This is a genomic window from Micromonospora sp. WMMB482, assembly GCF_019038635.1.
GTDB lineage: Bacteria > Actinomycetota > Actinomycetes > Mycobacteriales > Micromonosporaceae > Micromonospora > Micromonospora marina.
Genome location: NZ_JAHOPD010000020.1, coordinates 4,750,001 through 4,807,671, shown reverse-complemented (window position 1 = coordinate 4,807,671; position 57,671 = coordinate 4,750,001). Strand labels below are relative to the sequence as shown.

The 57,671-nt window shown below is 72.2% G+C and carries 48 protein-coding genes, 1 tRNA gene and 2 rRNA genes (2 of these 51 running past the window's edge); 13 read left to right on the top strand and 38 right to left on the bottom strand.

Going from position 1 to position 57,671, the window contains the following annotated elements; translation table 11 throughout:
- The 5 genes from KSK32_RS23800 to KSK32_RS23780 all read right to left on the bottom strand — a co-directional run.
- Positions 1–400 carry the 5' portion of a thioredoxin domain-containing protein gene (locus KSK32_RS23800; protein ID WP_289256372.1) on the bottom strand. 266 nt of this gene lie to the left of the window's left edge, so 400 of the gene's 666 nt are visible here — the first part of the coding sequence; it begins with the start codon at positions 398–400; the stop codon falls past the left edge of the window.
- Between the two features lie 206 nt (positions 401–606).
- Positions 607–1,512 carry a sulfite exporter TauE/SafE family protein gene (locus KSK32_RS23795; RefSeq protein WP_216933191.1) on the bottom strand — a complete coding sequence of 302 codons (906 nt, stop codon included), beginning with the start codon at positions 1,510–1,512 and terminating at the stop codon, positions 607–609.
- On the bottom strand, positions 1,509–2,108 hold the full coding sequence (locus KSK32_RS23790; protein ID WP_216933190.1) for a rhodanese-like domain-containing protein: 600 nt from the start codon (positions 2,106–2,108) through the stop codon (positions 1,509–1,511). The genes KSK32_RS23795 and KSK32_RS23790 overlap by 4 nt, the downstream gene beginning before the upstream one ends.
- 90 nt (positions 2,109–2,198) lie before the next feature.
- Entirely contained in the window at positions 2,199–3,599 is a 1,401-nt protein-coding gene (locus tag KSK32_RS23785) for an MBL fold metallo-hydrolase (protein ID WP_216933189.1), read from the bottom strand.
- A gap of 120 nt (positions 3,600–3,719) precedes the next feature.
- A complete protein-coding gene (locus tag KSK32_RS23780; RefSeq protein WP_216933188.1) occupies positions 3,720–3,989 on the bottom strand; it encodes a metal-sensitive transcriptional regulator in 270 nt (89 codons plus the stop codon).
- Positions 3,990–4,138: 149 nt separating this feature from the next.
- Here KSK32_RS23780 and KSK32_RS23775 point away from each other — a divergent pair, with 149 nt between their 5' ends.
- Positions 4,139–5,341, top strand: coding sequence for an FAD/NAD(P)-binding oxidoreductase (locus tag KSK32_RS23775; protein ID WP_216933187.1), 1,203 nt, complete (start codon positions 4,139–4,141; stop codon positions 5,339–5,341).
- 80 nt (positions 5,342–5,421) lie between these two features.
- Positions 5,422–5,814 carry a DUF302 domain-containing protein gene (locus tag KSK32_RS23770; RefSeq protein ID WP_216933186.1) on the top strand — a complete coding sequence of 131 codons (393 nt, stop codon included), beginning with the start codon at positions 5,422–5,424 and terminating at the stop codon, positions 5,812–5,814.
- A gap of 52 nt (positions 5,815–5,866) precedes the next feature.
- On the opposite strand, the gene trxA is transcribed toward KSK32_RS23770, so the two are convergent.
- Positions 5,867–6,235, bottom strand: coding sequence for a thioredoxin (gene trxA / locus KSK32_RS23765; RefSeq protein ID WP_216933185.1), 369 nt, complete (start codon positions 6,233–6,235; stop codon positions 5,867–5,869).
- 150 nt (positions 6,236–6,385) lie between these two features.
- On the opposite strand from trxA, the gene KSK32_RS23760 reads away from it, so the two are divergent.
- From KSK32_RS23760 to KSK32_RS23730, 7 genes are all read left to right on the top strand, one after another.
- Positions 6,386–6,700 (top strand): rhodanese-like domain-containing protein, encoded by a 315-nt coding sequence (locus tag KSK32_RS23760; RefSeq protein WP_216933184.1) that lies wholly within the window; start codon positions 6,386–6,388, stop codon positions 6,698–6,700.
- Between the two features lie 11 nt (positions 6,701–6,711).
- Positions 6,712–7,068 (top strand): rhodanese-like domain-containing protein, encoded by a 357-nt coding sequence (locus KSK32_RS23755; RefSeq protein ID WP_216936321.1) that lies wholly within the window; start codon positions 6,712–6,714, stop codon positions 7,066–7,068.
- 115 nt (positions 7,069–7,183) lie between these two features.
- The gene (locus tag KSK32_RS23750) at positions 7,184–8,563 is read left to right on the top strand and encodes a rhodanese-like domain-containing protein (RefSeq protein ID WP_216933183.1); all 1,380 of its coding nucleotides are present in this window, start codon (positions 7,184–7,186) and stop codon (positions 8,561–8,563) included.
- 341 nt (positions 8,564–8,904) lie between these two features.
- A complete protein-coding gene (locus KSK32_RS23745; protein WP_216933182.1) occupies positions 8,905–10,077 on the top strand; it encodes an MFS transporter in 1,173 nt (390 codons plus the stop codon).
- A 565-nt stretch (positions 10,078–10,642) separates the two neighbouring features.
- Positions 10,643–10,999, top strand: coding sequence for a hypothetical protein (locus KSK32_RS23740; RefSeq protein WP_216933181.1), 357 nt, complete (start codon positions 10,643–10,645; stop codon positions 10,997–10,999).
- Positions 10,999–11,661 (top strand): nucleotidyl transferase AbiEii/AbiGii toxin family protein, encoded by a 663-nt coding sequence (locus KSK32_RS23735; protein ID WP_216936524.1) that lies wholly within the window; start codon positions 10,999–11,001, stop codon positions 11,659–11,661. The genes KSK32_RS23740 and KSK32_RS23735 overlap by 1 nt, the downstream gene beginning before the upstream one ends.
- Positions 11,662–12,148: 487 nt before the next feature.
- Positions 12,149–12,298 (top strand): hypothetical protein, encoded by a 150-nt coding sequence (locus KSK32_RS23730; protein ID WP_216933180.1) that lies wholly within the window; start codon positions 12,149–12,151, stop codon positions 12,296–12,298.
- A 102-nt stretch (positions 12,299–12,400) separates the two neighbouring features.
- Here the strand turns inward: KSK32_RS23730 and KSK32_RS23725 are convergent, their stop codons facing one another.
- The 15 genes from KSK32_RS23725 to ald all read right to left on the bottom strand — a co-directional run bounded on the left by KSK32_RS23725 (position 12,401) and on the right by ald (position 33,760).
- Positions 12,401–14,158, bottom strand: coding sequence for a hypothetical protein (locus KSK32_RS23725; RefSeq protein ID WP_216933179.1), 1,758 nt, complete (start codon positions 14,156–14,158; stop codon positions 12,401–12,403).
- A complete protein-coding gene (locus KSK32_RS23720) occupies positions 14,155–17,604 on the bottom strand; it encodes a DUF5682 family protein (RefSeq protein WP_216933178.1) in 3,450 nt (1,149 codons plus the stop codon). Before KSK32_RS23720 ends, KSK32_RS23725 begins: the two co-directional genes overlap by 4 nt.
- Complete coding sequence (locus KSK32_RS23715) at positions 17,588–18,703, bottom strand: AAA family ATPase (RefSeq protein ID WP_216933177.1); 1,116 nt, start codon at positions 18,701–18,703, stop codon at positions 17,588–17,590. Before KSK32_RS23715 ends, KSK32_RS23720 begins: the two co-directional genes overlap by 17 nt.
- Positions 18,700–23,430: a hypothetical protein gene (locus KSK32_RS23710; protein WP_216933176.1), complete on the bottom strand. Its 4,731-nt coding sequence runs from the start codon at positions 23,428–23,430 to the stop codon at positions 18,700–18,702. Before KSK32_RS23710 ends, KSK32_RS23715 begins: the two co-directional genes overlap by 4 nt.
- On the bottom strand, positions 23,427–24,335 hold the full coding sequence (locus tag KSK32_RS23705; RefSeq protein ID WP_254187162.1) for a DUF4132 domain-containing protein: 909 nt from the start codon (positions 24,333–24,335) through the stop codon (positions 23,427–23,429). The genes KSK32_RS23710 and KSK32_RS23705 overlap by 4 nt, the downstream gene beginning before the upstream one ends.
- 156 nt (positions 24,336–24,491) lie before the next feature.
- Entirely contained in the window at positions 24,492–24,638 is a 147-nt protein-coding gene (locus tag KSK32_RS23700; RefSeq protein ID WP_216933175.1) for a hypothetical protein, read from the bottom strand.
- Between the two features lie 480 nt (positions 24,639–25,118).
- Positions 25,119–25,192: transfer RNA gene (locus KSK32_RS23695), tRNA-Pro, on the bottom strand.
- Positions 25,193–25,340: 148 nt separating this feature from the next.
- Positions 25,341–26,750 (bottom strand): ribosome biogenesis GTPase Der, encoded by a 1,410-nt coding sequence (gene der / locus KSK32_RS23690; RefSeq protein ID WP_254187161.1) that lies wholly within the window; start codon positions 26,748–26,750, stop codon positions 25,341–25,343.
- A gap of 58 nt (positions 26,751–26,808) precedes the next feature.
- Entirely contained in the window at positions 26,809–27,489 is a 681-nt protein-coding gene (cmk, locus tag KSK32_RS23685; protein WP_216933174.1) for a (d)CMP kinase, read from the bottom strand.
- Positions 27,490–27,659: 170 nt separating this feature from the next.
- Complete coding sequence (locus KSK32_RS23680) at positions 27,660–28,430, bottom strand: pseudouridine synthase (RefSeq protein ID WP_216933173.1); 771 nt, start codon at positions 28,428–28,430, stop codon at positions 27,660–27,662.
- Positions 28,417–29,499 carry an SMC-Scp complex subunit ScpB gene (scpB, locus tag KSK32_RS23675; RefSeq protein WP_216933172.1) on the bottom strand — a complete coding sequence of 361 codons (1,083 nt, stop codon included), beginning with the start codon at positions 29,497–29,499 and terminating at the stop codon, positions 28,417–28,419. Before scpB ends, KSK32_RS23680 begins: the two co-directional genes overlap by 14 nt.
- 4 nt (positions 29,500–29,503) lie before the next feature.
- Positions 29,504–30,502: a ScpA family protein gene (locus KSK32_RS23670; protein ID WP_216933171.1), complete on the bottom strand. Its 999-nt coding sequence runs from the start codon at positions 30,500–30,502 to the stop codon at positions 29,504–29,506.
- 41 nt (positions 30,503–30,543) lie between these two features.
- Positions 30,544–31,467, bottom strand: coding sequence for a ParA family protein (locus tag KSK32_RS23665; protein ID WP_013285595.1), 924 nt, complete (start codon positions 31,465–31,467; stop codon positions 30,544–30,546).
- A gap of 194 nt (positions 31,468–31,661) precedes the next feature.
- Positions 31,662–32,633, bottom strand: a complete 972-nt coding sequence (locus tag KSK32_RS23660; protein WP_216933170.1) for a site-specific tyrosine recombinase XerD — start codon at positions 32,631–32,633, stop codon at positions 31,662–31,664.
- 11 nt (positions 32,634–32,644) lie between these two features.
- Positions 32,645–33,760: an alanine dehydrogenase gene (gene ald, locus KSK32_RS23655; RefSeq protein WP_216933169.1), complete on the bottom strand. Its 1,116-nt coding sequence runs from the start codon at positions 33,758–33,760 to the stop codon at positions 32,645–32,647.
- Between the two features lie 186 nt (positions 33,761–33,946).
- Here ald and KSK32_RS23650 point away from each other — a divergent pair, with 186 nt between their 5' ends.
- The gene (locus KSK32_RS23650) at positions 33,947–34,300 is read left to right on the top strand and encodes a TM2 domain-containing protein (protein WP_374226724.1); all 354 of its coding nucleotides are present in this window, start codon (positions 33,947–33,949) and stop codon (positions 34,298–34,300) included.
- Positions 34,301–34,363: 63 nt separating this feature from the next.
- On the opposite strand, the gene KSK32_RS23645 is transcribed toward KSK32_RS23650, so the two are convergent.
- The 9 genes from KSK32_RS23645 to recN all read right to left on the bottom strand — a co-directional run bounded on the left by KSK32_RS23645 (position 34,364) and on the right by recN (position 47,214).
- Positions 34,364–34,969, bottom strand: a complete 606-nt coding sequence (locus KSK32_RS23645; protein WP_216933167.1) for an NUDIX hydrolase — start codon at positions 34,967–34,969, stop codon at positions 34,364–34,366.
- 34 nt (positions 34,970–35,003) lie between these two features.
- The gene (locus tag KSK32_RS23640; protein ID WP_216933166.1) at positions 35,004–36,734 is read right to left on the bottom strand and encodes a CTP synthase; all 1,731 of its coding nucleotides are present in this window, start codon (positions 36,732–36,734) and stop codon (positions 35,004–35,006) included.
- A 301-nt stretch (positions 36,735–37,035) separates the two neighbouring features.
- Positions 37,036–39,438: a hypothetical protein gene (locus KSK32_RS23635; protein ID WP_216933165.1), complete on the bottom strand. Its 2,403-nt coding sequence runs from the start codon at positions 39,436–39,438 to the stop codon at positions 37,036–37,038.
- Entirely contained in the window at positions 39,438–40,571 is a 1,134-nt protein-coding gene (locus KSK32_RS23630; protein ID WP_216933164.1) for a glycosyltransferase family 4 protein, read from the bottom strand. Before KSK32_RS23630 ends, KSK32_RS23635 begins: the two co-directional genes overlap by 1 nt.
- On the bottom strand, positions 40,568–42,265 hold the full coding sequence (gene murJ / locus KSK32_RS23625; RefSeq protein WP_216933163.1) for a murein biosynthesis integral membrane protein MurJ: 1,698 nt from the start codon (positions 42,263–42,265) through the stop codon (positions 40,568–40,570). Before murJ ends, KSK32_RS23630 begins: the two co-directional genes overlap by 4 nt.
- Position 42,266: 1 nt before the next feature.
- Entirely contained in the window at positions 42,267–43,130 is an 864-nt protein-coding gene (locus KSK32_RS23620; RefSeq protein WP_216933162.1) for a hypothetical protein, read from the bottom strand.
- A 60-nt stretch (positions 43,131–43,190) separates the two neighbouring features.
- A complete protein-coding gene (locus tag KSK32_RS23615; protein WP_216933161.1) occupies positions 43,191–44,132 on the bottom strand; it encodes a copper transporter in 942 nt (313 codons plus the stop codon).
- Positions 44,133–44,159: 27 nt separating this feature from the next.
- The gene (steA, locus tag KSK32_RS23610; RefSeq protein WP_216933160.1) at positions 44,160–45,338 is read right to left on the bottom strand and encodes a putative cytokinetic ring protein SteA; all 1,179 of its coding nucleotides are present in this window, start codon (positions 45,336–45,338) and stop codon (positions 44,160–44,162) included.
- 118 nt (positions 45,339–45,456) lie between these two features.
- Complete coding sequence (gene recN, locus KSK32_RS23605; protein WP_216933159.1) at positions 45,457–47,214, bottom strand: DNA repair protein RecN; 1,758 nt, start codon at positions 47,212–47,214, stop codon at positions 45,457–45,459.
- 79 nt (positions 47,215–47,293) lie between these two features.
- Between recN and KSK32_RS33585 the strand changes: the two genes are divergently transcribed.
- Positions 47,294–47,830 (top strand): helix-turn-helix domain-containing protein, encoded by a 537-nt coding sequence (locus KSK32_RS33585; RefSeq protein WP_289256370.1) that lies wholly within the window; start codon positions 47,294–47,296, stop codon positions 47,828–47,830.
- Between the two features lie 55 nt (positions 47,831–47,885).
- On the opposite strand, the gene KSK32_RS23595 is transcribed toward KSK32_RS33585, so the two are convergent.
- From KSK32_RS23595 to KSK32_RS23580, 4 genes are read right to left on the bottom strand one after another with little or no spacing between them, the layout of a single operon-like run.
- Entirely contained in the window at positions 47,886–48,770 is an 885-nt protein-coding gene (locus KSK32_RS23595) for an NAD kinase (RefSeq protein WP_013285580.1), read from the bottom strand.
- The gene (locus tag KSK32_RS23590; protein ID WP_216927952.1) at positions 48,767–49,615 is read right to left on the bottom strand and encodes a TlyA family RNA methyltransferase; all 849 of its coding nucleotides are present in this window, start codon (positions 49,613–49,615) and stop codon (positions 48,767–48,769) included. Before KSK32_RS23590 ends, KSK32_RS23595 begins: the two co-directional genes overlap by 4 nt.
- A 21-nt stretch (positions 49,616–49,636) precedes the next feature.
- Positions 49,637–49,864: a hypothetical protein gene (locus tag KSK32_RS23585; RefSeq protein WP_216933158.1), complete on the bottom strand. Its 228-nt coding sequence runs from the start codon at positions 49,862–49,864 to the stop codon at positions 49,637–49,639.
- Positions 49,861–50,529 carry a phasin family protein gene (locus KSK32_RS23580; protein ID WP_216927951.1) on the bottom strand — a complete coding sequence of 223 codons (669 nt, stop codon included), beginning with the start codon at positions 50,527–50,529 and terminating at the stop codon, positions 49,861–49,863. The genes KSK32_RS23585 and KSK32_RS23580 overlap by 4 nt, the downstream gene beginning before the upstream one ends.
- Positions 50,530–50,640: 111 nt before the next feature.
- Between KSK32_RS23580 and KSK32_RS23575 the strand changes: the two genes are divergently transcribed.
- On the top strand, positions 50,641–50,976 hold the full coding sequence (locus tag KSK32_RS23575; protein ID WP_216927950.1) for an SCP2 sterol-binding domain-containing protein: 336 nt from the start codon (positions 50,641–50,643) through the stop codon (positions 50,974–50,976).
- Positions 50,977–50,990: 14 nt separating this feature from the next.
- Here KSK32_RS23575 and KSK32_RS23570 read toward each other — a convergent pair whose 3' ends face one another.
- A complete protein-coding gene (locus tag KSK32_RS23570; protein WP_254187160.1) occupies positions 50,991–52,061 on the bottom strand; it encodes an HAD-IIA family hydrolase in 1,071 nt (356 codons plus the stop codon).
- On the bottom strand, positions 52,058–53,035 hold the full coding sequence (locus KSK32_RS33580; protein WP_289256369.1) for a Replicase polyprotein 1ab: 978 nt from the start codon (positions 53,033–53,035) through the stop codon (positions 52,058–52,060). Before KSK32_RS33580 ends, KSK32_RS23570 begins: the two co-directional genes overlap by 4 nt.
- Here KSK32_RS33580 and KSK32_RS23560 point away from each other — a divergent pair.
- Complete coding sequence (locus KSK32_RS23560; protein ID WP_216933157.1) at positions 53,012–54,625, top strand: hypothetical protein; 1,614 nt, start codon at positions 53,012–53,014, stop codon at positions 54,623–54,625. The two genes, KSK32_RS33580 and KSK32_RS23560, sit on opposite strands and share 24 nt — an antisense overlap.
- A gap of 94 nt (positions 54,626–54,719) precedes the next feature.
- Here the strand turns inward: KSK32_RS23560 and rrf are convergent.
- Together rrf and KSK32_RS23550 are read right to left on the bottom strand one after the other, a co-directional pair.
- Positions 54,720–54,836: ribosomal RNA gene (gene rrf, locus KSK32_RS23555) — 5S ribosomal RNA — on the bottom strand.
- A 77-nt stretch (positions 54,837–54,913) separates the two neighbouring features.
- A 23S ribosomal RNA gene (locus KSK32_RS23550) occupies positions 54,914–57,671 on the bottom strand (it continues 350 nt past the right edge of the window).

Sequence of the window (57,671 nt, the reverse complement as noted above, 5' to 3'; positions counted from 1 at the left end):
CGTACACGGCGTTGTGGAACTCCCAGAACTTTCCTTGGGCGGCGGCGGCCCGCCCCGCGGCAGCCGCGTCGTTCGACTCGGCACCGAGGTAGGGCAGGTCGCGCCATTCGATCCGGACCAGGCCCCTGTCGACGTAGTCCCTGATCAGCTTCGGCTCGGTCTCGCGGGCGTGCCGCCCGCAGAAGGGGCACTGGAAGTCGGCGTACTCCAGGATCACCACGGGCGCGTCGGGCTTCCCGAGCGCGAGAGGGTCGTTGGGCGTCCGCCGGGCGAGGCCGGCAAAGGGGTTCTCGGTCTGGCCACCGGCCGATCCTCCAGCGGCGGGCCCGCCGGCTGGTTCGGCCGGCTTGTCGGCGGGCCGGGCGAGGATTGCCAGCACGGCGACGATCGCGATGACCACGACCGGGCCCAGCCAACCAGCCGCCCGACTGATGCGGGGGGTACGCCTGGCGCTCCTGCGCGTCGGCTTCGTCGGGCGCATGTCTCCTCCAGCTGTCGTCAATTTCTACTATCTGCACTAGTACTAAGCATGCTAGTACTAGTGCAGATAGTTGAAGCAGGCGAGGGGAGCCAGGATCCACCGGGCGTCCCTCGGGTATCAGGAGCTCAGGTGCGGGACGAGGACCCGACCGCCTCCCGGACGACCGGCTCGCTCCCCGGCGCGGGCTTCCGCCGGCCGAGCAGAACGGCCACCGTCACCGCTACCGCGCCGGCCACGCCGACGCCCGCCCAGAGCAGCGGGTTCGTCCGCAGCTGTTCAGGCAACTGCTGGCCGAGGACGAAGACGCCCATCACCACGACGAACCAACCGAACGACTTACGCAGCAGGTCGGCGGGGATCTTCCCGGCGAGCCGGCCACCGACGAAGCTGCCGACGATGGCGGCCGCGGTGACCGCGGCGGCGAGGCCCCAGTTGATGTGCACGCTGGACAGGTAGCCGGCCAGGCCGGCGAAGGATTTCATGGCGATGACCACCAGCGAGGTGCCGACCGCGACCGGCATCGGCAGGCCGCCGAGCAGCGCCAGGGCGGGCACCACGAGGAAGCCGCCACCGGCGCCGACCAGGCCGGTGACCAGGCCGACGACGATCCCGTCGATGATCACCCGGAAGACCGGCAGTTCGTGCGGCACGGGCTTGCCCTCGGCATTGCGGCGGCCGCGGATCATCGCGACCGCGGTGGCCAGCATCATCACCGCAAACCCGGTGAGCAGGAACCCGGCGGGGATGAACTCGGCCAACCGGCCGCCCGCGTAGGCGCCGGTCATCCCGGCGAAGCCGAAGATCAATCCGGTACGCCAGCGGACCCGGTGGGCCCGGGCGTGCGGGATGACGCCGACGGCGCTGGTGGCGCCGACGACGAGCAGCGAGGTCGCGATGGCCTCCTTGGCCGGCAGGTCGGCGACGTAGACCAGCAGGGGTACGGCGAGGATGGAGCCGCCGCCGCCGAGCAGGCCGAGGCTGACGCCGATCAGCACGGCCAGTCCGACGGTCAGTACCAGGCTGGCGGTCATGCCCGCCCCCCGGTGCTCTCGCGCAGCTGGCCGACGATGCTGTCCAGGTCGCAGCTGGCGCCCCGGTTGTAGGGCAGCTTGCCGAGCATCATGCCCATGGCGCAGGTGTTGGTGACGGCGGCGAAGGTGAGGCCGGCGCCGATGAAGCCCGCCACCCACTTCAGCTGCGGCACGAACACCGAACCGACGACGCTGGCCAGGACGATGGACCCGGCGACCAGACGGACCTGTCGCTCCAGGTCCCACCGGGGGGCGCCCTGCTTGATCGGGGCGTTGGCGGCCTGCCAGGCCATGATGCCGCCGTTGAGGACCTTCAGGTTGGGCAGGCCGACCCCGGCCAGGGTCTGCCCGGCCTGGGTGGCGCGGGCGCCGGAGCGGCAGATCAGCACGACGTCCTCGTCGAGGTGGTTGCGCAGCTCCTCGCGGTGCTCCTTGAGCAGGTCCAGCGGCACGTTGTAGGAGCCGGGGATGTGCGAGGTCTCGAACTCCGCCGGGGTACGCACGTCCAGCAGGCGCGGCGCGCGGCCGGCGTCGATCAGCTCCCGCAGGCTGGCGGCGTCGAGGGTGGCGGGGCGGGTGATGTCGGAAGTACTCATATCTCCTCTTTCACGGGCAAAGCGCTACACGTCATGGCAGGGGGATGTCGGCCGGCGCCGGACGGCGCCGGCCGGATTGCGGTGCTGAGGTCAGGCTTCGGTGACCATCTCCAGGCCGGCGTCTGCGGCCTGGTCGAACTTGTCGTCGACGACGACCACCTCGCGGCCGGCGTTCGCCAGCAGCGAGGCTGCGGCGGTGGCCCGGTAGCCGGAGCCGCAGTGCACCCAGACGGCGCCGGCCGGTACGTCGGCCAGCCGCTTGGGGAGGTCGGGCAGCGGGATGTGCACGGCGCCGTCGATGTGGGCGGCCCGCCACTCGTTGGTCATCCGCACGTCGAGGACCACGTCCGCAGCGGGCAGGCCGGCGGGGGCGTGCCCGGCGCGGGCCGCCGCGAGGGACGGGAAGTCGGACATCCGCAGCTCCCGCAGCTGTCCGGGCTCGGCCGCCCACTGCTCGGCCTCGCCGGTGGCCTGCGCGGCCGGGCGGTCGATGCCGATGCGGACCAGCTCGCGCTGCGCGTCGGCCACCTGCTCCGGTGTCTCGGCGAGCAGGGTGATCGGCACGCCCCAGTCGATCAGCCAGCCGAGCCAGGTGGACATCGGGCCGTCCAGCCCGAGGCTGACCGTCCCGGCCAGGTGCGAGGCGGCGTACGCCTTGCGGTGCCGTAGGTCCACCACCCACTGCCCGGCGGCCATCCGCTCGCGCAGTTCGGCGGCGTCGGCCCGGGTCACCGGGGTGAGGTCGACCGGGGCCGGACCGGCGAAGTTCGCCACACCCATGTGGGCGTAGTACGCCGGGTAGGCGTCGAGACCCGCGAGGGTCTCGGTCACGAACGTGTCCGCACCCAGCGCGAGCGCCGGGTTGGCCTGCTTCTCCCGACCGATCGTCGACTCGGGCGCATCGGACTGGCTGGCCGAGCAGAAGCTGCCGAAACCGTGCGTCGGCCACACCTCCGCCCCGTCGGGCAGCAGATCCGCCAGCCGCTTCGCCGAGGCGTGCTGGTGGTGGGCCAGCTCGTGTGCGTACTCCTTGCCGAGCAGGTCGGTGCGCCCGGTCGTGCCGAACAGCAGCGACCCGCCGGTGAAGACACCCGCCGGCTGCCAGCCCCCGTCGGTGGCCTCGTCGAGGATGTACGACAGGTGGTGGAAGGTGTGGCCCGGCGTCGCGACGATCCGGAGCTGCATGGAGTCGGACACCGCAACCGCGTCACCGTCGGAGACCGGCATCCGGTCGAAGCCGACCTCGTCGGCTGCGGCCACCAGGTAGCGGGCTCCGGTCACCCGGGCCAGTTCCAGGCCGCCGGAGACGTAGTCGTTGTGGATGTGCGTCTCCACCACATGGGTGATGCGGACGCCCTTCTCCCCCGCCAGATACATGACCCGGTCGATGTCGCGCTGCGGGTCGACCACGATCGCCACCTGCCCGTCCGAAGCCAGGTAGCTCCGGTCACCCAGGGACGATGTCGCGATAACAGACACCTCAACTGTCACTGCCGTTCTCCTGTCAAAACCTACATACCCCGGGGGGTATACGGGGAGCACAGTCCGGCCACTCATGTCCAACGGTTACCCGCCCGCGCCGCCGTCAAGCAGCACGGGCGGGTCGACCGCTCAGGCGAGTGCCAGGAAGAGCTTCTCCAGCTCCCCCTCGGTCGTTTCCGGCGCCTCGCCGCGCTCGCGGGCGGCCTCGCAGTACCGCATGCCCGAGGCGATGATCTTGTAGCCGGCGCGGTCGATGGCCTTCGACACCGCGGCCAGCTGGGTCAGCGCCTCGCGGCAGTCCTGACCGCTCTCCATCATCGCGATGACGGCATTCAGCTGCCCCCGTGCCCGCTTGAGCCGGGTCAGCGCGTCGCTGGTCATTTCAGGTCGAAGATTCATCGCCCCACCTTTCGGCTCCACCATACCCCGGGGGGTACGGAACCGCGACGGGATACCCCCACGGGTATGCTGAACCTCGAAGGTCGCCGACACATTCCGCCCCTGGGCGGCGTGCACGGCGGTCGCCCTTCTCATACCTGGGAGGTTCCATGACTGCGGTCCGGCATCATCAGGTGGTCATCGTCGGCGGCGGCACCGCCGGCATCAGCGTGGCCGCGCGGCTACGGCGCCAGGGCGTCACCGACATCGCCCTGGTCGAGCCCTCCGAGTACCACTACTACCAGCCGCTCTGGACTCTGGTGGGAGGTGGCCTCGCCAAGGCCGGCGAAACCGCACGGCCGCAAGGCAAGCTCATCCCCAAGGGCGTCACGTGGACCCGGGACCGGGCGGCCGGCGTCGACCCGGACAACCGGATCGTCACGCTCGCCAGCGGCGACACGCTCGCCTACGACCAGCTCGTCATGGCCCCCGGGCTGCAGCTCGACTTCGAGGGCGTGCCCGGTCTGGCCGAATCGGTCGGGCGGAACGGGGTGTCGAGCAACTACCGGTACGACCTCGCCCCCCGCACTTGGGAGTTCATCCGGAAGGTCCGCGGCGGCACGGCGATCTTCACCATGCCGGCCGGCCCGATCAAGTGCGGCGGCGCGCCGCAGAAGATCGCCTACCTGGCCGCGGACTGGTGGCGTCGGCAGGGCGTATTGGACGGCGTACGCGTCATCCTGGTGCTGCCCACCGCGACCATCTTCAGCCAGCCGGACTGGGCACGGGTCCTGGAGGGCGTGGCCGCCGGCTACGGCATCGAGGTGCGCTACGAGTCCCAACTGGTCGAGGTCGACGGCGACAGCCGTCGGGCGGTCATCCTCGACAGCAAGTCCGGCACCAAGGAGAGCATCGACTACGACCTGCTGCACGCCGTGCCGCCACAGAGCGCGCCGGCCTGGCTGAAGGACAGTGCCCTCGCCGATCCTGCCAGCCCGTTCGGCTACCTGGCAGTCGACCAGTACAGCCTGCAGAGCACCCGCTGGCCGGACGTCTTCGCACTCGGTGACGTGGCGAACCTGCCCACCTCCAAGACCGGGGCGGCGATCCGCAAGCAGGCGCCGATGGTGGTGGCCAACATGCTCGCCGCGCGCCGGAGCGAGCCGCTGCCGGCCCGCTACGACGGCTACACCTCCTGCCCACTGGTCACCGCCCACAACCGGATGCTGCTGGCCGAGTTCGACTACCAGCTCAAGCCGACGCCCAGCTTCCCGTTGATCGACACGATGAAGCCGCGCTACGACATGTGGCTGCTCAAGCGCCACGGGCTTCCGGCGATGTACTGGCACGGCATGCTGCGCGGCCTCCTCTGACCGGCCCGGCACGGCTTTGCCGAATCACCCACGCCGGTCGTGTCGCGGCCGGCACCATCTCCGCTGAGGGAGAGCAGAGCATGAGCTACGCGATGACGATCCGGCTGTCCGCCGGGTTCGCCCCGACCGTCGAGCGGGTCCGGGCGGCACTGAAGGACCAGGGCTTCGGGGTGCTCACCGAGATCGACATGCGGGCCACACTGCACGAGAAGCTCGGCGTCGAACTCGAGGAGTACGTCATCCTCGGCGCCTGCAACCCCCCGCTGGCCCACCGTGCCGTGCAGGCCGACCGGAACATCGGCCTGCTCCTACCGTGCAACGTCGTGGTCCGCGCCGACGGGCCGGACGCCACCCTGGTGCAGGCGCTCGACCCGCAGGTGATGGTGCAGCTGAGCGACGCCGCCGACCTGCGGACGGTCGCCGACGAGGCAACCAGGCGACTGCGGGCCGCCCTGGACGCCCTCTCCGGATGAGAAACGGCGGGGTGCGGGCATCGCCCGCACCCCGCCGTGGTCGTTCAGGCTGTCACCGGCTGGCCGGCTCCCCGGAGATCTTGGCCCGCACCTCGTCCATGTCGAGGTCGCGGACCGCCTGGATCACCTGCTCCAGAGCCGCGGCCGGCAGCGCACCCGGCTGGGAGAAGACCAGCACGCCGTCCCGGAAGGCCATCAGCGTCGGGATCGACCGGATCTGGGCCGCCGCGGCCAGACCCTGCTCCACCTCGGTGTCCACCTTGCCGAACACGATGTCCTGGTGCTTCTCGCTGGCCTGCTCGAAAACGGGCGCGAAGCCGCGGCAGGGACCGCACCAGCTCGCCCAAAAGTCGACCAGCACGATCCCGTCGCGGGTGACGGTCTCCTCGAAGTTCGCGCCGGTCAACGCCACGCTCGCCATGTCCAACCTCCACGTTTCGGCAGTGCTCTCGCACCGGCCAACATACCCCCGGGGGTTTACATTCCCACTCGACGGGCGGAATACCGAGCCGGGCCCGGCGCGCTATGGTCGACGTAAATACCCCTGGGGGTATACGGATCGGAGGATGAGATGCAAGAGGTGAACCTGGCGGACTTCGCCGCCGCGCACGCCGAGGGGGCCACGGTGGTGGACGTCCGTGAGCCGTTCGAGTACGTCGAGGGCCACGTGCCCGGCGCCCGGTCGGTGCCGCTGGGACAACTGGCCGCAGCGGTCGGAGAACTTCCCCGCAGCCGCCCGGTCTACGTCATCTGCGCCAGTGGTGGCCGCAGCCTGTCCGCGGCGCAGTTCCTGGCCCGCGCGGGCATCGACGCCCGGTCGGTCGCCGACGGCACCGGCGGGTGGGCCCGCAGTGGTCGCGACATCGTGACGGGAGCGGACGCGTGAACCTCGGTGGAATGCTGAAGAAGGTCTTCGGAAAGCCCTACACCTCCATCGGGCCCGAGGAGGCTGCGGCGCTGGTCGCCGATGGAGGGCTGTTGCTCGACGTTCGGGAGCCGGCCGAATGGCGTGCCGGCCACGCACCCCGGGCCCGGCACATCCCGCTCGGCCAACTCGCCGGCCGGGCCGGGGAAGTGCCGGCGGACCGGCCGGTGATCACCGCGTGTCGGTCCGGGGCGCGCTCGCGGCAGGCAGCCGCGCTGCTCGCCCGCGACCACCACCAGATCTACAACCTGGCCGGCGGGATGCGGGCCTGGGTCCAGGCCGGAATGGCGCTCCAGGCCAAGGGTGGGCGGCCCGGGCACCTGGCCTGAGGGTCGTCCGGCGGGAAGGTCCCGAGGATGAGGACCTTCGGCCCGTCCTATACCCCCAGGGGTATGCGCTATCGTAATCGCATCGCTGCTCATCACCGTGAAGGAGTTCGGCACCATGTTGTTCACCCAGTACTACCTGGACTGTCTGTCCCAGGCGTCGTACCTGATCGCCGACGAGAGCACCGGCCGGGCCGTGCTGGTCGACCCCCGCCGCGACATCGACGAGTACCTGACCGACGCACGAGCCCGCGGCCTCACCATCGAGGGAGTCATCAACACCCACTTCCACGCCGACTTCCTCGCCGGGCACCTCGAGGTCGCTGCCGCGACCGGCGCGTGGATCGGCTACGGGCACCGAGCCGAGACCGAGTACCCGATCCGCAAGCTCACCGACGGGGAGCGGATCAGCCTCGGCGACGTCACCCTGGAGGTCATGGAGACCCCGGGCCACACGCCCGAGTCGATCAGCGTGCTGGTCTACGAGCACACCGACGACGCCACGCCGTACGGGGTGATGACCGGCGACGCGCTGTTCATCGGCGACGTGGGCCGACCCGACCTGCTCGCCTCCTTCGGCGTGACCGCGGACGAACTGGGCGCGATGCTCTACGACAGCGTCCAGCGCAAGCTGATGGGCCTGCCCGACGAGGTCCGGGTCTTCCCCGCCCACGGCGCCGGCTCGGCCTGCGGGAAGAACCTCTCCACCGAGCGGCAGTCCACCATCGGCGAGCAGCGCCGCACCAACTACGCCTGCGCCCCGATGAGCCAGGAGCAGTTCCTCGCCCTGGTCACCGGCGGCCAGCCGTCCGCGCCCGGCTACTTCGCCTTCGACGCCGTGCTCAACCGCAAGGCCCGCGAGCTGTTCGACCACACCAAGGCCCCGCGCCCGCTCGACGCCGCCGAGTTCGCCCAGGCCCGCGCCGACGGCGCGGTCGTGGTCGACGCCCGCGACCCGCAGGAGTTCGCCACGGGCCACCTCGCGGGGGCCGTCAACATCCCCGCCGACGGGCGGTTCGCCGAGACCGCAGGCAGCGTGATCGCCCCGGACCGCAAGGTACTCGTGGTCGCCCCACAGGACCGGGAGGAGGAGATCGTCGTACGGCTCGCCCGGATCGGCTTCGACCACGTCGTCGGCTACCTCCGCGAGCCCGAAGGCGCGTTCCTCGAGATGGCCGGGGACATGGCCCGCGCGAGCCGGTTGACCGCCACCGAGCTGCGCGACGCGCTGGACCGCCCCGAGGCGCCGGTGGTGCTCGACGTCCGCAACGCCGGTGAGCGCGAGCAGGGTGCCATCCAGGGCTCCCTGCACATCCCCCTCGCTGAGCTGACGCGGCGCCTCGACGAGGTGCCGGCGGACCGGGCGGTCGTCGTGCACTGCGCGGGCGGCTACCGCTCCTCGGTGGCGGCCAGCCTGCTCCGCAACGTCGGCCGGGCGGACGTCTCCGACCTGCTCGGCGGCTACGGCGCATGGCAGGCGCTGCACGCCGCGGTCTGATCCGACCACGACGAGCCGGGCAGGTGACCGGGGACAGCCCGGCCACCTGCCCGTTCCCGCAGGAAGGTGAGACATGACAGGGGTGAACACGGCCGCGGGCACCGCCGGGCCGAGGCTCGGCCTGCGCGCGAACGCCGCCCAGTTCCTCCTCCTCGTCGTGGTCAACGCGTTGGTGGGTGGCGTGCTCGGCACCGAGCGCACCGTCCTGCCACTGCTGGGGCAGCGGGAGTTTCACCTGACCGCCTACACCGCCGCCCTCACCTACATCCTCGCCTTCGGCGCCACCAAGGCGGTCACCAACTTCTTCGCCGGCGCCCTGTCCGACAGGTACGGCCGAACCCGTGCTGCTGGCCGGCTGGCTGGCGGCGATCCCCGTACCCCTGCTGCTCATCTGGGCGCCGAGCTGGGGTTGGGTGGTGGCAGCCAACGTCCTGCTCGGCGTCAACCAGGGGCTGGCCTGGTCCACCACCGTAATCATGAAGATCGACCTGGCCGGGCCACGGCGGCGCGGCCTCGCGATGGGGCTGAACGAGGCAGCCGGATATGTCGCCGTGGCCGCGACGGCGCTGGCGAGCGGAGCCCTGGCCGCGCGCTACGGCCTGCGGCCCGCGCCGTTCCTGCTGGGCGCCGCCTACGTCGCGATGGGCCTCGGCCTGTCGTCGCTCCTCGCGCGGGAAACCCGTGCGCTCGCCCATCACGAGGCCGCCAGCCACCAGAGCGCCGAGGGCGCTCACCCGGGCGACCTCACCACCCGGCAGGTCTTCAGCCTGGTCAGCTGGCGGGAACCGGCGCTGGGCTCGGCCAGCCAGGCCGGCCTCGTGAACAACCTCAACGACGGCCTCGCCTGGGGCCTGTTTCCGGTGCTCTTCGCCGCCGCCGGCCTCTCTCTACCAAGAATCGGGGTGCTGGCAGCCCTCTATCCCGCGTTCTGGGGCCTCGGCCAGATCATCACCGGGCCCCTCTCGGACCGGCTCGGACGCAAACCCTTCATCGTGGTCGGGATGCTGACCCAGGCCGGCGCGCTCGGGCTGACCGCCGGCGCCCACAGCTTCCGATCGTGGGCGACGGCCGCGATCCTGCTCGGCGCCGGCACCGCCATGGTCTACCCCACCCTGCTCGCGACGATTGGCGACGTCGCGCACCCCGCATGGCGGGCCCGCGCAGTCGGCGCCTACCGGCTCTGGCGCGACGGCGGCTTCGCCGTCGGCGCGCTACTGGCCGGTTTCCTCGCGGACCTCGTCGGTATCCGGGGCGCCACCTGGGCGGTGGCGGCCCTCACCGCCGTGTCCGGCCTGATCGTCGCCGGGCGGATGTACGAGACACATCGGAACAGCGCGCCCCACGCGGTTGACCGGCCGGCTCCACCCCGCCGAGCTCCCCCTTCCGCGCGTGCCAGGTGCCGGATGCCACGGAGTGCCCTCAAGGATGACCCGAAAATGGGGTGGCCCACGGAGGACTGCTTCCGTCAACGCAGCACTCATGCGCCCGGCAGGCGCTCATGCCTCCCCGCTTGACGCGGAATCAAGAGACCACAATGCCGCTCCGTCCAGAACACAGACGAAGCGGCAGGTCAGAGCGTTCCGGGTTCAGCGGGCCGGCGGCCAGCGATCATCGCCGTTACGGCCAACAAAGATCATCCGTTACCGGATGTTACCGCCGTTACCGGAGAAGATCTTCATCTCCCCAGGTCAACCTGTCGGGACGGCCGGATTCGAACCGACGACCCCTTGACCCCCAGTTTCACAACGATTCTGTCACGCCATGCCAGAATAGGCTGATACGTCCTCGGAATTGGATAAGAGCGACACCTCGCAATGCTGTCCCGTGTCGTGCGCTGCCGCCTGATCCGTCCGTTGCGGTCCAATGCGTTACCGGGCTCGTTACTGCCGATCGTCAAGGACGTCCTCTACCGCGCAGTCCGCCGGCCCCCGGCGTACGTGCGATCGCCAGTGGGCCGATCATCGACGTCAGGCTGGATAGTGTCCGACACAGTGCCGCGAACCCTTCACCCGCTGCACGGTCGACTACCGTGGGCCTGAACGTTGTCGTCAGGAAGCAGCCGGAGGAGGCTGGTCGATCATGGGTGGTGCAGACACCGGCGGAGCACCGGCGGGTTCCCGCTACGCCGACCAGCGGCCCTACGTCGTCGCCGACCGGCTCGAGGCTCTGCGGGGGCCAATCAACGGCGTGGTGAGCCTGGATCGCCGGCTCGACTGGTCCGGGCGGGCGCGCTACGACCTGGACAACCCGCGGCGCCTGGCCAGCATGTACGAAACCGTGCTGCGCGAAGCCACTGCCCCCGACGATCTCACCCGATGGCTGGACGGCCCGACCCTGCAACGCCTGTGGCCGGCCCTCGTGCTGCCACCGCAGGTTCGCCATCTGTGGGAAGCACGATTCCCCGAGCTGGCCAACGCGCGCCGACACGCCGCATAGTGGGCGGCCAGACTCCGCCGATCCATCGCCGGCTGGCGCAGATCGCCCTACAGGTCGGCGGCCAGTACGGGTTCGCCTTGGCCGGCGGGCACGCCATCGCCGCCCATGGCATCCTCGACCGCCCCAGCGAAGACGTCGACCTGTTCGCCGACTGGCAGCGCCGCGCCGATTTCCCCACCGCCGTCGATGAGGTGATCGCCGCATACCGCGCCGAAGGTCTCCGCGTCGAGGTCGACCTTCGACTCGACACCTTCGCGCGGCTGCACGTCACCGACCCAGCTCACCCAGGACAGCAGCACCGGGTGGAACTTGTGGCGAACTGGCGAGCGCAGCCGCCCGTCCAGATGGACATCGGTCCGGTCCTGCACCCTGATGATGTGATGGCCGGCAAGATGGACGCCCTCTACAACCGGGCAGCCGCCCGCGACTTCCTCGACATCGACGCCGCCATCAGCAGCGGCCGGTACACCCTCGACCAGCTGTGCGATCTCGCACACGCCGCCGACGACGGATTCGATCGGAGCATGTTCGCCGCGATGCTTGGCCATGTCGACCGGTTCGACGTCGAAGATTTCACCGATTACGGCCTTCCCCCGGAGGCAGTCGCCGACCTACGAAACCGCGTCTTCACCTGGCGAACCGCGCTACGGCGAAAAGTCTAGAGAAAATGAAGCGGCGGCAGGCCCTACTTCACCCCCCGCCTGCACGTGTCGGCTACCGCGACTGGAGAGCAAAAACCCTTGAACTATGCCAACCGTCCCACCCAGCAGCTGCTACGGGAAGTGAAGCTTGGACTACCAATTCGTTGAGCCGGCGTGGGCGCCCTTCGAACAGGTGGAACCCCCCAACATATCTTGGAAGCGCGCGAGGCGCGCAATAGCAACCGCTACGAATTTGAAAGATTTCGTGACGATCCACGGCTGGGACGCAAAGGCAAAATAGATCTACGGGTCGCATCACAATGAAAAGAGGATCCACCGCCTGTGCTCCACCGCACCTCATGGAATCGATCCGGACGGGGACCCGTGGTACGCGGCAGCACTTTACCCAGCGCCCCCGGATCCCGTCTATAAGCTCGACGACTTAGTCGGGCTAGTTACCTGGGTGGGACATGTTGGCTGTCTCTGGCCGAGCAACTACGGCCCGCTGATGTTGCCGCTGGTGCGCGCGCTCGAACGCCAGTCGCAGCTCTTCGTAGCTCCGGTCTTCTTCGGCTCCAACGCTGACCGGCTTGACCAGCCGATTGTCATGCTTCCGTCTTACGAGGATGTGCATCGCCTACTTGGCCGGCTTGGCTGAAAGTCAAGACCCGTCTCTTGTCCACGTCGAGCACATACATTTCCCGCTCCTGAAGCACCACAACAGCAGGGCTTCCCGAAGCGGAGGTGCCCAGAGGCAGCATCAGGCTGACGGCTGCCACCTGGATTGCCATGATCCTACGGCTGCGGCTGTAGTCGCAGCCTGCTGATAGGCCGCAGCGGTCAGCCACGCCACCGCCAGGGCGGCGGAGTCCTGCTGATTCAAGCGGCCGAAAGCGTCGCGGCTACGCCGGTGGCCCGCGCGCCGCAGCTCTTGCAGCACAAACGCGGCTGTCGGCAGCTGGGCGTCCAGCAGCGCCCGCGCGTCCCGATCGACGTCCGACATCAGGGCACTGCGGCCGGCGGAAACAACTCGTTGTAGGTGGTGGGCGAGCAGATGCAGCGGCGGTTGAGGTTGGTCAGCGCCCGGAGGCTCCGTGGTCGCGGCGCCGGGTAGGTCGGCGCGCTGCAGCTGGTCGACGCCAAGGTCGACGTGTCCGCCGAAGCGGTCCGGCAGCCAGGACGCGGCAACGGCGAGACCGTGGACCTGCCGGGGTCCGTGGAAGCGTCCGATCATCCGTACCGGCATGCCGGTGGCGTGGGCGGCGAGCAGGCGCAGGTTCGCGACGTACGGAAGCACCGGATCGTCGTGTGGTGCCAGGACGGTGACCGGCCCCGGCAGTTGCGCCGTCTGTAGGAGTAGACCTCGCTGGTCGGCGGCGAGAACGCCGTCGAGGAAGGCGAGGTCGTGGCCGGCGGGCCGCTCGTGGCGGGCGAGTTCCAGGGCGTTCAACCACCGGGCGGCCTGTTCGGGGATCGGTTGCCGCCAGAGGGCGTCGGCTGGTTCCTCGCGCCAGCTGCGGCCTGTGGTTCGTACGGCCTGCGTTGTCCTGCCGTGGCTGAGTCGCCGGTCGACGGATGCGTGAGCATTGACGGCGATCATCCCGGCACGGCACAACTCACGGTGGCTCAGCGTGACGTCGCCGAGGTTGACGCTTGAGTGTGCGGCGTTGCGGGCTGTGTCGCCGTCGCCGGGGCGTGCCTGCGCCAGGCTCCAGATCGTCGCATCGCCGTCGGTCAGGTAGCTGATCGCGCCGACGTGGCCGGTGGTGGTGCGCAGCGGCTCGGTGCACAGCCCGTACAGGTGCAGGTCGCCGACCGGGCTGTAGCCGCGCCGGCTGGTGCCCCGGGCGGCTCGCTGGTCACCGATACCTTCGATTAGGAGGTGACAGACGGTCAGCGCCTCGCGCAGATCCTCGGTGAGGTCGGCCAGCCGGAATCCGGGGATTCCCCGGCGGGCTGCGCGCAGTTGTTCAACCACTCTGGTCGCGGCTGTCGCCAGTCGGGGCAGTCCGACGGCGCGGGCCTGGTGGATGGCGCGGAGCAGGTCCGCCTGGGTCACCGCGTCGGCGCCTGCCACCCCGTGTTCGAGGATCTGGGCAGCGACGTCGCGTACCTGGGCGGCGGCGGCCTTCTCCTCGGCGGTGGTGGACGGGGCGGCGGCATCCGGCGGGTCGGCTTCGGTGGTCACGACGGCCCCGGCGGTGGCCACGTCCGGTCCGGCTGCGACCGGATGGTGTGGCTGCGTGGTCAGGACGGGTGCGGCGCTGAGCACCGCGGCCCGATGCAGGCAGCGTGGTGCGAGCAGGCAGTTGCAGGCGGCTCGGTCCGCCGCGTCGACCGGCGTGGTGAGGGTGACCGTGACATGGTCGTCCAAGGCGATCGTCGCGCCGGAGTCGGACGAGGTGATGGTCCAGGTCGGCTGCTTCTCGAGAGCTTGGTCGAGCTTGGACCGCAGCCGGGTGGGCAGGGCGGCGACGGCGTCGGCGGTGACGTGTGGTGCGACGTCCGGCAGGCTCATCTGACCTGGTCTCCGATCCAGCGGGCGAGTTCGGTGGGGCTCAGCGCGGCGATGGGCATCCCAGCAGCCACGAGTTGCCCGGCGACGGCGGTGCTGTAGCGGGGTTGGCCACGGTCGTCGAGGCTGGCGCAGCCGAGCAGGGTGACGCCGTCGTCGGCGAGCGCCCGGACGGCGGCCAGTAGTCCGCCGATGGGATGCCCCTCTTCGAAGTCGCTGACGAGCACGACGAGGCTGCGGCTGGGGGTGGTGACGATCTGCCGGGCGTAGCGTAGGGCGGCGGCGATGTGAGTGCCGCCGCCGACACTGATCTCCATCAGCAGGCTGAGCGGGTCGACGACCCGGTCGGTCAGGTCGACGACCTCGGTGGAGAAGGTGACGAAGTGGGTTCGCAGGGTCGTCACGCCGGCGAGGACGGACGCGGTCAGCGCGGACCAGATAGTGGACGGTTCCATCGACCCGGATACGTCGACGAGGAGGATGACCTGCCAGTCGACGCTGCGTCGACCGCGGCTGCGGAAGACGAACCGTTCGGGGCTGATCTGGGCCGCGCCGTGGGAGTCGATGTGCGCGGTGTGCAGGTTGGCATGGACGGTGGCTCCGAGGTCTAGGCGCCCGGTGGGTCGGCGGCTGCGCCGTGGTGTGGCGAGTCCGCTGAGTGCCGGTCTGATCTGTCGGGCCAACTGCTCGGTCAGCTCGGCGACGAGCCAGGCGACGAGTGGGCGCAGTCGGTGCAGCCGCGCCTCGGGCAGACCGCCGGCCAGAGCCAGGACGGTGTGCAGCAGTTCCACCGAGGGTCGGACGTTCTCGGGCGCGATGGTGAGGAGGGCGTCAGCGCGTCCGCGTTCGGCGGCGCGGGCGAGCACCTCGTCGCGTACTGCCGCGCCGAACAGCGCTTCGAGGTCGCCAGCCCAGTCGCGCACCTGGGGGTAAGCGGGTTGTCGTCCGCCGCCAGGTCCGGCGGTGGTGTGAGAGCCCTCTCCCCTGCCGTTCCCGTACAGCTCATCGAGCGCGGTAGCGAGTCGGCGGGCGCCCGGTGGCAGGTCGTCGCGGCGGCGGCCGAGCAGTAGTCGCCAGCGCTGCGCGGCGGGGAGCGTCTGGGGGCGGGATGCCTGGCGGGATTCTGCCGGGGGCGGTGGTGGACCCGACCACTCGGCGGCGCTGTCGCTTGTGCCCGCAGGCAGTCCGAGGGCGGTCAGGGCCTGGCGTCCCTTCTGGTCGACGGCGAGCCAGTCGGCGAGCAGGCTCGGTGCGACGGTCATCGTCGCGTCGAGGTCACCAATGCGGTGACGGACGGTGTCCAGAAGGCGGTCCCGATCGGCGGGGCTCAGCGCGTCGAAACCGCCGCGCAGCGCGGGCAGCCGGCGGATGAAGTGCTCGTCGTCCCAGCCGTCTACGGTGTCCAGCAGCGGGGCCAGCGTTTCCCCGCCGGCCTCCAGCAGGGCGCCGGCAACGCTGAGTGCTCCACGGAGTCGGTCGGTGCACTCGGCGGCGGGCATCTCGGCCCAGGACGCCAGGGCAGCACCGAACGAATGGGGCTCGGCGAGGCCGAGCAGCACCTGGACGGCGTGGCCCGCTCCTCGCATCAGCGGTGATCCCTCACGGGCGAGGCGGCTGACGGCGTCACCGAGCCGCAGCAGGTGGCCGCTGTCGTCGGCGTGCCGAACGAGGTCGAGCAGGGCGCGGGCGTCCCCCGCATCGGTCGATCCGGCGAGCCCGTTGACGGCGCGGACAGCGGCGGCGTGCAGGTGGGCCAGGTGCTCGCCGAGGCCCGTCGGTGGTGACGGCGTGGCGGGGATGTGCCCGCGTTGCAGCCGCTGCAGCAGTTGGCTGGCGTTGGCGAGTTCGGCGAGCGTGGCGGTGCCGGTCGCCGCAGCGTGCAGGTCGGCGAGGCGGACGTCGACGGCGTCGGGCAGGCCGCAGGCGGCGGCGCGCGCGAGCCCGGAGATGGCCTGTGCGGCGGTGGGGCCGCCGTTGGCAACCTCACGGCGGCGCCGGATGTTCAGCATGCCGGCGGCGGCTTGGGCGAGGGTGACGCCGTGTGGGCTGGCGGCGGCGAGGGCGGCTTCGGTGCCGGGCTGCCAGTGCAACCGCCAGCGGGTCGTGAGGGTGTCGGCCGTGGTGGTCTCGACCGGCTCGGCGTAGGGCACCTGGCAGGCCCGCAGTCGCTGCAGGGTGGCCTCTCGTCGCTGGTCGAGCGGGTTACGCAGCGGGTCGAGGCGAACGGTGCGAGGTACCTCACCGGGGCCGGGCAGGCGCAACTGCCGCAAGAGAGCTGTGGTTGCGGGGGTCAGCCCGCAGACGGGTGTGTCCGGGCAGAGGTGACCACGGCGCTGTCCGATCAGGGTGTGCTGCATGGCGGCGGCGACCGCTCGGCCGCGGCCGACCGGCTCGCCCTGGGCGAGGACCGTCTGCAGCGCTTCGACGAGTTCACCGCGTCCGGCGGTGGGCAGGTTTCGCAGTCGGGCCAGATCGTGGGCGAGCCGTGTGATTTCGGCGGCCTCCGCCGGTCCCGTGGGGTGTCCCTGGTCCCGCAGGTGGCGCGTGATCTCGACGGCGAAGCCGCGCAGGCGGGCGGCCAGCGCGGTGGGGTCGGCATGAGCCTCGTGGACAGCCTGCTGCCAGCGAGGATCGCGGATTCCGGCGGGATAGCCCGACCGCGCGTCGAGCAGGTCGAACGAGTAGGGCACCAGCGAGATGACCGGTGCGCGCCGTGGCGGCTCGGCGTCGGGTGGTGTGTTGGGCGATGGCTGAGCGAGTGTGGTCAAGGCGGGGGCGTGGAAAGCGCCGACGACGACGGCGAGGCGGCCCGGGGTTTCGGCGATGCGTTGTCGCATCCATGCCTCGCGCCGCTGGTCGAGGGCGCCGATTCCGCCGGCGGTGGCATCGGCACGCAGCGCCCAGCCGACCGCCAGCGCCGATCGGCGTACCGCCTCGGGCGGTGAACCGGGGGCTGCGGCTTCGACCCAGCGGTCCCACAGGTCGTCGCCGGTCCGCCCGGTCAGGGCGGACCGCACGGTGTCGGCGTAGCCGCTCGCCCGGGGGCCGACGGCCGGACGTTCCTGCCAGGCCGGGTCGGTCAGCGGCAGGTCGCAGCAGTGGGCCGGCACGCCTCGACGTTGCGCCCACCGCAGCGCGGCCAGCTCGGGGGAGAAGTCGGCGAACGGGTAGAACGCCAGCGGTCCGCCCTCGTCGCCGTCGGCGGCGGCGAGCGCGACCGGGGCGTGGGTGTCGGGGTGCGCCAGCCAGGGCAGCCACGGCTGCATGTCGGCGGGCAACTCGACCAGCACCGCGTCCGGGGCGGCCGCGTCCAACAGGGTGGGGATCGCCGCGGCGAGCACCGGCGAGTGGTGCCGCACTCCGATCAGGGTGACGCGGCCGGTGTCGGTGAGACGTGCGACGGCGGCGCGGGGGTCGCCGGCGGTGATGTGGTCAGTCGCGGAGGACATCGCGCTGTTCCCAGAGCTGCCGCCACATCCGGCCGCCGGCCTCTGCGCGTCGGCGCAGGGCGCCGTCCCAGTACGCCAGCAGCCGCGCGTGGTCGGCCGGGTCGTCCTTGCGCACCACGCCCAGCAGGTGCCCGGGGAGCAGGGACAACGGATCCGGGCCGGGCAGATACGAGGTGGACAGGCCGATCGACGTGGCGACGGCGACCGCCTCGGCGGTACTCATGACCGAGGACGGGCGTTCCACCTCCCAGCCCTCGACGGTGCTGCCGGTGCGCAGGTCACGGAAGGCGGTCACCAGTGTCTCCAGCACCGCCTCGTCCACCGTGTACGCGGCGCCGACCCGTTCGACGGTGGCGCGGGCCTGCCGGGTGACGAGGGCGACCTCGGCGTCGAAGTCGGCGATCGGCGGGACCACCTCGAAGTTGAACCGCCGTTTCAACGCCGCAGACATCTCGGACACGCCGCGGTCGCGCAGGTTCGCCGTGGCGATGACGCAGAAGCCGGGGGCCCCGTAGGCGACGGGGTCGTCGGCAAGCTCGGGCAGGACCAACCGACGGTCGGACAGGATCGACACCAGCGCGTCCTGCACCTCGGGCAGGCAGCGGGTAATTTCCTCGACCCGGGCGACGGCGCCGGTGGTCATGGCGGTGAGCACCGGTGAGGGCACCAGCGCCTCCCGGGACGGCCCCTTGGCCAGCAGGAGCGCGTAGTTCCAGCCGTAGCGCAGCTGTTCCTCGATGGTACCGGCCGTACCCTGCACGGCCAAGGCACTTGTGCCGCAGATCGCCGCGGCGAGCAGCTCGGACAGCATCGACTTGGCAGTGCCCGGTTCGCCGACGAGCAGCAGGCCCCGCTCACCGGCCAGGGTCACCACACACCGCTCGATCAGGGCCCGCTCCCCCACGAACTTCGGCGCGATGGTGACCTGACGGCCGTCGGGGCCCGGCACGGGGCGGCCGGCGGAACCGGCGATGAACGTGACCACGGCATGAGGGGTCAGCCGCCAGCCGGGCGGGCGGGGACCACGGTCGGCGGCGGCCAGGAACGCCAGCTCGTCGGCGTACAGGTGCTCCGGCGGGTCGATCTGTCGGGTGCTCACGCCTTCTCCTGCAGGTCGAGGTAGCGGGGGTTGTCACCGGCGGTCACGCGATCCCACGCTGCGCGGTACAGCTCCGGCATGGTGCGGTTGACGAGGGTCAGTCCGTTGAGGAACAGGTACAGCGGCTGCTTCCAGGTCTCCATCGGCGTGCTGGGGGCCTTTGCCGCGAGCCAGCCGCCGGGCAGGAAGACGCCGCGGCCCGCCCGTTCCCGCTTGCCCGCCAGCACCAGACCGGCGTCGAGAAGAGCCGCCTGGGCCTGCTTGAGGGTGGCGGGCTTCCAGGCGTTCCAGGTCCGCACGTTGACATCGGTGGGGTTGGGCAGGGCCAGCAGCTGCAGGTAGTAACTCGCCGGGTCACGGTCGAGGCCGGTGTGAACCGCGACGGCGTCGACCAGCTCGGGTGCGCTGACCCGCGGGTCGCGGTGTTCGCCGCCGACGCCGTCGGGGGTGGCCAGCACGGCGGTGATGTCCGGGGAGAGCACCAGCCGCAGCGCGTCCGCGACCGGGCCGGAGATGAAGCTGACCGCGGGATCATGCGGTCCGTTGAGGCGGGCCGGGGCGAGATGGTGCACGACCGTGTCCCGGAAGGCGTGTCCGGGCACTAGCGCCGGCCCCGCCTGGGGTGGCTCGTCCACCTCGTGTCGCCCGGCGCCGATCAGCAACCGCGGGTTGCGCAGCCGCTCCCGCAGCAGCTCCAGAGCCCGAGGCAGGGCGTCGCGCATCGGGTCACCCCACGGCAACTCGTACGCCAGCCACAGCAGCGCCACCGTGCACCCGTACAGGTGGTTGCCGTCGAACGGGGTTCCGCTGGTAGCGGTGGTCTCCAGTCGGCCCCAGTCGCCGGGGCGGCTCTCGCCGTCGGTCGTCAGCCAGCTTCCCGGTGCCGGGTTGGCGATCGTCTGCAGGATGTCGGCCGCTTGGGTCGTGGGCAGGACACGGGTGGCGTCGGCAAGCAGGTGCTCGCCGATGACGACGCGGACGCCGCGCAGTGCCAGCCAGGCCGTCGCCAGCCCGTCGACGTCCGGGCCCCGCCGCCACAGATCGGCCGGGTCCCGCGGCATCGCCGCGTCCACCAGCGCGATCCGCTGCCCGTACGACAGGGACTTCATGGCGTCGCGGGCCGCGCGCGCCTGCGTGGTGTTCACGCCGAGGATGCGCCGCTGTTCGGCGGTGAGGAAGTTCGCCTGCCACTCGTCGATGCCGGGAAGACCGGCCAGCAGCAGAGCGGCCTCCGCCCGCGTCATGCCGGTGCGCTGCACCAGGTCATCGACGCATTCCGCACGCCAGCGGGCCGGGCCCTGTTCGGCGAGCAGTCGGCAGAACGCCGCGATGCGATCGGCGCCGCGCCAGCCGGCCGCGACGATCTCCGCCTCGACGGTGGCGCCCGACGGCGGGGTGAACCGCCCGTCCGGGGACAGCTGCACCGCCGTACGCCGCCACTGCTTGCTCCGCCCGGCGTACCAGGTGGGACTGCGCTCCGGCAGCAGCACCGTCACCTGGCCGCCGTCGCGCTGAACGGTCCGCTGGCTCTCCGGAGGTGCCTCGTCCCAGGTCACGGTGAGCACCCGCACGGCCTGCCCAGGGTCGGAGAGGATGGTACCGGCCAGGGTGGACACCAATTGCGTCAAAGCGGCCCGCTCCTGCTCGCCGGTCACCAGTGCGGCGGCGCGGACGGCCAGGGCGCCGAGTCCGCCGAGGGCGTCCACCCACGTCGGGGTGGCTTCCGGTACGTCCTCGACCGTCCCGGCCGTGAGAAGGTCCGCGACCGCGGTGACCTGCCGGAGAACATCGTGCCGGGTCTGCGCTCTGCCCGAGTAGTAGGTGAACCTCTCCGCTGGCAGCAGCCCTGACCAGGCGGTGCGCAGCACATCGTCGGCGACGGTCTCGACGGTGCTCTCCTCGACCGGGTCGGTCGCCAACAACTGTGGCAGCCCCTCCAGTCGCCGGCGCAGGCGTACCGCGCGCACCACCTTGTCCGCCAAGGCGGAACGCAGGACGGGGTCGGTCACCTCCGTCAGCACCTCGGTGACGATGGCCAGCGCGGCCGCATTGATTTCGGTGGACTTCGTGACGGCGTCGGCGATTGCCATCAGCCGGGCCGCGTCGGCGGCGTCGATACGCCGCAGGCGGGCCGAGCCCTGCCCGTCGCGCGCGCCCAGCGCGTGCCACCAGGCCAGCGGCGGCAGGTACCGGGATGTCCTGCAACGGTCCACCGGCTCGCGGCCGTCGGCGCTCCACACCGTCAGCTCCAACTCGGCCCGGTGATGGGGCCGCCCGGTCACCGGAAGTACCACGTCGCTGCCCGGCAGCTGGAGCCCCGCCACCAGCGCGTCACTGTGGAACGGGTTGCGGCTGGCCCGCACCGCGGTCGGGTGCCAGGACACCCGCCGCCCGTCAACCCCCTCCCCCACCTGCGTGCCGTCCGGCAGCCGGGTCACCCGCCACCCCACCAGCCCGTCCCGCCAGCCCAGCGGCGACGAGGCGAACTCTGCCGGAGCCGGCCGCAACTCACACAGGTCAGCCAGGAGGACCCCGTCGCGCGGCAGGTCGGTGGCGAAGAACGCGGGCAGGCTGTAGCGACCGCCCTCGCCCGTCGCCGGGTCGTACTCCCGCCAACGCCGCTCACCGGCCGTCGGGTCGGTGGGCCGTTCACAGCGCCAGAACGAGACCCCGTCACTGGCGACCGGATATGTCCCGGCCGGGCCGCGGGTGTCTCCGGCGTGCCAGGGCCGACCGCCCGTGGTCGTCGCGCCTTCGGGCAGCGGCAACGGCAGCGACCGTCGGCCCCACAGGGCGTGGTCCGTCGGTTGGTCGGGCTCAACCAGCACGTCCGGGTCGGCGGACCAGTAGCCGACAAGCCGGCCGCTGGTGCTGTACCAGGTGACCAGGAGCTGCCCATCGACCAGCCGACAGCTGGTGTCGGAGTAGGAGTTGCGCGCGTGTGGGCTGTCCGATGGCGGATACCGGAAGATGTGTTCGCTGATCAGGCCGTTGACGTCGACGACGTGCGCCGTCCGGTTGTCCTGCACCACCAGCTGCGGCCAACCGTCGCCGTAGCGTCGGCCGAGTTTGTCCTCGGCCACCTGCTCATAAGCCGGCCACGACAGCTCAGCGACCAGACCGGCGCGCAACGACCGCGCGAGCACCGCAGGCACGTCGACCCGCGCCAAGGCGGTGAACGCCTCCGGTGCCAGCGCCACGCCGGCGGGCGACCACACGGCCGCGAGCTGGGACAGTGCCTCGTCCAAGCCGATCAAGGTACCCTCCGGCATCCGAGCGGCCCGTTCGACGAGCAGCTCGGACAACACCTCGCGCAGGCCGGCCGCTCCGAGCGTCTCGGTGACCAGCTGCGCCGACAGTGGCTCCGACCCGTGCCTGCTGTGCAGCCCCGACAGCGCGTCGGCCGCCCCACGCGCCAGCAGCACCCGACATTCGGGGTCGGCGGCCACGGCCCGCAGGTCTCGCCGGCCGGGACCGTCGTCCTGCACCCAGGCGGACACGTTGAACGCACTGCTGTCTGTCTCCACCGCCACCGGCACCCCGCCGGTCAGGCAGACGTCGAGAACGTCCAGGTCGGCCCGGTGAGCGAAGTCGCTCCACAACCTCACCGGCCGGCCCTCCGCCCGCAGCCGCGGCACCAGGTCCGCCACCACACGGATGAGCCTCTCGCAGCGGCGTCGGCTGCGCCGTTCCCGCAGCGCCATCAGCCGCTCCAGCCATCGCGCCGCGGACACCGCCGCCGCCTCGTCCCGCAGCAGATCGAGCGTGCCGGCCGCCTCCAGCAGCTCCAGCCAGAAGTCGGTGACATCCGTCGACCAGCCCGGCGGCTCGGGGAACATCTCCACCAACCGGGTACGCACCGCCGGGTCCCGCCTGGCCAGCCGCATCAGGGGTTTGCGGTACGCCTTCCACACCGGCTCGCTCGAGCGAGCCATCGCGGGGAACGCCAGCAACTGCCGGATCACCGCCTCGGCCTGCTCCTCGACGTCCACGCCGGCCGCCTTCGCCAGCCGCCGCAGGTCCTCGGCCATTCCCGCGTACGGCGGCAACCCGCCGGCGACGCGACGAATCGCAAGGGTCCGCACCATCTCGTACGCCTCGAGCGCCGTCCGCCGTGCCGCGACCGCGCGGGAATACTCGGTCAGCATCTTCGCCGTCAGCGCACCGGCGAAGGCAAACTCCAGATGCACCTCCCGCAGCCGCTCCTCGTCCACTGCGAGCCCGTGCATCTGTTCGGCCCGACGGGCCTCGGCGAAGCAGCCGCCGGCCATCCGCGGATTGTCGGCGGCGAGGAACGCCCGCCCGGCCTGCTCCCAGAACGTCGGCAGGAAATGCGGTGCTGCTGCGCCCAGCCGAGTGGCCAGTTGCTGGTAGCCCTCGCGGGCGTTGCCCGGCTTGGAGGCGGCGGTCCGGGCCAGCCGCGCCATGTCCTTGACCATTGCGAGTGCGTGTCGGCCGTTAGCGGGATCGTTGATCAGCGCCCAGGCCGGGAATCCGAGCGACTGCCGGCGGGCCGTGCCCACCGGCGTGGGTTCGACGCTGCGGCTGAAGCCGAGGAACTCCATCGACAGATCCTCGGCCTCGCCGAGGGTGGCGCCGGCCAGACGCACCACGGCCCGGCCACTGAGCGCCGGATGGGTGTAACGGCGGGCGGTCACCACGTCGCGTCCCGCCTGCGCCTCACCACCGGGCAGGATGGCCCCCGCCTCCAACAGTGCCTCACTCACGCCTGCTCACCGTCCTCGTCGACAACCCGGCCGGCGTACAGGTTCGCCGCCATCCGCATTCCTTCCGACCACGCCACCGGTCCCACCGCCGCCAGCGCCACCGCCTCCCCTGCAGGACCGGTGAAGTTGAGTGGGCCGGTCTCGGTCTCGTACAGCGGATCGCCCTCGCCGATCCACAATGAGGCGACGATCGGAATACCGTCCTCCCACACCCGCAGCGACGCAGCGCCGCCCTGCACGCGGTAACCCGCCGACGTCGTCCTCGCCTGCACGTGGCGCAACTCCTTGTAGCGGCCGCCGGCGTACCGGGACACCTCCCGCCGTCGTTCGTCGTCGGACTCCGGCCGCGTCCACACCTCTCGGAACAGCTGCAGCGTCGCCTGCCGCACCCCCAGGTCGGCGGCGAACTCCCGCAGATCCGCCAGTTCAGGCAGCCGAACCGGGTGAGGCAGAACAACCTGCTCGACGGTGAGACGGCCACTCTCGCCATCCAGGTCCACCACCCCGAGACCCTTCTCGGGGTCCGCGTCACGTAGCAGCCCCGCCCGGTCGGTATCCCATCGCCCGGCGTCGTCGAGCGGCACCACGACCAGATCACGCAGCGGAGTCCGCCACGAATCGTCTGCCCAGACCTCGCAGATCACCGTGGTGGGCACCGGGAGAGACCGGATCATCCACTGCTCGACCTCACGCCGGCAGGAAAGCTCGTGCCGCTTCAACCACTCCGACAGCTGCCGCAGGCCGACCACCACGTCGGCATCGCGCAACGCTTTCGGCAAACTCTTCAGCGGCTTTCCCTGGCGGTTCCGCGCGACCACCCGGCCGCGCTCCAGGCTCACCTCGTAATCGGCACCGGCCGACAGCCAGCCCATGTTGATCTCCTCCCGGCGGGCAGTGAGCGGCATTGTGCCATCCGGGACCGACACTGGAAGATCACCGTCAAGGGGATGCGCAGACCCGCGACAGCCGGTAGCACCTACGGGTCGTCGACCTCCGGTAGCGCCGCGTGTCGGCCGAGTTGAGGATGGCCTGCTCGACGGTGCCCGGGTACCGGCCACCTGTCAGGCATGTTTGTCACGGCCCACCGCCAGCAGCACGTCGACCAACTCCGAGCCGTACGCCAGCTGCTGGCTGATCTCTCGACGCAGCTCCTTCAGAGCCCACGCCATCGGATCGTCGCTGCCGGCCGTTTCCACGGTGCCGATCAACGGCGCCCGTCGCCTTGGAATCCCTCGCCAACTCCTCCCGGTGAACCCGGCGTGCGCCAGTGGCGACGAGCATCTCTGCCACAAGGGGGAACCGATCGATCCCGCGCGTGATCCACCCAGCCGCTGTGCAGCCGTGCGAATGGACCATCGCCTGTGGCGTGAAATGCCCGGGGCGAGCCTTCCCTGGGCGGCCACGACCTCGCGATCTCCTGCAGGGCCTCGGCATCGGGCGCAGCGGCCATCGCGGCGATCCGAGGGGATTGCGCGAAGCGACAGCCAGCAGCATCCGCAGCGCTTGACGCGGAATCAAGAACCACAATGCCGCCCCGTCCAGAACCCAGACGAAGCGGCAGGTCAGAGCGTTCCGAGTTCAGCATGCCGACGGCAAAAGCTCATCGCCGTTACTGCCAACAAAGATCATCCGTTACCGGATGTTGCCGCCGTCACCGGAGAAGATCTTCATCTTCCCAGGTCAACCGGTCGGGACGGCCGGATTCGAACCGACGACCCCTTGACCCCCAGTCAAGTGCGCTACCAAGCTGCGCCACGTCCCGATGCCCCCGCCAGGTCTCCCCCGCGGCAGCCGGTACAGCTTAGCGCAGGATCTTCGCACCGTGCGCAGAGGCCCCTCCCGCGCCGCGCGCCACACCCCCTAAAGCGTCCTAGGAGGGTGGCGTGCGGCAACGAGTGGCAACCAGCGGGTCAGCCGTGGGCCTTGCCCCGGCCGCCGGGGCCGAGCTTCTTGCGCGGGCGTACCGAGATCTCGATCGGGCTGCCCTCGAAGCCGAACTCCTCGCGGAGCTTGCGCTCGACGAAGCGCTGGTAGCCGGCATCCAGCGGGCCGGTGGTGAACAGCACGAAGCGTGGCGGCGCCGCCCCGGCCTGGGTGGCGAACAGGATGCGCGGAGCGCGTCCGCCGCGTACCGGGTGCGGGGTGGCCTGGACCAGCGCGGTGAGCCACTGGTTGAGCTGCGCGGTCGGGATGCGTGTCTCCCAGCTCGCCAGCGCCTTGCGCAGCGCGGGCGCGAGCTTGTCGACGGCGCGGCCGGTCTTCGCCGACAGGTTCAGCCGGATCGCCCAGGGGATGCGTCGCAGCTCCCGGTCGATCTCCTTGTCCAGGTAGTAGCGGCGGTCGCCGTCCACCAGGTCCCACTTATTGAACGCGATGACCAGCGCCCGGCCGGACTCGACGACCATGGTGAGGATCCGCTGGTCCTGCTCGCTGATCACCTCGCTGGAGTCGATCAGCACCACGGCGACCTCGGCCGCCTCGATCGCCGAGGCGGTACGCAGGCTGGCGTAGTACTCGGTGCCGCTGGCCTTGCCGACCCGCTTGCGCAGGCCGGCGGTGTCGACCAGCTGCCACGTCTCGCCGCCGATCTCGACCAGGCTGTCGACCGGGTCCACAGTGGTGCCCGCGACCGAGTCGACCACCGCCCGCTCCTCGCCGGAGAAGCGGTTGAGAAGGCTGGACTTGCCCACGTTGGGGCGGCCCACGAGCGCCACCCGGCGCGGGCCGCGCGGCCGGTTCTCCACGATCTTCGGCGCCTCGGGCAGCGCGTTCAGGATCGCGTCGAGCAGGTCGCCGGAGCCGCGGCCGTGCAGCGCCGAGACCGGGAACGGCTCACCGAGGCCGAGCGACCACAGCGAGGTCGCCTCCATCTCGATGGTGGTGTTGTCGGCCTTGTTCGCGACCAGGATCACCGGCTTGGCGCTGCGGCGCAGCATCTTCACCGCGGCCTCGTCCACGTCGGTCGAGCCGACCATGGCGTCCACCACGAACAGCACCACGTCGGCGGTGACCACCGCCGTCTCGGCCTGCGCGGCGATGGCCGCGGCACGGTCCTTGGCGTCGGGCTCCCAGCCGCCGGTGTCCACCACTGTGAACGCCCGGCCGTTCCACTGCGCGTCGTAGGGCACCCGGTCCCGGGTCACGCCGGGGATGTCCTCCACGACCGCCTGCCGGCGGCCGATGATGCGGTTGACAAGCGTGGACTTGCCGACGTTGGGGCGGCCGACCACTGCCACCACTGGTTGTGGGCCGGTCGGCTCACCGGAGTCGGCCTCCGGCTCGCGGAGCTCCACCCATCCACCGAAGTCATTGTCACTCATGCCGAGCCGCCCTTCGTTCGCGACTGCGGGGCTCGCACAACCCGCTCACTCCTCGCGCTCACGCGACGCCCCGCTCGGTGAGCATCTCGCGCAGGCGGGCCACGACCTCGTCGATGCCCAGCTCGGTGGTGTCCAGCACGACCGCGTCGGGGGCCTGCTGGAGCGGGTTGACCTTGCGGGTCGAGTCGAGCCGGTCCCGGCGGGACAGGTCGGCGGCGGTCGCCGCGACGTCGGCGGCGTCCTCGGCGCTGCGCCGCTGCGCGCGCGCCGCCTCGGAGGCGGTCAGGTAGACCTTCAGGTCCGCGTCCGGCGCGACCACCGAGCCGATGTCCCGGCCTTCGACCACGATCCGGCCCGCGTCGGCGATCACCCGCCGCTGCCGGTCGACGAGCAGCTCGCGTACGGCGGCGACCGCGGCGACCGCGGACACCGCCTTGGTCACCTCGGCGCCGCGGATGGCGGTGGACACGTCGGTGCCGTCGACTGTCACGGCGTACCCCTGGGGGTCGGTGCCGATGCGCAGGTCGGCCTCGGCGGCGACCTTGGCCACCGACTCGGTGTCGGTGAGTTCCACGCCGGAGCGCAGGACCGCCCAGGTCAGCGCCCGGTACATGGCGCCGGTGTCGAGGTAGCGGGCGCCGAGGCCGGTCGCCAGTCGCCGCGACACGGTGGACTTCCCCGAACCGGACGGCCCGTCCAGAGCGACCACACATCGCCCGGCCGGTACGTTTTCCTCCACCGTTGTCCTCCTCAGCCCGTACCTCGCGGGTCGCCCTTTTTGTCCGGCGCCGTTGAGCGGATGGTTCTGTCGTCAATCATGCCCGCGCCGCGCGGGCGTCCCGCCGGCCGGCGTGTGCCGGGCCGCGGACCGCGTCGAAGCCTACCGGGAGCCGTACCCGGATCGGCGGGTCAGTCACCCACCGCCTTGAACAGGGCGGCGACCTCCGCGTTGGTCAGCCGCCGCATCCGCCCGGTGCGCAGGTCGCCGAGCTTGATCGGACCGATCGAGGTACGGATCAGACGGGACACCGGGTGTCCCACCTCGGCCATCAGACGCCGGACGATGTGTTTGCGCCCCTCGTGCAGGGTCAGCTCCACCTGGGCGGATTTACCGAGCGTGTCGACCAGTTTGAACCCGTCGACCTTCACCGGCCCGTCCTCCAGCTCGACGCCGGCGGTCAGCCGCCTGCCCAGGTTGCGCGGGATCGGCCCGGCCACCTCGGCGAGGTAGGTCTTGAGCACCTCGTACGACGGGTGCATGAGCTTGTGCGCGAGGGTGCCGTCGTTGGTGAGCAGGAGCAGGCCCTCGCTGTCGGCGTCCAGCCGCCCGACGTGGTAGACCCGCTGCTCCAGCCGCGCGCCGACGAAGTCGGCGAGCTCGGTGCGGCCCTTCTCGTCCGCCATGGTGGTGACCACCCCGCGGGGCTTGTTCATCGCCACGTAGACCAGGCGGACGTCGGCCTGGAGCCGCTCCCCGTCGACGACGATCACGTCGCGGGCCGGGTCGGCCTTGTCGCCGAGCTGCGCCACCCGCCCGTTCACGGTGACCCGGCGCCGGAAGATCAGGTCTTCGCAGGCGCGCCGGGAACCCACCCCCGCGGCGGCGAGCACCTTCTGGAGGCGCTCGGCGCCCTCGTACACGGGGGCGTCGGGCTTCGGGGCACGGTCATCGCGTCGCATCGGCAAGCTCTTCTACGTCGTCGGGGAGGAACGGGGCGAGCGGCGGCAGGTCGTCCACCGAGTTGAGCCCCAGCTTCTCCAGGAACATGATGGTGGTCCGGTAGAGGTAGGCCCCGCTGTCCGCTTCGGTGCCGCACTCCTCGACCAGGCCGCGACCCACCAGGGTACGGAGCACCCCGTCGCAGTTGACACCCCGGATGGCCGAGATGCGGGAACGCGTCACCGGCTGCCGGTAGGCGACCACGGCGAGCGTCTCCAGCGCGGCCTGGGTCAGTCGTACGGACTGCCCGTCCAGCACGAACCGTTCCACGTACGTCGCGTATTCCGGCCGGGTGTAGAGACGCCAGCCACCCGCGGCCCGGCGCAGCTCGAATCCGTGCCCTGCGGCGGTGTAACCGGCGGCGATCTCGTCGAGCATCGCGCCGACCCGTTCCGGGGCCTGTTCGAGGACCTCGGCCAGAACCAGCTCGCTGACCGGCTGGTCGACCACGAGCAGGATCGCCTCCAGGGCGCCGCGCAGCTCCGCGTCGTCCATGGCGGGCGCGGGCGCCGGTTCCGGCACGGCTCGCCGGCGTCCCCGCTTAGGGGGTACCCCCTCAGCCCTCGCTCCCCCGCCTGCCTCCTGCGCCGCGTCCCGCGCCGTCGCGCCGACGCCCTGCCCCGCGTCATCGCCGGCGACGGTCGCCGCCCGATCACCGGCGTCGTTCGCGGTACCCGTCTCCGCACCGCTCGCCGATACGGCGTCACGCGTCCCGCTCTCTCCCGAGATCTTGGTACGGTCCCGCCCCTGGAGGGGCTGACCGGTACCAAGACCCGCCCCGATCGTGGCGATCTTGGAAGGAACGGGCCCCTCTGAGGGCCCTTCGCTTCCAAGATCTGTTGGCAGCTCGGGTGTCGCGTCGAGATCTGCGGCTCGGGAGACGGGGGTGTCCGCGATCTCGGGGTCCGGCTGCCCGGGGGTCGCGTCGGAGTCGTCCGGGGCGGGCCTGGGCGGCGCGGGGCGCTCCCACGGTGGCACCCAGGCGGCGGCCTGGTCGGCCAGGGAGTCGCGGCGTTCCTGGTCGCTCATCCGTTCACTCCTGCGTCGGTGCGGGTTCGTCCGCCGCCTCGGTGGGCACGGCGGCGCCGGATGCGCCGGCATCGCCCGGCGCGGCGTCGTCGGCGGGGACGGACGTGGTGGTGGGTTCGGGGGCGCCGGCGTACTCGTCGACTGTGAGCTCGGCCTCGCCGTCGGCCGGGCCGGTCCAGCGGACGGTCAGCTCCTCCAGCGCCTGTTCCTGCACGAACGCGACAAGACCCTGCCGGTACAGCTCCAGCAGCGCCAGGAACCGGGCCACCACCTCGAGCGTCATCTCGCAGTCGGCGCAGAGCAGCGAGAACGTGGCGACCCCGGCGCGGCGCAGCCGGTCGGCGATGATGCCGGCGTGTTCCCGGACGCTGACCCGGACCATGTGCACGTGCGCGATGGAGACCTCGGGCACCGGTTTCGGACTCATCGCCTTCACCGCGAGCTTGCGCAGCCGCTCCGGACCGATGCCGAGCACCAGGTCGGGCAGCGCCTCGGCGTACCGCGGTTCGAGGGTGACCGCCCGCGGGTAGCGCCGGCCGCCGACCGCCTCCAGCTCCGCGATGTGCGCGGCGGCCTCCTTGTACGCCTTGTACTGCAACAGCCGGGCGAACAGCAGATCCCGCGCCTCCAGCAGCGCCAGGTCCTCCTCGTCCTCGACCTCGGCCGAGGGCAGCAGCCGAGCCGCCTTCAGGTCGAGCAGCGTGGCGGCCACCAGCAGGAACTCGCTCGTCTCGTCCAGGTCCCACTGGTCGCCCATGGCGCGCAGGTACGCGATGAACTCGTCGGTGACCTTGTGCAGGGCGACCTCGGTGACGTCCAGCTTGTGCTTGCTGATCAGCTGGAGCAGCAGGTCGAACGGGCCGGTGAAGTTGTCCAGCCGGACCGTGAAGCCACTGGTCTCCCCCGCGGCAGCCGGCTCGACCGGGAGCACCTCGGCGGCCAGCTCCGCGGCGACGGCGGGGTCGCCGGGGCCGTGCGGCGGGTCGAGGGGCGGTGCGGTCACCGGGAAACCGTAGACGACGCGGCGGGCGGCCGGCGTGCGCCCTACCGGTCCGCCTGGGCGGCGATGACCTCCCGCGCGAGCTGCCGGTAGTTGCGCGCGCCGGAGGAGGCCGGGTCGAGGGTGGTGATCGGCGCGCCGGCCACCGTGGACTCGGGGAACTTCACCGTCTTGGTGATGACGGTCTGGTAGACCTTGTCGCCGAACGCCTCGACCACCCGCTGCAGCACCTGGCGGCAGTGGGTGGTGCGGCTGTCGTACATGGTGGCGAGGATGCCTTCGAGTTCCAGGTCGAAGTTGAGCCGCTCGCGCACCTTGTCGATGGTGTCCAGCAGCAGCGCCACACCGCGCAGGCTGAAGAACTCGCACTCCAGCGGGATGAGCACGCCGTGCGCGACGGTCAGCGCGTTGATCGCCAGCAGGCCCAGCGAGGGCTGGCAGTCGATCAGGATGAAGTCGTACTCCTTGCGGATGGTGCGCAGCACCCGCGCCAGTGCCATCTCGCGGGCGACCTCGTTGACCAGCTGGATCTCGGCGGCGGAGAGGTCGATGTTCGCGGGCAGCAGGTGCAGCCCGGCCACGTCGGTCTTGATCAGGACGTCCTCGGCGGTGACGTCGTCCTGCATCAGCAGGTTGTAGACCGACAGGTCCAGGTTGTGCGGGTTGACGCCCAGCCCGACGGAGAGGGCGCCCTGCGGGTCGAAGTCGACGAGCAGCACCTTGCGGCCGTACTCGGCCAGGGCCGCGCCCAGGTTGATGGTCGTCGTGGTCTTGCCGACGCCGCCCTTCTGGTTGGCCATCGCGATGATCCGCGCCGGGCCGTGCCGGTCGGTCGGCATGGGTTCGGGGATCGGCTTGCGCATGGTGTACGCGGCCGGGTCGGCGGGGCCGAGATCGGCGCCGAGCGTCGCCTGCTGCTCACGGAGCTCCGACGTCCAGGTCTCGGCACGGTCACCGTTTCCTGCCATGTCCTCGTTGCCCCCTCCCGACGACCACCCGGCGTCGGAGCCGTCCGACGTCCCTCGCGGCGCCGCTGCGCACCCCCGGTCCGTCGCACCTGGAGGCCCGCGCCGATGCCGACTGTACGCCACCGGCCAGCAGCGCGTTCGGTAGCGGGTCGGCGTGTCGGCCGCCCGTCAGGCCGGCATCACCACGCCGGCTCTCAGCGGGCCCGGGGGTGGGCTGTGGCGTACACCTCGCGCAGCCGCTCCACCGTCACCAGCGTGTAGACCTGGGTGGTGGTCACCGAGGCGTGGCCGAGCAGTTCCTGCACCACGCGCACGTCCGCGCCGCCGTCGAGCAGGTGCGTGGCGTACGAGTGGCGCAGCGTGTGCGGCGAGACCGCGTCGGGCCCGTCCACCGGCAGGCCGGCGCGGGCGGCGGCGGTGCGCAGCACGGCCCAGGCGCCCTGCCGGGTGAGCGGGCCGCCACGGGCGTTGACGAACACCGCGTGGGTGCCGCGCCCGGCGGCCAGCAGCGCCGGGCGGCCCTGGACCAGCCAGGCGCGCAGCGCGCCGGCCGCGTACCCGCCGACCGGGACCAGCCGGGTCCGGCCGCCCTTGCCGCGCAGCAGCACGGTGCCGGCGTCCAGGTCGAGGTCGTCGACCGCCGCGCCGACCGCCTCGGAGATGCGCGCGCCGGTGCCGTACAGGAATTCCAGCAGCGCGCGGTCGCGCAGCGCGCGGGCCGCGGCGTCGCCGGTGGCGCCGGGCAGATCGGCGGCCTCCAGCAGCCGCAGGACCGCGTCCACGGGCAGCGCACGGGGCAGCCGGCGCGGCGGCGCGGGCGGGCGGACGTCGCGGCTGGGGTCGGCGCCGGCGAGTCCCTCGCGCAGCGCGAAGCGGTGCAGGCCGCGGACCGCGCTGGCGGCGCGGGCGGCGGAGGAGACGGCCAGCGGCGGGTGGTCGTCGTCGCCCGCGCGCAGCCGGGCCAGGTGGGCCTCGACCTGCGCGGGCCCGGCGGCGGCCAGGTCGTCCACCCCGGCCGCGGCCAGCGTGGCGAGGTAGCGGTCCAGGTCCCGGCGGTACGACGCGAGCGTGTTCGCGGACAGCCCACGTTCGACGGTGAGGTGGTCCAGGTAGGTCCGGACCGCACGGCGCAGGGCCGGCGCGGGTTCCGCGCCGGCCGCGCGCACGGCGGCGTCGGTCAGCTCAGCACCTCGTCCAGCGGCAGCACGTCCATGCCGTGCGCCTCGGCGACCGGACCGTAGACGACCTTGCCGGCGTGGGTGTTCAGGCCCAGGGCCAGCGCCGGGTCGTTGCGCAGCGCCTGCTGCCAGCCCTGGTTGGCCAGCTCCAGGGCGTACGGCAGGGTGACGTTCGTCAGCGCGTAGGTGCTGGTGTTCGGCACCGCGCCGGGCATGTTCGCCACGCAGTAGAAGATCGAGTCGTGGACCTTGTAGGTCGGCTCGGCGTGCGTGGTCGGGCGCGAGTCCTCGAAGCAGCCGCCCTGGTCGATGGCGATGTCGACGAGCACGCTGCCCGGCTTCATCCGGGAGACCAGCTCGTTGGAGATGAGCTTCGGGGCCTTCGCGCCGGGCACCAGCACCGCGCCGATGACCAGGTCCGCGTCGAGCACGGCCCGCTCGATCTCGTACGCGTTGGAGGCGACTGTCTGCAGGTGACCCCGGTAGATGGCGTCGGCGGAGCGCAGCCGGGCCACGTTCTTGTCCAACAGCAGCACCTCGGACTGGAGGCCGAGCGCGATGGCGGCGGCGTTCAGGCCGGACACGCCCGCGCCGATGACCACGGTCTTGGCCGCGTACACGCCGGAGACGCCGCCGGGCAGCACGCCCCGCCCGCCGCCGGTGCGCATCATGTAGAAGGCGCCCACCTGCGGGGCGAGGCGGCCGGCCACCTCGGACATCGGGGCGAGCAGCGGCAGCGAGCGGTCGGGCAGCTCGACCGTCTCGTACGCGATGCCGGTGACCTTCCGGTCGACCAGCGCGTCGGTGCACTCGCGGGACGCGGCCAGGTGCAGGTACGTGAACAGCACCTGGCCCTCGCGCATCCGGTGGTACTCCTCGGCGATCGGCTCCTTGACCTTGAGCACCAGCTCGGCGGTGTCCCACACCTCGTCGACGGTGGCCAGGATCTTCGCGCCGGCGGCGGCGAACTCGTCGTCGGTGATGCTGGAGCCGACGCCGGCGCCTGCCTCGACGAAGACCTCGTGGCCGTGGCGGGTGAACTCGTTGACGCCGGCGGGCGTGATCGCCACCCGGTACTCGTGGTTCTTGACCTCGCGGGGGATTCCGACCTTCACGATGCAGACACCTTCCTCCGGGGCGGCTCACCCCCGACTGCGTGGCCGCGCCGGCTCCGTTGCCGGCGCGGTCCTCCTGTCCCGCCGGCGGCAGTCTAGGCCCGTGGGAAGCCCGCTGACGGCGACACTGTGACATCCGGTGCCCGCTGGTCCTGACGGTGTGTCAGGCATGCCTCGGACTGCCCGGTGGAGACGCCATCCGCCGAGAGGACAAAGTTCGATGACATCTTCCCACCGGGCGAGCGGCGAGACCGACAGGACGTGAACCGATCACTATTGTGTCCGCTCATGACCACTCCTTATCAGCAGTACCCGCAGGGCGTCTCGGACAAGAGCAAGGTCGTCGCGGGTGTTCTCCAGATCCTCCTCGGCGGCTTCGGCATCGGCCGGTTCTACATGGGCGACACCAAGACCGGCGTCATCCAGCTCATCGTCACGCTGGTGACGTGCGGCATCGGCTCGATCTGGGGCATCGTCGACGGCATCCTGATCCTCGTCAACGGCGGTGTCGACGGGCAGGGACGCCCGCTGCGCGACTGACCACAGGCGCACGGAAGGGGCCGCCCGGCGCAGTGCGCCGGGCGGCCCCTCGTCGTTTGCGGATCAGCGCGGCAGCGGCGTCTCCGGGCGGCGCAGCTCGGTGAAGCCGGTGTCGCGGGCGCGGGCGGCGGCGAGCAGTCCGGCCACGCAGGACGCGTTGGTGATCTCGCCGGCCAGCACCATCCGCACCGCCTCGTCCAGGTCCACGCGGACCACCTGGAGGTCGGCCTCCTCGTCGTGCCGGTCGTGCCGCTGCCCGGCCGGCACGTCGGCGAGGTCGCGGGCCAGGAACACCCGGACCACCTCGTCGGCGAAGCCGGGCGAGCTGTGCAGGTCGACGAGCACGTCGACGCGGCCCGCGGTCAGGTCCGCCTCCTCGGCCAGCTCCCGCAGCGCGGCGGCGTCGAGGTCCTCGCCGCCGACGTCCATCAGCCCGGCGGGCAGCTCCCACAGGTGCCGGCCGACCGGATGCCGGTACTGGCGGATCAGCATTACCTGACCGGCTTCGTCGAGCGCCACCACCGCGACCGCGCCGACGTGCCGCACGTAGTCGCGGGTCACGCTGCCGCCGCCGGGCATGGTGACGTCGTCGCTGACCACGGAGAAGATCCGGCCGGACCAGATCTCCCGGCGGCCGGTCACCTCGTACCGGTGCTCGGCGCCGCTCACGCCGCCTCCCCGCGCGCCCGCGCGGACCGGCCGCTCACTTCGCGGACGCCTTCGCGCCGCCGCCGCGCCCGGCCTTCTCCGCCGCGCCGTCCAGGTCCACCGGCAGCTGGTCGGCCTGCGAGTACGCCACGGCGGCGCCGACGAACGCGGCGAACAGCGGATGCGGCCGGGTGGGGCGGCTCTTGAGCTCCGGGTGCGCCTGGGTGGCCACGAAGAACGGGTGCAGGTCGCGGTCCAGCTCGACGAACTCCACCAGCCGCCCGTCCGGCGAGGTGCCGGAGATCCGCAGGCCGGCCTTGGTGAGCTGGTCCCGGTAGGCGTTGTTCACCTCGTACCGGTGCCGGTGCCGCTCGCTGACCTCGGTGCTGCCGTACGCCTCGGCGACGATCGAGCCCTCGGCCAGCTTCGCCGGGTACGCCCCGAGCCGCATGGTGCCGCCCAGGTCGCCGCGCCCGGCGACGATGTCCTCCTGGTCGGCCATGGTGGCGATGACCGGGTGCACGGCCTCCTCGTCGAATTCGAGCGAGTTCGCCCCGTCGAGGTTGCCCAGGTGGCGGGCCACCTCGATGGTCATGCACTGCAGGCCGAGGCAGAGGCCCAGCAGCGGGATGCCGTTCTCCCGCGCGTACCGGGCGGTGCCGACCTTGCCCTCGATGCCGCGGACGCCGAAGCCGCCGGGGATCACGATGCCGTCGACGCCGGACAGCGCGGCGGCGGCGCCCGCCGGGGTCACGCAGTCGTCGCTGGGCACCCACTTGAGCTGGACCCGGGCGCGGTGGCCGAAGCCGGCGGCCCGGATGGCCTCGCTCACCGACAGGTACGCGTCGGGCAGGTCGACGTACTTGCCGACCAGCGCGACGGTGATCGTGTGCCGGGGCTGGTGCACCCGCTCCAGCAGGTCGTCCCAGCGGGTCCAGTCCACGTCGCGGAAGGACAGGCCGAGCCGGCGCACCACGTACGCGTCGAGGCCCTCCCGGTGCAGCACCTTCGGGATGTCGTAGATGCTCGGCGCGTCCGGCGCGGCGGTGACCGCCTCCCGGTCGACGTCGCAGTACAGCGACAGCTTCTCCTTGACCTTCTCCGGGATCTCCCGGTCGCAGCGCAGCACCAGCGCGTCGGGCTGGATGCCGATGCTGCGCAGCTGCGCCACCGAGTGCTGGGTCGGCTTGGTCTTCAGCTCGCCCGACGGCGCCAGGTACGGCACCAGCGACACGTGCAGGTAGAAGCAGTTGTCCCGGCCCAGGTCGTGGCGGATCTGCCGGATCGACTCCAGGAACGGCAGCGACTCGATGTCGCCGACCGTGCCGCCGACCTCGGTGATCACCACGTCGGGCACCTGGCCCTCGGCGTCCGGGTCGGCCATGCCGAGGATCCGGGCCTTGATCTCGTTGGTGATGTGCGGGATGACCTGCACCGTGTCGCCGAGGTACTCCCCGCGCCGCTCCTTGGCGATCACCGCCGAGTAGATCTGGCCGGTGGTGACGTTCGCCTTGCCGGAGAGGTCCCGGTCGAGGAACCGCTCGTAGTGGCCGACGTCGAGGTCGGTCTCGGCGCCGTCCTCGGTGACGAAGACCTCGCCGTGCTGGAACGGGTTCATCGTGCCGGGGTCGACGTTCAGGTACGGGTCGAGCTTCTGCATCACCACGCGCAGTCCGCGCGCGGTCAGCAGACTGCCGAGGCTGGAGGCGGTGAGGCCCTTACCCAGCGAGGAGGCGACGCCCCCGGTGACGAAAATGTGCCTGGTCGTCCGTGCTGTAGGGGCCAAGGCCTGCTCCCGTGTCGTCCGTAGCGGTCGTGCGAACCGCCGTGCCGATCAGCAGAGTGATCACGCGATCCACGGGATTCCACGGTAACACCATCCGGACCGTGAGCTGGCGTCGCACCCGCTGTCGGCGCACGCGGGGCCGGTGCCGGCCCTCCCCCGGCGCTCCTCCGGCCCGGGTCCGGGCCGGGTCCGGGCCCTTGATCGATACCAGCTCGCCGGTGTGCTGCCTTCCACCGGGCCTCGACCCCGCCACCTCCCCGACCTGGCGAAGGCGCCAGACCTGGCGGGCACGCGGACGGGGTCAGCGGGCAGGGATGTCCGAGGACGCCGGGGTCGGCTGCGCGGGCACCTGCACGGCGGTCCCGTGGTCGGGGTCGTGGTCGGCCCGGAGGTCGCCGGCATCGGCGCGCGGCCCGTCCGGCGTTTCCTTGCCCGCGCAATCCGGCCGGTCCGGTTCGTCCGGTTCCTCGGTCTCCCCCGGGTTGCCCGCACCGTCGGCGGCCGACCGACCACCACCCGCACCGCCGGCGGCCGCGCCGCCCCTGGAGGAGTTGTCCGGGCCGCCCGGTGGGACCGCGCCCGTCTCGCCGCCGCCACGCCCGCTGTCGGGCACCGTGCGGTCGGTGGAGTGGTCGAGCACCCGCAGCGCCGCCAGGGCCGCCATCGGCACCACGAGGGCCGCCGCCGCGCCCGCCACGTCCAGCGCCGACCCGCTGAGGACGCCGCCCAGCCCGACGGCCACCCCGGTGCCGGCCATCGCCGCCCGGATCGCCGGGTAGATGCCGCACAGCCGCATCAGCCCGCCCCACGGCTGGAGCAGCGCGAGCCAGACCAGCGCGGCCCCGGCCAGGGCCAGCACGGTGAGCGGGCTGTTCATCAGCGTCTGGATGTTGGAGCTGCTGGACCGGTGCACGGTGAGCCCGCCGGTGCCGTCACCGAGCGCCGCGAGGAAGCGCCCCAGGCTGCCCCGCTCCGCCGCCGGACGGCCGAGGTCGACCAGGGCGAAGCCGACGGTGACCGCCAGCGCGGCCATGGTGGCCCAGGCCAGCCGGCTCACCGTGAGCCAGCCGCCGCTGCAGATCGCGGCCGCCACGCTGACCCCGGCGGTGAGCGCGATCGCGCCGATCGAGTCGGCGCCCAGGTACGGGCTGCCCACCACCACCACCGCGAGCCCGCCGACCGTCACCATCACCATCGGCCGCCAGCCCCGGCGGAACCGCTGGGCGAGCCAGCCGCCGCACAGCAGCGCCCCGGCGACGAACACGCCGAGCCCGACGGTGCCGAGCCCGGCGTACCGGCCGCCCTCCAGCGCCGAGTAGCCGACCACGCCGTTGAGCTGCAACCGGGAGCCGGTGAGCACGTCCACGCCGACGACGAGCGTGGCCAGCCCGGCAACCGCCCCGAGCGGGCCGAGCGTGCGCTCGTACCCGGGACTGAACCGGACCACGGCGGTGCCGGCGACGACGAGCAGCGCGGTCACCGAGGCGTACCAGAAGCCGGCGTGGTCCCCGCGCCACCAGGGCACGGCGTCGGCGAGCAACGCCGCGGGCACCGCGAGCGCGACGGCGACCAGCAGCAGCTCCACCGCCGCGACGATCCGCCGGGACACCGGTTCCGGCCCGTGCGGACCGGCGAGCCGGCGGGCCCGGCGCAGCAGCGGCAGCACCGCCACCGCGAGGGCGAGCTGGGCGGCGGCCAGCAACGTGAAGAACCAGCCGGCGACGCGGCGCTGGGCGGCGGCCTCCCGGTCCGCGTCGGCCGGCGCCTCGATCGCGGCCCGCAGGTCGTCGGGCCGGTCGTCGACCGTCACCGCGGGCCGGCCGAGGAACGCCCGTTCCGGCATCGGCCTGTCGAGCACGGCGAGCACGGTCGGGGCCAGGTCGATCAGTTGCAGGTAGCCGGACCGGGCGGTGCTGGGCGAGGTCAGCCACCCGCCCTCCCAGCCGGGGCCGTCGGCGACCGCGACGTGCAGCCGCGCCGGAGAGTCGGTGTCGGACACGCCGGCGACGAGCACCAGCGAACGCGGCGGTCGGGCGGCGAGCACCCGGGCCAGCCGGGCGTCGGCCTCCCGCGCCTGGGCGGCCCGTACGGCCGGGTCGTCGTCGTCGACGGTGCCGACGTCGACGATGCTCAGCACGCAGGAGCCGAGCAGTTCCGCCGGGTTCTCGGGGAGCGAGGGGGCGTACCTGTCGACCCGGCCGAACGGGCGGGCCGCGGCCACGGCGGCGCCCGGCCCGACCGCCACCGAGCAGCGCACCGACTCGGCCAGCGCGCCGGGCGTCGCGCCCCAGGAGAGCTGCTCCTGGTTGTGCGCCACCGCGCTCGGCTGGTCGGGCAGGTTCGCGCCGATGCCGTCGGGCCGCTCGACCGTCACACCGGTGGCCGGGCAGCCACCGCCCGGCCGGGCGCCGGGCCAGGCGGCGAAGTTCCCCGCGCCGAGCGTGAGCCAGCCGTCGACCGGGCAGGTGGGGCGGTGCGCGGAGCGCACCGACAGCGACCCGATCGCGCCCTGCTCGGCCATCCGCCACAGCGTCGGCGTGTTCTCCGGGTCGACGTCGTCCCACCGCAGGCCCGCCGCGCCGACGAGCACCACGAAGTCGGCGCCGGGCCGGGTCGCACCCTCGTCCGGGCGGGCGGAGAGCGCGGTGATGCCCAGCGCCACCACGACCAGCGTCAGCAGCACCGGGGTCAGTCTGCGCAGCATCAGCGGTTCCCGGTCGAGAGCTGGGGTGCCAGCTCGGCGTAGAGGCCGGCGAGCGCGGCCACGGTGTCCGCCTCGGTGGGCCAGGTCGCGGCCCGCGTCAGGCCACGGCGGCCCAGGTCGGCCCGGCGTACGGGGTCGTCGAGCAGGTCGCGCACGGCCGCGTCGACGGCGTCCACGTCGCCGGGCGGCACCAGCACCGCCGCGTCGCCGACCAGGTCCGGCAGCCCGCCGACGGCGGTCGCGACGAGCGGCACACCCGCCCGCAGCGCCTCCTGCGCGAACAACTGGCGGGCCTCCCAGTCGCTCGTCACCACCGCCAGGTCGGCGGCGCCCAGCAGGTCCGCCACGTCGGCACGGTGCCCGAGCAGCGTCACCGGCGCGCGGGCGGCCGAGATCCGGGCGGCCAGCGGCAGGTACGCCGGGCCGCTGCCGGCGATCACCACGAGCGGGACGGGAGTACGGGTCCGCCAGCGGGCGGCGGCGTCGATCAGCACGTCGTACCGCTTCTGCGGGTGCAGCCGGCCCACCGAGAGGATCAACTGCTGGTCGGCGGCGACGGCGAACTCGGCGCGTACCGCCGTGCGGCGGCGGCGCGGCGCGGGCAGCGCCGGCGCGGCGACCGGAGCGAGGCGGGCGTCGGGGGCGCCGAGCGCGGCGGCGCGGTCGACCAGGTCGGCGGAGGCGCCCAGGGCGACCCGCACGGACCGGGCGACGACCCGCTCGACCAGCCGGGACACCGCGCCGCGCAGGCCACCGGCGAGGACCGCGTTGTGCCAGGTGACGACCAGCGGCGCGGCGGGGCGGGCGAGCGCGGCGACCAGGCCGGCGCGCAACCCGTGCGCGTGCACCACGTCGACGGGCGTGTCCGTGAGCGCCCGGCGCAGCGCGGTGACCGCGCGCGCGTCGCCCGGCGTGGGGCTGGCCGGGATCTCCACCGGCGTGAACCGGGCCCCGGCGCCGGTGAAGTCGAACTGTTCCTCGGTGGCGGCCGGGCCGCAGACCAGCACCGATGCGCCGGCCTCGGTGAGCCCCCGGGTGATCGAGCGCACGTGCTGCCCGACCCCGCCGGTGCTGGAGGCGAGCACCAGGGCCACCGACCCGGGCCAGCGCGGTGCCGGCGAGGCGTCCGTCATGAGGAAACGGTCTCCCTTCCGTCACCCCGCTCGCCGGGGTGCTGCTGCGCCGGCGGGCCGTCGTCCCCGCCGGCCGGGCGTCGCCGGCCCAGCCGGCGGGTCACGGTCGCGAGCAGCGGCCGCAGGTCGCGGGCGTCGGTCAGCCAGGCGACGGCGAGGAACAGGACACCGACCACGACCCCGGACAGCATGCCCTGCGCGAGGGCCCACGGTGTCGCCGGGGTGCCGTCACCGAGCCCGGCGAGTCCCGCCGCGGCGGCCGCCCCGCCGGCTCCGGCGACGACTGCGGCGAGCAGCCCGGCGGCTCCGGCCCGGCCGACCCCGGCCAGCGCCTCGCCACCCGCGGCCCGCCGGACCGCGGCGACCAGCAGCCCGCCGAGCAGCAGCATGCCGGCCGAGGTCGCCAGCGTCACCGCGGGCACCCGGTCGGCCAGCGGCGCCACCTGCGCGGACACCACGGCGAGCGCGGGCACGCTGAGCCAGCCGAGCGCGGTCGCGACGGTGGCCGCGCGGGTCTCGCCCCGGGCGTACAGCGCGCGGGTGAGGACCGCGAACAGGCCGTAGCCGACCAGGCCGGGCGCGAAACCGGCGATCCCGGCCGCGGCGGTGCGCGCGTCGAGGGGGTCGGAGAAGAAGAAGTGCCCGACCGGGATCGCGGTGCCGGCGAGCGCGGCGGCGCCGAGCAGGCTGAGCAGCACGACGCCGCGTACCGCCGGGGCCAGGGTCTCCCGGTAGGCGCGCTCGTCGCCGGTGGCCCGGGCCGCCACGAGCGTCGGGTACGCGGCCACCGCGAGCGGCACGGCCAGCACCGCCCAGGGCAGGAAGTAGACGGTCTGGGCGAGGTTGTAGACGCTGACGTCGGCGGTGCGGCCGTAGGTGACCTGGTTGAGCGCGACCACCAGGGCGACCTGCTGGGCGGCCACGGTGACCGCCCCGGCGACCACCAGACCGCCGACCCGGGCACGGGCGTCGGCCGGGAACCGGAAGCCCGGCCGGATCCGCAGCCGCAGCCGGCGCACCGGGATCAGCAGCGACAGCGAGAGCACCACCACGCCGACCGTGGTGCCGGCGGACAGCAGCAGTTCGCCACCGCGCCCGGCCTCCCCGATCGTGGCCAGCCGCCCCTGCGCGGCGGTGAAACCGAGGTAGACGGCGATGACCGTCACGCTGGACAGCAGCGGCGCGATCACCGGCCAGGCGAAGCGGCGGTGCGCCTGGAGCACACCGGTCAGCACGATCCCCACGCCGTACAGCGGCAACTGCGGCGCGAAGACCCGCAGCATCCGCGCGCCTGATGCCTGCTGCGCCTCGCTGAGGCCGTTTCCGATCAGGCCCGGCAGCGGATCGGCGAACAGCGCCAGCAGGACCGCCAGCGGAACCAGCAGGCTCAGCGTCCAGGTCAGCAGCGCGCCGGTGGTGGCGGCCACCGCGCGCCGGTCACCCGCCTCGACGGCGCCGGCCAGCAGCGGTACGACGAGACTGGCGAGCGCCCCACCGGCGACGATCTCGAAGATGAAGTTCGGGACGTAGTTCGCCACCAGGTAGGCACCACCGAGATCGGTGGGGCCCAGCATCCAGGTGAACACGGCGGTACGGCCGAAGCCGGCGAGCCGGCTGAGGACGGTGAGGACAGCGATGAGGGCGGCCGCCCCGGCGACCCGGCCGGCGGCGGCGAGAGGAGCCGGTTTCGTCACGTCAGTCCGGGAGCCGGCCCAGCTCGTCGAGGTGCCGCAGCCCCGGGGTCCGCGCGATCACCTGGGTGAAGCTGACCTTCTCGCTGGCGGCGGTGAGCGCGGCGAGCACGGCCAGCACGCCGGCCCGGCCGAGTGGCCCGGTACGCGCGGCAAGGCTCACCCCGAGCAGCGCGCCGAGAGCGTTGGCGCCGCTGTCGCCCACCATCACCCGCTCGCCCAGATCGTCGCCGACCAGCGCGGCCGACGCGCCGACCGCGCCCGCGGCGACGCCGCCGTACGGGCCGGTGGTCAGCGGCGCGCCGAGCAGCATGCCGGACTTCAGCGCCCGGCCGGGCCGCAGGTCGAGCAGGTTGACCAGGTTGGCGGTGCCGGCCACCACGCCGGCCCCGAGCAGCACGTCGACCCCGCGGCCGAACGCCCCGGCCCGCCGGCGGCGCGGGTGTGCGGCGACCCGCTGGTCGGCGGCGAGCAGCGCCGCGGCGCCCAGCCCGGCCACCCCCACCCCGGCGACCTTGACCATTCCGGCGGTGACCTGGCCCTCGCGCAGCGCGGCGAGGTGCCCGGCGAACCCCTTGGCGGCCTTCTGCTCGGGGCGCGCGCCGACCACGTCGTCGTAGAGGCCGACCGCTCCCGCGCCGAGCCCGGCGACCAGCGCGGCGGCACCGGCCGGGGCGCTACCGGCGCCCAGGGCGGCCCCGGTCGCCGCGCCGACGGCCAGGGCCGGACCGGCGGCCAGGGTCACGGTGCGGCCCCGGTAGTTGGTGCGCTCCAGCGCCGGACCGCCCGGCGACGTGCGCGTCTGGCGCAGCACGTAGCGGGCGGCCAGCGCTCCCGCGCCGACGGCCAGCAGCCGACCCAGTCTCACGGGACCTCCTCGATCCGGACTTCGAACGCGACGCGGGACGGACCGGGCGGCCCGGAGCGGTCACCGGGGCAGTGTAGGCACCCGGGCGGCGGCGTTGTCGCCCACGCCGTACTGGCCGGTCTTCTTGTCGGTGAGCTGCTCCGCCAGGGCGAGACTGGTGACCAGCTGGCCCTCCACGGTGTTGGCGTTGTCGACGGTGGAGATGGTCTGCGACAGGACCGGGTCGTCGCGGACCACGGAGACCAGGTTCCCGCCGGTCGACCCCATGCCGGCGACCACCAGCGCGCCGGCCCGGTCGAACTGCTCGGCGATCTTCACCACCGACTCGTCCTTCTTCGCCGAGTCCTTGTCCACGTACGGCTGGCCGGTGACCATCACCACCGCCTCGGCAGCGGTGGAGATCCGGTCCGCCGGGGTGAGGTATCCGGCGGTGGCGTACTGCTCCAGCACGGCGCGCCGGTCGGCGTCGCTGACCGGCGGGCTCTCGGCCGGGCGGTCCACCAGCACGTTGACCAGCAACGCGCTGGAGGTCTCCACGCCGTGCCCGTTGCCGGGCAGGTTGCCGGTGGGGGCGCTGTTCGGCCGGGCCGCGGTGACCGCCAGTTCCAGCAGGTTGTTGTTGCTGTCCGGGTTGACGAACTTGTCCTGCACGTCGATGCGCCCGGTGACGTCGGCGCCGGCGGTCTGGAGCATCTTCACCACGCCCTCGGCCTGGTCCCGGCCGCTGGGCAGGGTGAGCACCAGCACCCGGCGGCCGGTCAGCTTGCCGGGCAGGACGAGCTGGGCCATCTCCGCGGCGAAGTCCTCCTCGGTCTCCAGCTGCTTCTGCATGCTGTTGACCGACTGGCGCATCAGCGAGTTGTCCTTGCGCAAGCCGTTGACGTTCTCCCGGAGCGAGTCGGCGACCGGCCCGTTGAGGGCGGCTGTGCCGACCACCAGGCCGATCGCCAGCGCCAGGAACACCGCGGTCAGGGACACCACGTGGTAGCGAAAGTTGATCACGCTTGCAGCCTCTTGATCGTCGGGGAGCTAGAAGAGCTGGCCGAGCTGGAACACAAAATTGTCCCACCATTCGGAGACCACGCCCAGATACGCCTTCCCGACGGTGGAGACCGCCACCGCGGAGGCCATGGCGGCCACCGCCGACAGGACCAGCAGCAGCAGCGACGACCCGGAGATGCTCTGCCGGTAGAGCCGGCTGACGCCCTTGGCGTCGACCAGCTTGCCACCCACCTTCAGCCGGGTCAGGAACGTCGACGCCATGCCGCCGCGCCCCTTGTCGAGGAACTCCACCAGGGTGGCGTGCGTGCCGACCGCCACCAGCAGCGAAGCGCCCTTCTCGTCGGCCAGCAGCATGGCCAGGTCCTCGCTGGTGGCCGCCGCCGGGAAGGTGATCGCCGGGACGCCGAGCCCGTTGACCCGGGCCAGGCCCGGCGCCCGCCCGTCCGGGTAGGCGTGCACGATCACCTCGGCGCCACAGCGCAGCACGTCGTCGGTGACCGAGTCCATGTCCCCGATGATCATGTCGGGGGTGTAACCCGCCTCGACCAGCGCGTCGGCTCCGCCGTCCACGCCGATCAGCACCGGCTTGAACTCCCGGATGTACGGGCGCAGCACGTCCAGGTCGGCCTTGTAGTCGTAGCCGCGCACCACGATCAGGCAGTGCCGGCCCTGGATCTGGGTCTGGATCTCCGGCACGCCGACGCCGTCGAGCAGCAGGTCGCGTTCCTGGCGCAGGTAGTCCATCGTGTTGGCGGCGAACGCCTCCAACTGCACCGACAGGCCCTCCCGGGCGTCGGCCATCGACTTGGCCACGGTCTCGGCGTCCTGCAGCGAGCCGTGCGAGACCGGATCGTCGCCGACGAAGACGGTGTTGCCCTCGATGCGGACCCGGTCGCCCTCCCGGACCTGCTCGAAGACGCTCTCGCCAAGATCGTCCAGCAGCGGGATGCCGGCCGAGACCAGCACCTCCGGGCCGAGGTTGGGATAGCGGCCGGAGACCGACGGCTTGGCGTTGAGGACCGCCGCCACACCCACCGCGACGAGCGAGTCGGCCGCCACCCGGTCCAGGTCGACGTGGTCGATGACCGCGATGTCGCCGGGTCGCAGCCGCCCGACCAGCCGTTTCGTCCGGCGGTCGAGGCGCGCGGTGCCGACGATGGAGCCCGGCTCCGGGTTCCGGCTCCGGCGCAGTGTGGGTAGACGCATCGTGACCATCCTGGCATGTGGGGCAGGTTTTGCTGTCGCGACATGCCTGAGCAGGGCCGCCTACCCAGGGAAGCACACCGGAACGCGTGCCGGTGTGCTTGCGCTCACAATCGGGGTATCACGGACGCCTTTCCTTGGCCGCCACCGCCAGGAGCTCCTCGGCATGGGCGATACCCAGATCCGAGTCCGGCAAACCGGCGAGCATCCGGGCCAGCTCCCGGGCACGCTCGGTGTCCTCCACCACGCGCACCCCGCTCGTGGTGACCGCTCCCCCGGTGTCCTTGGCCACCACCAGGTGCCGGTCGGCGAACGCGGCGACCTGCGGCAGGTGCGTGACCACGAGCACCTGGTGGCTGCGGGCCAGCCGGGCCAGCCGGCGGCCGATCTCCACCGCGGCCTGACCGCCGACACCGGCGTCGACCTCGTCGAACACCAGCGTGGGCGGGCCGCCGGAGCCGGCGAAGACGACCTCGATGGCGAGCATCACCCGGGACAGCTCGCCGCCGGAGGCGCCCTTCTGCAACGGCAGCGCCGGGGCGCCCGGGTGTGCCAGCAGCCGCAGCTCCACCTCGTCGGCGCCGTCCGCGCCGACGCCGGTCTCGGCGCCGTTGACCGGCAGGCTCGGCTCGGACCGGCCCGCCGGGCGCGGTAGCACCGCCACCTCGATGCGGGCGTGCGGCATGGCCAGCCCGGCCAGCTCGGCCGTCACCTCCTCGGCGAAGCGGACCGCTGCCTCCCGGCGGGACGCCGAGACCCGGCCGGCGAGGTCGGCCACCTCACCGGCGAGCCGGGTCGCCTCGCGGTCCAGCTCGTCCAGCAGCTCGTCGGACGTGTCCAGATCGGACAGCCGGGTCCGGGCCCGCTCGGCCCACGCCACCACGCCGTCGACGTCGTCGGCGTACTTGCGGGTGAGCGCGCGCAGCGCGGCCCGCCGCTCGTAGACGGTCTGCAGGCGAGCCGGGTCGGCGTCCAGCGCGGCCAGGTAGGTCGACAGCTCCGCGGCCACGTCCGTGACGAGCGTGGCCGCCTCCTCCAGCCGGCCCGCCAGCTCACCCAGCGCCGGGTCGGTGCCGGCCTGCGCCTCCAGCGTGCGGCGCGCGGTGCCCAGCAGCGCCGTCGCGTCCGGCGTCTCGTCGGTCGCCTCGACACCGCCGGCCACGCACTGCTGGGCCACCTGCGCGGCGGTACGCAGCCCTTCGGCGTGCTCCAGCCGCTGCGCCTCGGCCTTCAGCTCGTCGTCCTCCCCCGGCTGGGGGTCCACCCGGGTGATCTCGTCCAGGCCCAGGCGCAGCAGGTCGGCCTCCTGGTTGCGCTCGCGGGCGTTGCGCCGCCGGTCGGCCAGGTCGTCGACGACGGTGCGCCACCGGGCGTACGTCTCACGCAGCGCGTCCAGCAGCTTCTCGTGCTCCGGCCCGGCGAACCGGTCGAGCGAGGCGCGCTGCTCGGCCGGGCGCAGCAACCGCAGCTGGTCGGACTGGCCGTGCACGGCCAGCACCTGCTCGCCGACCTCGCCGAGCGTGGACACCGGCATGGCGCGCCCGCCCAGGTGCGCCCGGGAGCGGCCCTCGATGGTCACGGTGCGGCTGAGCAGCAGCGAGCCGTCCTCGTCGGGCTCGCCACCGGCGTCGAGGATGCGGGCGTGCACCGCCTCGGCCACCCGTCCGCTCAGGCGCAGCCGGCCCTCCACCGCCGCGCGGCCCGGCTGGGCACGCACCCGGCCGGCGTCGGCGCGGCCGCCGAAGAGCAGGCCGAGGCCGGTCACCACCATGGTCTTGCCGGCGCCGGTCTCGCCGGTGATGACGTTCATCCCCGCGGCCAGCGGCAGCGTCGTGTCCTCGATGACGCCCAGTCCGGTGATGCGCAGCTCTTCCAGCACAGCACCCGACAGTAGCCCCGCCGTGTGACAGTTGACCAGCCGGCAGGGCGAGGCGCGGGCACCCGTACAGTTCAGCCCCGTGCTAAAGGAGATCGGCCTGACCCCGGACGAGGAGGAGCTCTACCGCAGCCTGGTACGGGCGAACACGGCCCGGGCCGGTGAGCTCGCGCAGCGGCCGGGGTGGCCCCGCGCGGAGGTCGTCGCCCGGCTGGACGTCTTGCGCGACAAGGGTCTCGTGCTGCCGACCGGGCCGGAACCGGACGCGCCGCTGCGGCCGCTCGCGCCGCTCGGCGAGGCGCTGCTGCGCCGCCAGTCGGCGCCAACGTGCACGACGGGGTGGAGGCCGGGACGCCGGAAACCGCGTCGCCCAGCTCGCGTGCCGCCGCTTCCTCCGGCGGCGGCCCTGCGACCTGTCGGCCCGGCCGGGATCGACGCCCGGCCGGACACGGCGTGCCGGTCCGCCCGCCGCGGCCGGCTACGACGCTCCGGCGTCCCGGCCGTCGCGGCCCCGACCACCCCCTGGCCGAGCCCGCGACAGGTGGGCCGCATCCGGGAAGCGGCGGGCCTCACCGCCGCGCCCGGACTCACCTCGTCGCGGCCCGTACACTCACCGTAACGCGCGCGAGCGCCGGGACCGGTGGGCCGAACGGAGGTTTCCGCTGAGCCGCTGGTCAGCGTCGGTTGCCCCGCCAGCCCTGGACCGGAAGGTCGAACTTGGCCACCAGCCGGTCGGTGAACGGGCGTGCCCGCAGGCGCACGATGCGCACCGGCAGCGTGCCCCGGCGCACCGTGACCCGGGCGCCGGGCGGCAGGTCGTAGACGCGCCGCCCGTCGCAGCACAGCACCGCCAGGGTGGTGAACGGGTCGACGGTGATGACGAACGTCGAGGTGGGCGCGGTCACCAGCGGGCGACTGAACAGGGCGTGCGCGCTGATCGGCACCAGCAGCAGTGCCTCCACCTCGGGCCAGACCACCGGCCCGCCGCCGGAGAACGCGTACGCGGTCGAGCCGGTGGGGGTCGCGCAGATCACGCCGTCGCAGCCGTACCGGGACAGCGGCCGGCCGTCCACGTCGACGAGCAGCTCCAGCATCTGGGCGCGTTCGCCCTTCTCCACGCTGATCTCGTTGAGCGCCCACGACTCGATGGTCGGCCCGCCCTCGAACTCGGCGGTGACGTCGAGGGTGAGCCGTTCGTCCACCGTGTAGTTGCGGTCGACCACGTCCCGCACGGCGGTGTCCAGGTCGTCGATCTCGGCCTCGGCGAGGAAGCCGACCTTGCCCAGGTTGATGCCGAGCAGCGGCACCTTGGCCGGGCGGGCCAGCTCGGCGGCGCGCAGGAACGTGCCGTCCCCGCCGAGCGCGAACACGATCTCGGCGCCCTCGGCGGCCTCCGGGCCGGTCACCGGCACCACGCCCGGCAGGTCCAGGTCGTCGGCCTCCTCGGCCACCACCCGCACCTCGAACCCGGCGGCGATCAGGTCGGCGGCCACCGCGCGGGCGTGCTCCGTGCTGCGTCGACGGCCGGTGTGCGTGACCAGCAGCGCGGTACGGCTCACCCGGACACCTCCTCGGTCGTGGCCGCCGTCGCGGCGGCGCCCTGCGGGCCGGCGGCCACCACCGCGCGGACCCGCTCCGGATCCGCGGCGGGCGCGCCCCCGCGCAACCATACGAAGAACTCGACGTTGCCGCTCGGCCCGGGCAGCGGGCTGGCCGCCACGCCGGCCAGGCCGAGGCCCAGCGCGGCGGCGGCCGCGGCCACGTCGAGCACCGCCTCGGCCCGCAGCGCCGGGTCGCGGACCACACCGCCGGCACCGACCCGCTCCTTGCCGACCTCGAACTGCGGCTTGACCATCAGCGCCAGGTCACCGCCGGGCCCGGTGCACGCGGCCAGCGCGGGCAGCACCAGCCGCAGTGAGATGAACGACAGGTCGGCCACCGTCAGGTCGACCGGGCCACCGATCGCCTCCGGCGTGAGGGTACGCACGTTCGTGCGCTCGAACACCCGCACCCGCTCGTCGGTACGCAGCGACCAGGCGAGCTGCCCGTAGCCGACGTCCACGGCGACCACCTCGGCGGCGCCGCCGCGCAGCAGCACGTCGGTGAACCCGCCTGTCGACGCGCCCGCGTCCAGGCAGCGCCGGCCGGCCACCGTCAGCCCGCCGGGGGCGAACGCAGCGAGCGCTCCGGCCAGCTTGTGGCCACCCCGGGAGACGTACTCCTGCGCCGGATCCTCGCCGGTGACCAGCAGCGGGTCGGCCGGGTCGACCATCGCCGCGGCCTTGCGCGCCTGCACTCCGCGCAGCTGGACGCGACCGGCCTCCACGAGCGCGGCGGCCTGCTCCCGGGAGCGGGCCAGCCCGCGCCGGACCAGTTCGGCGTCCAGCCGGGTACGACGAGCCATCAGGTGTCTCTCCGCCTCTGCTCAGGCCTGGTCGATGGTGGCGAGGGTCTCGCGCAGCGTCTCGTACGCCGCCTCGTACTGGGCGATCTGGTCGGCCGGGGGGAGCGCCTCGGCGTTGGCCATGCCGAGCACGGCGGCGTCGACCGCCGGGTGCCGCGCCTCGCCGACCTCCTCGACCGGCGCGGGGCGTACCCCCGGGGGCGGTCCGGGCCGCGGACCCGGCGGCGGGCCGGGCCGGGGCGCGGTCACGAGCCGGCCGCCCGGCGCCCGGTGGCCTTCTTCGCCGGCCGGGCGGGCGCGGCGGGCGAGTCGTCGGCAGGGGTACGGGCCACGGTGGCCGGCGGCTTCTTCGCGATCGCCTTCTTGGCCACCGTCTTCTTTGCCAGCGCCTTCGTCGGCGTCGTCGCGGGGGCCTTCGCCGGCGTGGTCGCCGGGGCTTCGGCGGCGGACGATCCGGTCGTCGACGGCTCCGGCGCGGGCGGCCCCGGCTTCGGCGAATCGGCGTCCGCTGGCTCGGACGGCTCGGTCCGCGGCGAGGCGGCGGCGGCCCCGGCCGGTGCGGTGGCGGGCTCGGACGATCCGGTGGACGGCGTGTCGCCCGGTCCGAGGTGGCCGCGCGCCTCGCGCAGCTGCCGCTCCAGGTCGTGCACCCGGCGGGTCAGCTCGGCGACCTCGTCGGCGGTGGCCAGCCCGACCGCACCCAGCGCCCGGTCCACCTCGAAGCGGACCAGCTTGGTCAGCGACTCCCGGTTCGCCAGGCCGGTCGCGACCAGTTCCTCGGCGAGCGTCTGGAGCTGGGCGGCGGTCGCGCCGCCCTGGCCGACGACGCGCATGACCGCGTCCTGTGCCTTCTTCCGGGGCGCCTCCGTCAGGCCCATGGCCAGCTCGAGGTAGGCGCGCCACGCGTCCTGCATGCCTGAGTCCTTCCGCGGGGCGAGGTGTGCAGGTGCCACGCTACCGGGCACCCCGGACGCCCCATTGCGGTACGGTGCCGGGAACGGCGTGGTTCGTGGTGAGGAGACGATGTGGCCAGCGTGGACGAGTGCCGGCAGGCGTTGCAGGACCTGGCCGCGCGGCTGGACCGCAACGCCGAGGCACAGGGGCGCATCGACCTCGACCGCACCCTGGCCTGCCGGATCACCGACCTCGGCACGGCGTTCCACGGGCGGCTGGAGGGTGGCCGGCTGGTCGACCTGGCCGACGGCGACGACCCGAAGGCGAAGATCGCGCTGAGCACCGGCAGCGACGACCTCGTCGCGCTGGTGGACGGCCGGCTCGACGTCATGTCGGCGGTGGCCTCCCGGCGGGTCTCGATCAAGGCGAATCCGTTCGACCTGATGAAGCTCCGCAAGCTGCTCTGAGCGGCCCGGCTGCCTCAGTCGTCGAGACCGAACGCGGCGAGGGCCTCCTCCGCCGCCGGGGACTGCGCCCGTACGCGCGGCCCGGCCGCCGTCGACCAGGCCACCTCGCAGAGCGCCGCCAACGCCTCCAGGGGCGGTCCCGCGCCGTCGAGCACGAGGTCCGCGCCGGCCTCCGTCACCGACCAGCCGCCGTCTGCGGCCCGGCCCGGCACCGCCACCACGGCGGCCGGGTCGAACAGGCCCGCCAGGTCGAACGAGACGTACGCGGGGCGGCGCTCCTCGGGTGCGGCCAGCAGCTCGGCGGCGTCGCTGACGCCGGTGAGCACCAGCAGGCTGTCCAGTCCGGCCCGGCGGGCACCCTCGATGTCGGTGTCCAGCCGGTCGCCCACCACGAGCGTGCGCCCGGTCCCGGCCCGCCGCGCGGCGGTGGTGAACAGCGCCGGCTCCGGCTTGCCCACCACCACGTCCGGGTCACGGCCGAGCGCGGTCCGCAGCACCGCGACGAGTGAGCCGTTGCCCGGCAGCGGGCCGCGCGGGCTGGGCAGCGTGCGGTCCGTGTTCGTGGCGTACCAGGGCGCGCCCGCCCGGACCGCCAGGGACGCCTCGGCCAGATCGGACCAGCCGACCTGCGGGCCGTAGCCCTGGGCCACGGCGGCGGGCTCCTCGTCAGCTGTGGACACCGGCCGCAGGCCCACCGCGCGCAGCTCGGCGCGCAGCGCCTCCGCGCCGACCACGAGCACTGGTGCGCCCTCGGGCAGCCGGTCGCGGAGCAGCTCGGCCGTAGCCGCCGCGGAGGTGAGCACCTCCGCCGGCTGCGCCGGCACGCCCATGCGGGTGAGCAGGTCGGCAACCTCGCCGGAGCGGCGGGAGGCGTTGTTCGTCGCGTACGCGACCGCGCGCCCCTCGGCGTGCAGCCGGCCGACCGCATCGACCGCGCCGGGAATGGGCCGGTCGATCAGATAGATGACGCCGTCCAGGTCGAAGACCACGAGCGAGTACGCCTCGGCCAGCGGACCGCCCGCCCCGGCGCGGCCGGGTTCTCCCCGATCCGCGCCGGAGGCGGTGTCACCGGCGTACCCGGTCATCGGCGCTCCGCCGCCTCGCCCTCTCCGCCCGCGACGTCACCCGGCGCGGGCCGGTCGGCCTCGTCCGCCGGGGTGGCGTCCGCTGCCTCGGCAGCCGCGGTGGTGGCCGGTTCCTCGTTCGCCGGGACGAAGGCCGGGGTGGTGGCGGTGCCGGCGGCGAGCGAGCCGGCCTCGGCGTCGGTCAGCTCGTCGTCGGCCCGTGCCGCGTCCCCGCCGGCGCCCGAGGTGACGTCGCCGCCGCTCAGCCGCGCGTCATCCTCGCGGTCGTCCTCGTCATCGTCATCGTCGCCGTCCTCGTCCTCGTCCTCATCGTCGTCGAGGTCGTCGCCGGCGGCCTCGGCCGACGGCTCGGACGCGTCCGTGTCGTCCTCCGGCTCGTCGTCGCCCTCGATGACCACGCCGTCCAGCTCCAGCAGCCGCTCGGCGGCGTCGGTCTCCCCCTCGGAGTCGACGTCGGCGGCCCGGGAGAACCACTCCCGTGCCTCCTCGCGCCGGTCCACCGCCAGCAGGGCGTCCGCGTACGCGTAGCGCAGCCGCGCCGCCCACGGCTCGGCCGAGTCGCCGGTCAGCTCGCGGACCTGGAGCATCGCCACCGCGGCGTCCTTCTGCCCGAGGTCACCGCGCGCCCCGGCGGCCACGATCAGAAGCTCGATCGCGACGGCCTGGTCGAGCTTGTCCCGGTCCGCGCCGCGGAACAGGTCGATGGCCCGCTCCGGCCGGCCCAGCGCCCGCTCGCAGTCGGCCAGCACCGCCAGGTGGCTCTGCAGGCCGGTCATCCGGTGGTACGTCCGCAGTTCGGCGATGGCGGTCTGCCACTCGCCCGCGTGGTACGCGGCCAGACCGACGGCCTCCCGCACGGCGGCGATCCGCGAGGCGAGCCGGCGGGCCGCCATGGCGTGTGCCAGCGCCAGCGCCGGGTCCTCGTCGATCAGCAGACCGGTCGCGACCAGGTGCCGGGCGACCGTCTCCGCCACCGGCTTGGCGAGGGAGAGCAGCTCCGCCCGGACGGCCGAGTCGAGGTCGCTCGCGACGACGTCGTCGGGCAGCTCCGGTGCCTCACCGGTACGCCCCTCGCCGCGCTCGTCCCGGCGCTCCCGCTGCGGGCCGTAGTTGCCGGTCCGACGGTCGTCGCCGCCCGGCCGGTCGCCGTAGCCGCGGCGTTCACCGTCCCGCTCGCCCCGGAAGCCGCCCGGCCGCCGGTCGTCGCGACGGTCGTCGCGCCGGAAGCCACGGTCGCGGTCGCCGCCGCGGAAACCGCCCTCACGGCGGTCGCCACCACCCGCGAAGCTCTCCCGGCGGTTGTCGCCGCCCTGGTAACCACCTTCACGACGGTCCCCGCCACGGGCGCCACCGTCACGGTCGCCACCGCGGAACCCGCCCTCACGACGCTCACCGCCACGGGCGCCACCGTCACGATCGCCGCCACGGAAACCACCCTCACGACGGTCCCCGCCACGGAAACCGCCCTCGCGGTCGCCACCCCGGAAACCGCCCTCACGACGCTCACCGCCACGGAAACTGCCGTCCCGGTCACCACCACGGAAACCGCCCTCACGACGATCGCCACCGCGGAAACCACCCTCGCGACGGTCGCCGCCGCGGAAACCGCCGTCACGATCGCCGCCACGGAAACCACCCTCACGACGATCGCCGCCACGGAAACCACCCTCACGACGGTCACCACCACGGAAACCACCCTCACGACGGTCACCACCACGGAAACCACCCTCACGACGGTCACCGCCACGGAAACCACCCTCGCGGTCACCACCATGGAAACCACCCTCACGACGATCACCGCCACGGAAACCACCCTCGCGGTCACCGCCCCGGAAACCACCCTCACGACGATCACCGCCACGGAAACCGCCGTCCCGGTCACCGCCACGGAAGCCACCCTCGCGGCGGTCACCGCCGTCGCGACTCCCGCTGCGGAAGCCACCCTCGCGGTCGCCACCCCGGAAGCCGCCCTCGCGACGATCGCCGCCCCGGAAACCGCCCTCACGGCGATCGCCACCGGCGAACCCGCCGCCCTCACGGCGGTCACCGCCGCGGTAGCCGCCGTCACGGGCGCCGCCTTCACGACGATCGCCGCCGCGGAAACCGCCCTCACGGCGGTCGCCGCCCCGGAAACCACCGTCACGGGTGCCACCTTCACGGCGGTCGCCGCCGCGGAAACCGCCCTCGCGGTCGCCGCCCCGGAAACCGCCTTCGCGACGGTCGCCGCCCGGACGGTTTCCACTCCGGAAGCCGCCCTCGCGGCGGTCACCACCGCCGAAACCGCCCTCCCGGCGGTCGCCACCGCGGGCGCCACTGTCACGGTCGCCACCACGGAAGCCGCCCTCGCGGCGGTCACCACCGCGGAAGCCGCCCTCCCGGCGGTCGCCACCGCGGGCGCCACTGTCACGGTCGCCACCACGGAAGCCGCCCGGGCGGTCGTCGCGGCCGCCCCGGTACGAGGGACGGTCATCGCGACGACCGTCGCGGCCGGCGTCACCACGCCCCTGGCCGCGGTCGGCGCGATCCTCGTAACGACGGGGGCGGTCCCCGCCCTGGGGTCCTGAGCTCACGGGTACATCCTTCCTGATGGCGTTTCCGCCGAGAACGCTAACGCAGTCGAGGGCCGCCCCTGCTGGGGCGGCCCTCGACTGGAAGATTGTCCGGCGGTGTCCTACTCTCCCACACCCTCCCGAGTGCAGTACCATCGGCGCTGGAGGGCTTAGCTTCCGGGTTCGGAATGTTGCCGGGCGTTTCCCCTCCGCCATGACCGCCGTAACTCTATGAACATGTCAACCAACCCATCGGTGGGTGGTGGTTTGTTCAGAGTTGCACAGTGGACGCGTAGCAGCTTGGTAGTCAAGTCCTCGGCCTATTAGTACCGGTCAACTGAACCCGTTACCGGGCTTACATTTCCGGCCTATCAACCCAGTCGTCTAGCTGGGGGCCTTACCCCACAATGTGGGTGGGATACCTCATCTTGAAGCGAGCTTCCCGCTTAGATGCTTTCAGCGGTTATCCCTTCCGAACGTAGCTAACCAGCCGTGCCCCTGGCGGGACAACTGGCACACCAGAGGTTCGTCCGTCCCGGTCCTCTCGTACTAGGGACAGCCCTTCTCAAGTATCCTACGCGCACGGCGGATAGGGACCGAACTGTCTCACGACGTTCTAAACCCAGCTCGCGTACCGCTTTAATGGGCGAACAGCCCAACCCTTGGGACCTGCTACAGCCCCAGGATGCGACGAGCCGACATCGAGGTGCCAAACCATCCCGTCGATATGGACTCTTGGGGAAGATCAGCCTGTTATCCCCGGGGTACCTTTTATCCGTTGAGCGACACCGCTTCCACATGCCAGTGCCGGATCACTAGTCCCGACTTTCGTCCCTGCTCGACCTGTCAGTCTCACAGTCAAGCTCCCTTGTGCACTTGCACTCAACACCTGATTGCCAACCAGGCTGAGGGAACCTTTGGGCGCCTCCGTTACCCTTTAGGAGGCAACCGCCCCAGTTAAACTACCCACCAGACACTGTCCCTGAACCGGATAACGGTCCGAAGTTAGATACCCAAATCAACCAGAGTGGTATTTCAAGATTGCCTCCACCCATACTGGCGTATGGACTTCACCGGCTCCCACCTATCCTACACAAGCTAATTCAGATACCAATGTCAAGCTATAGTAAAGGTCCCGGGGTCTTTCCGTCCTGCCGCGCGTAACGAGCATCTTTACTCGTACTGCAATTTCGCCGGGCCTGTGGTTGAGACAGTGGGGAAGTCGTTACGCCATTCGTGCAGGTCGGAACTTACCCGACAAGGAATTTCGCTACCTTAGGATGGTTATAGTTACCACCGCCGTTTACTGGCGCTTAAGTTCTCCGCTTCGCCCTTGCGGGCTAACAGGTCCCCTTAACGTTCCAGCACCGGGCAGGCGTCAGTCCATATACATCGAATTACTTCTTCGCATGGACCTGTGTTTTTAGTAAACAGTCGCTTCCCCCTGCTCTCTGCGGCCATACAACGCTCCACCCGCGCGGGGCTTCACGTCTCCGGCCCCCCTTCTCCCTAAGTTACGGGGGCAATTTGCCGAGTTCCTTAACCACAGTTCGCCCGATCGCCTCGGTATTCTCTACCTGACCACCTGTGTCGGTTTGGGGTACGGGCCGCTCAGAACTCGCTAGAGGCTTTTCTCGGCAGCATAGGATCACTGACTTCACCTGAATCGGCTCGGCATCACGTCTCAGCCTCAATGGCGTGCGGATTTGCCTACACGCCGGCCTACACGCTTACCCCGGCACAACCACCGGCCGGGATCAGCTACCTTCCTGCGTCACCCCATCGCTTGACTACTACCCGTCAGGTTCCCACGCTCCCCACCATCGGTCCGAAGACCTCCGGCGGTTCGGGTGGTTAGCACAACGAGGTTCGTCAGGGTCGCTCTTTCGCGGGTACGGGAATATCAACCCGTTGTCCATCGACTACGCCTCTCGGCCTCGCCTTAGGTCCCGACTCACCCAGGGCGGATTAGCCTGGCCCTGGAACCCTTGGTCATCCGGCGGAAGGGTTTCTCACCCTTCTTTCGCTACTCATGCCTGCATTCTCACTCGTGCCGCGTCCACAACTGGGTCACCCCGCTGCTTCACCCCCGGCACGACGCTCCCCTACCCACCCACACACCTGCACCTGGCATCAAGGCCAGGCGAAGTTATTGTGTGAATGCCACAGCTTCGGCGGTGTGCTTGAGCCCCGCTACATTGTCGGCGCGGAACCACTTGACCAGTGAGCTATTACGCACTCTTTAAAGGGTGGCTGCTTCTAAGCCAACCTCCTGGTTGTCTATGCGACCCCACATCCTTTTCCACTTAGCACACGCTTAGGGGCCTTAGCTGGTGATCTGGGCTGTTTCCCTCTCGACTACGAAGCTTATCCCCCGCAGTCTCACTGCCGCGCTCTCACTTACCGGCATTCGGAGTTTGGCTGATTTCGGTAAGCTTGTGGGCCCCCTAGACCATCCAGTGCTCTACCTCCGGCAAGAAACACGCGACGCTGCACCTAAATGCATTTCGGGGAGAACCAGCTATCACGGAGTTTGATTGGCCTTTCACCCCTAACCACAGGTCATCCCCCAACTTTTCAACGTTGGTGGGTTCGGCCCTCCACGCGGTCTTACCCGCGCTTCAGCCTGCCCATGGCTAGATCACTCCGCTTCGGGTCTAGAGCATGCGACTCAAACGCCCTATTCAGACTCGCTTTCGCTACGGCTCCCCCACACGGGTTAACCTCGCCACATGCCACTAACTCGCAGGCTCATTCTTCAAAAGGCACGCCGTCACCCCGCAAGGCTCCGACGGATTGTAGGCGAACGGTTTCAGGTACTATTTCACTCCCCTCCCGGGGTACTTTTCACCATTCCCTCACGGTACTCGTCCGCTATCGGTCACCAGGAAGTATTTAGGCTTACCAGGTGGTCCTGGCAGATTCACGGCAGATTTCAGGAGTCCGCCGCTACTCGGGAACACCCACAGAAGACCAGCGACTTTCACCTACCGGACTATCACCGTCTACGGTCAGCCATTCCAGACTGTTCGACTAACCACTGGCTTTGTAACTTCTCCAA

Bases quoted from the DNA above. Each gene is read 5' to 3' on its own strand.
- KSK32_RS23705 (WP_254187162.1), bottom strand. From the start codon at position 24,335: ATGCCGCTCACTGCCCGCCGGGAGGAGATCAACATGGGCTGGCTGTCG.
- KSK32_RS23720 (WP_216933178.1), bottom strand. From the start codon at position 17,604: ATGTCCTCCGCGACTGACCACATCACCGCCGGCGACCCCCGCGCCGCC.
- KSK32_RS23630 (WP_216933164.1), bottom strand. From the start codon at position 40,571: ATGACGGACGCCTCGCCGGCACCGCGCTGGCCCGGGTCGGTGGCCCTG.
- KSK32_RS23730 (WP_216933180.1), top strand. From the start codon at position 12,149: ATGTTGCCGCTGGTGCGCGCGCTCGAACGCCAGTCGCAGCTCTTCGTA.
- KSK32_RS23680 (WP_216933173.1), bottom strand. From the start codon at position 28,430: ATGCGACGCGATGACCGTGCCCCGAAGCCCGACGCCCCCGTGTACGAG.
- KSK32_RS23590 (WP_216927952.1), bottom strand. From the start codon at position 49,615: ATGGCTCGTCGTACCCGGCTGGACGCCGAACTGGTCCGGCGCGGGCTG.
- KSK32_RS23665 (WP_013285595.1), bottom strand. From the start codon at position 31,467: ATGGCAGGAAACGGTGACCGTGCCGAGACCTGGACGTCGGAGCTCCGT.
- KSK32_RS23635 (WP_216933165.1), bottom strand. From the start codon at position 39,438: ATGCTGCGCAGACTGACCCCGGTGCTGCTGACGCTGGTCGTGGTGGCG.
- KSK32_RS23570 (WP_254187160.1), bottom strand. From the start codon at position 52,061: ATGACCGGGTACGCCGGTGACACCGCCTCCGGCGCGGATCGGGGAGAA.
- KSK32_RS23770 (WP_216933186.1), top strand. From the start codon at position 5,422: ATGAGCTACGCGATGACGATCCGGCTGTCCGCCGGGTTCGCCCCGACC.
- KSK32_RS23740 (WP_216933181.1), top strand. From the start codon at position 10,643: ATGGGTGGTGCAGACACCGGCGGAGCACCGGCGGGTTCCCGCTACGCC.
- trxA (WP_216933185.1), bottom strand. From the start codon at position 6,235: ATGGCGAGCGTGGCGTTGACCGGCGCGAACTTCGAGGAGACCGTCACC.
- scpB (WP_216933172.1), bottom strand. From the start codon at position 29,499: ATGAGCGACCAGGAACGCCGCGACTCCCTGGCCGACCAGGCCGCCGCC.
- KSK32_RS23725 (WP_216933179.1), bottom strand. From the start codon at position 14,158: ATGAGCCTGCCGGACGTCGCACCACACGTCACCGCCGACGCCGTCGCC.
- KSK32_RS23750 (WP_216933183.1), top strand. From the start codon at position 7,184: ATGTTGTTCACCCAGTACTACCTGGACTGTCTGTCCCAGGCGTCGTAC.
- KSK32_RS23760 (WP_216933184.1), top strand. From the start codon at position 6,386: ATGCAAGAGGTGAACCTGGCGGACTTCGCCGCCGCGCACGCCGAGGGG.
- KSK32_RS23775 (WP_216933187.1), top strand. From the start codon at position 4,139: ATGACTGCGGTCCGGCATCATCAGGTGGTCATCGTCGGCGGCGGCACC.
- KSK32_RS23780 (WP_216933188.1), bottom strand. From the start codon at position 3,989: ATGAATCTTCGACCTGAAATGACCAGCGACGCGCTGACCCGGCTCAAG.
- KSK32_RS23790 (WP_216933190.1), bottom strand. From the start codon at position 2,108: ATGAGTACTTCCGACATCACCCGCCCCGCCACCCTCGACGCCGCCAGC.
- KSK32_RS23580 (WP_216927951.1), bottom strand. From the start codon at position 50,529: ATGCAGGACGCGTGGCGCGCCTACCTCGAGCTGGCCATGGGCCTGACG.
- KSK32_RS23795 (WP_216933191.1), bottom strand. From the start codon at position 1,512: ATGACCGCCAGCCTGGTACTGACCGTCGGACTGGCCGTGCTGATCGGC.
- steA (WP_216933160.1), bottom strand. From the start codon at position 45,338: ATGCGTCTACCCACACTGCGCCGGAGCCGGAACCCGGAGCCGGGCTCC.
- der (WP_254187161.1), bottom strand. From the start codon at position 26,750: ATGAGTGACAATGACTTCGGTGGATGGGTGGAGCTCCGCGAGCCGGAG.
- KSK32_RS23755 (WP_216936321.1), top strand. From the start codon at position 6,712: ATGCTGAAGAAGGTCTTCGGAAAGCCCTACACCTCCATCGGGCCCGAG.